The 43,106-nt window shown below is 45.9% G+C and carries 42 protein-coding genes and 3 pseudogenes; 3 read left to right on the top strand and 42 right to left on the bottom strand.

Annotation, left to right across the window (positions count from 1 at the left end):
- The 18 genes from ABUA34_RS05705 to ABUA34_RS05620 form a co-directional block, all read right to left on the bottom strand.
- Positions 1-356: response regulator (locus ABUA34_RS05705; protein ID WP_349822992.1), on the bottom strand; the 356-nt coding region annotated here is incomplete at its 3' end.
- Positions 346-1,458, bottom strand: a complete 1,113-nt coding sequence (locus tag ABUA34_RS05700; protein ID WP_331473903.1) for a sensor histidine kinase — start codon at positions 1,456-1,458, stop codon at positions 346-348. The genes ABUA34_RS05700 and ABUA34_RS05705, both read right to left, overlap by 11 nt.
- 219 nt (positions 1,459-1,677) lie before the next feature.
- Complete coding sequence (gene sufU, locus ABUA34_RS05695) at positions 1,678-2,118, bottom strand: Fe-S cluster assembly sulfur transfer protein SufU (protein WP_004851759.1); 441 nt, start codon at positions 2,116-2,118, stop codon at positions 1,678-1,680.
- Positions 2,108-3,325 (bottom strand): aminotransferase class V-fold PLP-dependent enzyme, encoded by a 1,218-nt coding sequence (locus ABUA34_RS05690; protein WP_349822991.1) that lies wholly within the window; start codon positions 3,323-3,325, stop codon positions 2,108-2,110. The genes sufU and ABUA34_RS05690 overlap by 11 nt, the downstream gene beginning before the upstream one ends.
- Positions 3,306-4,373, bottom strand: coding sequence for a SufB/SufD family protein (locus ABUA34_RS05685; RefSeq protein WP_055145402.1), 1,068 nt, complete (start codon positions 4,371-4,373; stop codon positions 3,306-3,308). The genes ABUA34_RS05690 and ABUA34_RS05685 overlap by 20 nt, the downstream gene beginning before the upstream one ends.
- A 14-nt stretch (positions 4,374-4,387) precedes the next feature.
- Complete coding sequence (gene sufB, locus ABUA34_RS05680; protein WP_004851766.1) at positions 4,388-5,794, bottom strand: Fe-S cluster assembly protein SufB; 1,407 nt, start codon at positions 5,792-5,794, stop codon at positions 4,388-4,390.
- Between the two features lie 3 nt (positions 5,795-5,797).
- Entirely contained in the window at positions 5,798-6,547 is a 750-nt protein-coding gene (gene sufC, locus ABUA34_RS05675; protein WP_004851768.1) for a Fe-S cluster assembly ATPase SufC, read from the bottom strand.
- Positions 6,548-6,656: 109 nt separating this feature from the next.
- Positions 6,657-7,067 carry an RrF2 family transcriptional regulator gene (locus ABUA34_RS05670; RefSeq protein ID WP_015534709.1) on the bottom strand — a complete coding sequence of 137 codons (411 nt, stop codon included), beginning with the start codon at positions 7,065-7,067 and terminating at the stop codon, positions 6,657-6,659.
- Positions 7,068-7,321: 254 nt separating this feature from the next.
- Positions 7,322-8,185, bottom strand: coding sequence for a DegV family protein (locus tag ABUA34_RS05665; RefSeq protein WP_055145399.1), 864 nt, complete (start codon positions 8,183-8,185; stop codon positions 7,322-7,324).
- Between the two features lie 170 nt (positions 8,186-8,355).
- A complete protein-coding gene (locus ABUA34_RS05660) occupies positions 8,356-10,329 on the bottom strand; it encodes a GGDEF domain-containing protein (protein WP_238050635.1) in 1,974 nt (657 codons plus the stop codon).
- A gap of 38 nt (positions 10,330-10,367) precedes the next feature.
- On the bottom strand, positions 10,368-11,315 hold the full coding sequence (locus tag ABUA34_RS05655) for a type I phosphomannose isomerase catalytic subunit (RefSeq protein ID WP_015534706.1): 948 nt from the start codon (positions 11,313-11,315) through the stop codon (positions 10,368-10,370).
- A gap of 568 nt (positions 11,316-11,883) precedes the next feature.
- A complete protein-coding gene (locus ABUA34_RS05650) occupies positions 11,884-12,909 on the bottom strand; it encodes a glycoside hydrolase family 130 protein (protein WP_055145391.1) in 1,026 nt (341 codons plus the stop codon).
- A 129-nt stretch (positions 12,910-13,038) separates the two neighbouring features.
- Positions 13,039-14,217: a glycoside hydrolase family 130 protein gene (locus ABUA34_RS05645; protein WP_015534705.1), complete on the bottom strand. Its 1,179-nt coding sequence runs from the start codon at positions 14,215-14,217 to the stop codon at positions 13,039-13,041.
- Positions 14,218-14,258: 41 nt separating this feature from the next.
- On the bottom strand, positions 14,259-15,434 hold the full coding sequence (locus ABUA34_RS05640) for an AGE family epimerase/isomerase (protein WP_055145385.1): 1,176 nt from the start codon (positions 15,432-15,434) through the stop codon (positions 14,259-14,261).
- Between the two features lie 24 nt (positions 15,435-15,458).
- Positions 15,459-16,343: a carbohydrate ABC transporter permease gene (locus ABUA34_RS05635; protein ID WP_349822990.1), complete on the bottom strand. Its 885-nt coding sequence runs from the start codon at positions 16,341-16,343 to the stop codon at positions 15,459-15,461.
- A gap of 1 nt (position 16,344) precedes the next feature.
- On the bottom strand, positions 16,345-17,376 hold the full coding sequence (locus ABUA34_RS05630; protein ID WP_055145382.1) for a carbohydrate ABC transporter permease: 1,032 nt from the start codon (positions 17,374-17,376) through the stop codon (positions 16,345-16,347).
- 148 nt (positions 17,377-17,524) lie between these two features.
- The gene (locus ABUA34_RS05625) at positions 17,525-18,409 is read right to left on the bottom strand and encodes an ABC transporter substrate-binding protein (RefSeq protein ID WP_349822993.1); all 885 of its coding nucleotides are present in this window, start codon (positions 18,407-18,409) and stop codon (positions 17,525-17,527) included.
- Positions 18,370-18,969 (bottom strand): hypothetical protein, encoded by a 600-nt coding sequence (locus ABUA34_RS05620; RefSeq protein ID WP_349822989.1) that lies wholly within the window; start codon positions 18,967-18,969, stop codon positions 18,370-18,372. The genes ABUA34_RS05625 and ABUA34_RS05620 overlap by 40 nt, the downstream gene beginning before the upstream one ends.
- Before the next feature lie 290 nt (positions 18,970-19,259).
- On the opposite strand from ABUA34_RS05620, the gene ABUA34_RS05615 reads away from it, so the two are divergent.
- Positions 19,260-20,180: a helix-turn-helix domain-containing protein gene (locus ABUA34_RS05615; RefSeq protein WP_349822988.1), complete on the top strand. Its 921-nt coding sequence runs from the start codon at positions 19,260-19,262 to the stop codon at positions 20,178-20,180.
- Between the two features lie 12 nt (positions 20,181-20,192).
- Here the strand turns inward: ABUA34_RS05615 and ABUA34_RS05610 are convergent, their stop codons facing one another.
- The 5 genes from ABUA34_RS05610 to ABUA34_RS05590 form a co-directional block, all read right to left on the bottom strand.
- Complete coding sequence (locus ABUA34_RS05610) at positions 20,193-21,218, bottom strand: LacI family DNA-binding transcriptional regulator (RefSeq protein ID WP_022216158.1); 1,026 nt, start codon at positions 21,216-21,218, stop codon at positions 20,193-20,195.
- 60 nt (positions 21,219-21,278) lie between these two features.
- Positions 21,279-23,480 (bottom strand): alpha-galactosidase, encoded by a 2,202-nt coding sequence (locus ABUA34_RS05605; RefSeq protein WP_349822987.1) that lies wholly within the window; start codon positions 23,478-23,480, stop codon positions 21,279-21,281.
- A gap of 35 nt (positions 23,481-23,515) precedes the next feature.
- On the bottom strand, positions 23,516-24,307 hold the full coding sequence (locus ABUA34_RS05600) for a hypothetical protein (protein WP_349822986.1): 792 nt from the start codon (positions 24,305-24,307) through the stop codon (positions 23,516-23,518).
- 326 nt (positions 24,308-24,633) lie between these two features.
- Complete coding sequence (locus tag ABUA34_RS05595; protein WP_349822985.1) at positions 24,634-26,397, bottom strand: phospho-sugar mutase; 1,764 nt, start codon at positions 26,395-26,397, stop codon at positions 24,634-24,636.
- A gap of 110 nt (positions 26,398-26,507) precedes the next feature.
- A complete protein-coding gene (locus tag ABUA34_RS05590; RefSeq protein ID WP_055280267.1) occupies positions 26,508-28,232 on the bottom strand; it encodes a phospho-sugar mutase in 1,725 nt (574 codons plus the stop codon).
- Between the two features lie 240 nt (positions 28,233-28,472).
- On the opposite strand from ABUA34_RS05590, the gene ABUA34_RS05585 reads away from it, so the two are divergent.
- Positions 28,473-28,973, top strand: coding sequence for a sensor histidine kinase (locus tag ABUA34_RS05585; RefSeq protein WP_243002957.1), 501 nt, complete (start codon positions 28,473-28,475; stop codon positions 28,971-28,973).
- 71 nt (positions 28,974-29,044) lie between these two features.
- On the opposite strand, the gene ABUA34_RS05580 is transcribed toward ABUA34_RS05585, so the two are convergent.
- The 12 genes and pseudogenes from ABUA34_RS05580 to ABUA34_RS05530 all read right to left on the bottom strand — a co-directional run bounded on the left by ABUA34_RS05580 (position 29,045) and on the right by ABUA34_RS05530 (position 39,028).
- Positions 29,045-30,781: a phospho-sugar mutase gene (locus ABUA34_RS05580; RefSeq protein WP_349822984.1), complete on the bottom strand. Its 1,737-nt coding sequence runs from the start codon at positions 30,779-30,781 to the stop codon at positions 29,045-29,047.
- A gap of 84 nt (positions 30,782-30,865) precedes the next feature.
- The gene (locus ABUA34_RS05575; RefSeq protein WP_117550306.1) at positions 30,866-31,477 is read right to left on the bottom strand and encodes an NUDIX hydrolase; all 612 of its coding nucleotides are present in this window, start codon (positions 31,475-31,477) and stop codon (positions 30,866-30,868) included.
- A 448-nt stretch (positions 31,478-31,925) separates the two neighbouring features.
- The gene (locus ABUA34_RS05570) at positions 31,926-32,651 is read right to left on the bottom strand and encodes a hypothetical protein (protein ID WP_147341861.1); all 726 of its coding nucleotides are present in this window, start codon (positions 32,649-32,651) and stop codon (positions 31,926-31,928) included.
- A gap of 10 nt (positions 32,652-32,661) precedes the next feature.
- Positions 32,662-32,916 (bottom strand): annotated as a pseudogene (locus tag ABUA34_RS05565) (metal ABC transporter permease); the annotation flags it as partial.
- Positions 32,912-32,986 (bottom strand): annotated as a pseudogene (locus tag ABUA34_RS14355) (Maff2 family mobile element protein); the annotation flags it as partial. The pseudogenes ABUA34_RS14355 and ABUA34_RS05565, both read right to left, overlap by 5 nt.
- Before the next feature lie 20 nt (positions 32,987-33,006).
- A complete protein-coding gene (locus ABUA34_RS05560; RefSeq protein ID WP_349822983.1) occupies positions 33,007-34,626 on the bottom strand; it encodes a recombinase family protein in 1,620 nt (539 codons plus the stop codon).
- A 111-nt stretch (positions 34,627-34,737) separates the two neighbouring features.
- A complete protein-coding gene (locus ABUA34_RS05555) occupies positions 34,738-34,926 on the bottom strand; it encodes a transposon-encoded TnpW family protein (RefSeq protein ID WP_020995296.1) in 189 nt (62 codons plus the stop codon).
- Between the two features lie 14 nt (positions 34,927-34,940).
- The gene (locus ABUA34_RS05550; RefSeq protein WP_349822982.1) at positions 34,941-35,783 is read right to left on the bottom strand and encodes an ATP-binding protein; all 843 of its coding nucleotides are present in this window, start codon (positions 35,781-35,783) and stop codon (positions 34,941-34,943) included.
- Complete coding sequence (locus tag ABUA34_RS05545) at positions 35,780-36,544, bottom strand: phage replisome organizer N-terminal domain-containing protein (protein ID WP_349822981.1); 765 nt, start codon at positions 36,542-36,544, stop codon at positions 35,780-35,782. Before ABUA34_RS05545 ends, ABUA34_RS05550 begins: the two co-directional genes overlap by 4 nt.
- 112 nt (positions 36,545-36,656) lie before the next feature.
- Positions 36,657-37,043 (bottom strand): cysteine-rich VLP domain-containing protein, encoded by a 387-nt coding sequence (locus ABUA34_RS05540; RefSeq protein ID WP_005875990.1) that lies wholly within the window; start codon positions 37,041-37,043, stop codon positions 36,657-36,659.
- Positions 37,033-38,658 carry a relaxase/mobilization nuclease domain-containing protein gene (locus tag ABUA34_RS05535; RefSeq protein WP_349822980.1) on the bottom strand — a complete coding sequence of 542 codons (1,626 nt, stop codon included), beginning with the start codon at positions 38,656-38,658 and terminating at the stop codon, positions 37,033-37,035. Before ABUA34_RS05535 ends, ABUA34_RS05540 begins: the two co-directional genes overlap by 11 nt.
- Entirely contained in the window at positions 38,630-39,028 is a 399-nt protein-coding gene (locus ABUA34_RS05530; protein WP_138304858.1) for a plasmid mobilization protein, read from the bottom strand. The genes ABUA34_RS05535 and ABUA34_RS05530 overlap by 29 nt, the downstream gene beginning before the upstream one ends.
- Before the next feature lie 33 nt (positions 39,029-39,061).
- Here ABUA34_RS05530 and ABUA34_RS05525 point away from each other — a divergent pair, with 33 nt between their 5' ends.
- On the top strand, positions 39,062-39,607 hold the full coding sequence (locus tag ABUA34_RS05525) for a hypothetical protein (protein ID WP_349822979.1): 546 nt from the start codon (positions 39,062-39,064) through the stop codon (positions 39,605-39,607).
- On the opposite strand, the gene ABUA34_RS05520 is transcribed toward ABUA34_RS05525, so the two are convergent.
- The 7 genes and pseudogenes from ABUA34_RS05520 to ABUA34_RS05490 form a co-directional block, all read right to left on the bottom strand.
- Positions 39,552-39,962, bottom strand: coding sequence for a hypothetical protein (locus ABUA34_RS05520; RefSeq protein ID WP_318295621.1), 411 nt, complete (start codon positions 39,960-39,962; stop codon positions 39,552-39,554). The genes ABUA34_RS05525 and ABUA34_RS05520 overlap by 56 nt on opposite strands.
- Before the next feature lie 57 nt (positions 39,963-40,019).
- Positions 40,020-40,217 (bottom strand): helix-turn-helix domain-containing protein, encoded by a 198-nt coding sequence (locus tag ABUA34_RS05515; protein ID WP_055650758.1) that lies wholly within the window; start codon positions 40,215-40,217, stop codon positions 40,020-40,022.
- Positions 40,195-40,653: an RNA polymerase sigma factor gene (locus ABUA34_RS05510; RefSeq protein ID WP_023921375.1), complete on the bottom strand. Its 459-nt coding sequence runs from the start codon at positions 40,651-40,653 to the stop codon at positions 40,195-40,197. The genes ABUA34_RS05515 and ABUA34_RS05510 overlap by 23 nt, the downstream gene beginning before the upstream one ends.
- Positions 40,654-40,811: 158 nt before the next feature.
- Positions 40,812-41,516 (bottom strand): zf-HC2 domain-containing protein, encoded by a 705-nt coding sequence (locus ABUA34_RS05505; RefSeq protein WP_055650759.1) that lies wholly within the window; start codon positions 41,514-41,516, stop codon positions 40,812-40,814.
- Positions 41,509-41,994 (bottom strand): RNA polymerase sigma factor, encoded by a 486-nt coding sequence (locus ABUA34_RS05500; RefSeq protein WP_502880193.1) that lies wholly within the window; start codon positions 41,992-41,994, stop codon positions 41,509-41,511. The genes ABUA34_RS05505 and ABUA34_RS05500 overlap by 8 nt, the downstream gene beginning before the upstream one ends.
- A gap of 166 nt (positions 41,995-42,160) precedes the next feature.
- Positions 42,161-42,892: a metal ABC transporter permease gene (locus ABUA34_RS05495; protein ID WP_349822977.1), complete on the bottom strand. Its 732-nt coding sequence runs from the start codon at positions 42,890-42,892 to the stop codon at positions 42,161-42,163.
- Positions 42,858-43,106: pseudogene (locus tag ABUA34_RS05490) on the bottom strand (ABC transporter); the annotation flags it as partial. The pseudogene ABUA34_RS05490 and the gene ABUA34_RS05495, both read right to left, overlap by 35 nt.

Raw genomic sequence — 43,106 nt, 5'->3', positions numbered from 1 at the left:
GCAGATCTGACCCTGGCAACCAGCTCCTCCGAACCAAATGGTTTTGTAACATAATCATTTGCACCCAGATTGAGAGCCTCCACCTTATCCTTCTCATCAGATCTCGCCGAGAGAACTATGACCGGCGTGAAATCCGTCTTCCTTATCTCTGTGAGGAACGATATACCATCCTTATCCGGGAGTCCGAGATCAAGTATAACTATGTCAGGCCTATGAGACGCATACATCATAAGTCCACTCCCGCAGGATGTGGCTATGATCGTCTGATAACCATTTGCCTGCATCAAGGTATCCAGCAGGTTGTTGATATTTTGTTCATCTTCTATTATCAAGACTTTGTATTTGTTATTGCTCATCCGTAACCTCCTCTATCTTCAGTGTAAACCTGAATACTGCACCGCCTTCCGCGGAATTGTATGCACTTATATCTCCTCCATGTGCTTTTATGATGGTCGCACATACCGACAGACCTATTCCGGCATTTCTTCTCGGCCTGCAGTCCGCGGACACCTCATCAGAGCTGTCCCCCAGAAGGCTTCCATCAAACAGGTGTTTCAACCTATCCTCCGGTATTCCATCGCCATCATCCTGTACCTCAAACACAACCCTGTCGCCATCGCATTTCACATTCAATGCCAGATTCTTCATTCCCTCTGCATGCTGTACTGCATTCTCAAGGATATTGATGATAACCTGCTCTATGAGAATTGCATCCATTGGTATGATGACCAGCTCATCGGGCAGATCGACTTCTACCTCCTGATCAGGATATCTCTTTGCAAATTTGATAAGCACCGAATCTATCAGCTCATCCAGGGCTATCGGGGTCTTTATGAGATTAATGTCTCCGTCCAGCCTCGTTACGGACAGCAGATTCTCAACCATACGATAAAGCCACTGGGAATCCTGTTGTATTCCCCTGAGCATCTTCTCCTTCTGCTCATCCGTAAATTCGCTGCCACTCTCTATAAGTGCCGAGCTGGCCCCGTAAATGGTGGTAAGCGGAGTTCGAAAATCATGCGACACTGCACGCAGCAGGTTCGCCCTCATTTTCTCCATCTCACTTTCTTTCTTGAGCATTTCCTGATGCTTTATCTTACTTGTAAAACCACAGGTGATAAACGCTATGGCTATCATGATTATCGCCGATGTGATATTTTCAGGTATCAGGAAATCTATCTTGAAATACGGAAATGTAAATGCAAAATTCACTATTATCACGCTGACTACAGATGCCAGTATTCCATACACATATCCGTCAGTGAACACCGATATCAAAAATACCGAAAACACCATGACGGCCGGTATCAATATGTCTGTAGTAAATGTTGTCTTTATTATCAGACACAATCCAACCCCTATGGCTATCATCACCAGCATCAACAGCGCATTTTTTATAATGTCCTTACATTTACACCCCTTATTTTTTTTGCTTTTTTGTATATTTATTTTTTTCATATGTATCAATCCCTTTTGGATTATTCTAAAGAAAGCGCCACCAGTACACCTCATGTCACAAACGACATAGATCTTACCAGCGGCGCCCGCTTTCACACATTCAAGTGAAGTATATCATGCCTATAGTTAAGATGCAGATAAAGAATATCTACGATATGGGGAGCAGGCGCATTCCGATGCGCTTCGCGCAGCGCCCGCATTATCATAAGGAATCCACCCTTATGATATATTCTTCAGTGCTTCTTCAAGGGTGTGCCATCCGAGGACCGCACACTTTACTCTGGCCGGCATGTGCGCTATATCCTTGAGCGCTGATGCCTCCTCAAGCTGGTCTATCTCCTCGTCTGTAGCCTCTCCCTGTATCATCTTCAGAAAGAGCTGCCCAAGCTTCAAGGCCTCCTCCTTGGTCTTTCCTATGATCATTCCAAGCATTATATCTGCCGACGCCTGGGATATAGCACATCCATCTCCCACGAATGATCCATCCTCGATGACTCCGTTCTCAACCTTCAGTTTAAGCCAGATGTCATCACCGCAGTTGGGATTTACACCCTCCAGCACAACATTTGCTGCAGGAAGATCATATTTGAATTCAGGTCTCATATTGTGCTCTGTAAGGATCTCATTATAAAAATTCCTGTTTTGAATATTATTCTGCATATCCCATTCTCCTTCTCACATTTGTGACGCTCTCCACAAATGCATCTACCTCTTCATCTGTATTGTAGAACATAAAGCTTGCCCTTGTCGTGTTGTACACGCCCAGATGTACAAGCAGTGGCTGTGCGCAGTGATGTCCCGCTCTCACATCTATTCCATCCGCAGCCATGATCTCGCTGACATCGTGTGGGTGTACATTGTCTATGGTGAACGCCACTATTCCGGTGTGGTTCTCCGGCTTATCTGAACCGATGACATGTACGTGAGGAAGCTTTGCAAGTCCCTCCATAGCACGGGTCGTGAGCTCCAGCTCTCTCTTTTCTATATAGTCAAATCCAACCTCTTTGATGTAGCCTATAGCAGCCGCAAGTCCCGCAGCTCCTGCCGCATTGACTGTACCTGCCTCAAACTTGTGAGGCAATTCCGCGTATACCGCACCATCTCTTGAAACCGAATCTATCATCTCTCCGCCTGACATGAATGGAGGCATCGCGTCAAGCAGTTCCTGTCTTCCGTATAACACGCCTATTCCCATAGGTCCCATGAGCTTGTGGCCTGAGAATGCAAAGAAGTCCGCTCCCAGCTCATGCACATCTATAGCCATATGCGGTGTACTCTGTGCGCCGTCGACAACGACAACCGCGCCAAAGCTGTGTGCTCTGTCAGCCATCTTTCTGACCGGATTCACACATCCGAGGACATTTGACACATGTCCGACAGCAAGCAGCTTTGTGTGCTCGTTGATTCCCGCATTGATGGTCTCGTCAGTCAGCGTTCCATCCTTCTCGCAGTCGAGATATCTGAGAGTTGCGCCTGTGGCTCTGGCTGCCATCTGCCATGGAAGCATATTGCTGTGGTGCTCCATGATGGTGACCGCTATCTCGTCGCCGGCTTTCAGGTTGTTAAGTGCATAGCTGTATGCCACAAGATTAAGGCTCTCTGTGGTATTCCTGGTGAAGATTATTTCCTTCTCGGAATCCGCATGGATGAAATCTCTCACAACCTTTCTGGCACTCTCATACCTCTCTGTAGCCTCAAGGCTGAGCGGATAGAATCCTCTGAGCGGATTCGCATTGCTCTTCTCATAGAACTCTCTCTCAGCGTCTATGACAACCTGTGGCTTCTGTGCTGTGGCCGCATTGTCTATATAAGCTGTGTCATTGTTTCTCAACAGAGGAAAATCCTCTCTATAATTCCTGTCTGTCATATTCCATTACCTCCGCAAGCTGCTTCTCCACCAGCTTCTCTGTGTTCTCGTCCTGGATCTTGCGGTAGAGGACCTCCATCTTGCCCTTGGTCATCATGTCCTCGGCTGTCTCCATATCGATTCCCCTTGACGCGAAGTAGAATAAAGTATCCTCGTCAAGCTCACCGATGGTCGCTCCATGTGATCCCTCCACATTTTCCTCTGCACAGAGGATAAGCGGTATAGTCTTGTTCACCACATCATCGCCGAGCAGCAGTACATTCTCAGTCTCAGCGCCCTTCGAATCCGATGAACCTGTCTTGAAATCTATCGAACCTCTGAATATCTTCTCCGCAGCATCCTTAAGTGTTCCATCCACCTGTATGTTGCAGTTGGTCTTCTTGCCTATATGGTTAACCACAAGGTTGATATCTATGACCTGCTTCTTCTGGCCAAGGTAACCTATATCCATGTTGGTTGAAGCACGCTTACCAATGAGCTCAGTTCTCACGCCGTTGTACAGATTGCCCTTGCCGATAAATATCTGAAGCACATCTAGCTGCCCATTCTCCGCACACTCACTTCCCACGTCGTTGAGTATGGTCGTGTTCTCATCCTGCATAAATATCTGTACAAGACGTATGTGTGCATCCTTCTCTATATTAAAACGCGTACGGAATGCCAGGCTACCGCCCTCCGCATTCTCGCCAAATGTCTCTATGACTGTCATGTCTGAACCTGCATCTGCCTGCACGTAAGCATAACCGCTGCTGCCATTTGCCCCGGTTCCATTTATCAGCACGTGCACTGTCTGCCCTTTATTGGTCTCGTCCGCAACGAGTACACTTCCTGCTGCCTGCTGTGCGAAGAGTACGTCCGCATCTCTTCCTGCACCAGTCTCTATTCCATCGAAATCAGAAGCCTGCTTATCAGCTTCCTTGCCGCCATCTATCTTCACACTGCATCCCGCCATGTCCGGATTCCAGTTAAGTGCTGTGTCGTTCATGCGAAGCCAGTACCATGTCTTTGCCGGGAGCTTGTTGATCTTCATCTCGTTATTGTTCTCCATGTCACCGCACCTCCTTAACCTATGCTGCCCTTCATCTCAAGACGGATGAGGTTGTTCATCTCAAGAGCATACTCAAGCGGCAGCTCCTTCGATACATTGTCTGCAAATCCACTGACGATACATGCTCTCGCGTCTTCTTCACTCATTCCTCTGGACATCAGGTAGAACACAGCCTCGTCACTGATGCTTCCTATCTGTGCCTCATGTCCCACATTTACCTTCTTGGTTCTGATATCCATGGCCGGTATGGTGTCCGAACGTGATATCGAATCAAGCATAAGTGACTGGCAGGAAACTGCTGCCTTGGAGTTCTCAGCCTCCTTTGTCACTACAACTGATGAACGGAATGTGCTTATACCCCCATCCTTGGAGATAGACTTTGTGTTGATATATGAGCTTGTGTCAGGTGCCGCATGAACTACCTTCGCTCCTGTGTCAAGATTCTGTCCCTTACCGGCAAATGTAACTCCGGTGAACTCCATCCTGGCGCCCTTGCCCTTGAGCACGCTCATCGGGTAAAGGTATGACACATGTGATCCAAATGAACCCGATACCCACTCGATGGTTCCACCCTCTTCAACGCGGGCTCTCTTGGTGTTCAGGTTGTACATGTTCTTGGACCAGTTCTCTATGGTTGAATATCTGAGCTTTGCGTTCTTGCCGACAAACAACTCCACACAGCCTGCGTGAAGGTTCGCCACATTGTACTTCGGTGCCGAACATCCCTCTATAAAATGGAGGTCTGCTCCCTCATCTACTATGATGAGTGTGTGCTCAAACTGACCCGCGCCCGCTGCATTAAGTCTGAAGTATGACTGAAGTGGAATCTCAACCTTTACTCCAGGTGGCACATATACAAATGAACCGCCTGACCACACAGCTCCGTGAAGTGCTGCAAATTTGTGATCATGAGGGGTGACAAGCTTCATGAAATGCTTCTGCACCATGTCTGCATACTCACCTGTGAGTGCACTCTCCATATCAGTGTACACAACTCCCATATCCGCAACCTCCTGGCGGACATTGTGATATACGAGCTCTGAGTCGTACTGTGCGCCAACTCCCGCAAGGGATTTTCTCTCAGCCTGAGGGATTCCAAGTCTCTCAAATGTATCCTTGATATCCTCAGGAACTTCATCCCAGCTGCCCTTCATCTTGGTATTTGGTCTTACGTAAGTAACTATATTGTCAATATCCAGTCCCTCGATGGATGGGCCCCAGTCAGGAACCTGCATATTGTTGTATATCTGTAAAGACTCAAGTCTGAAATTCTGCATCCATGCCGGATCATGTTTCTCCTTTGAAAGCTGCTCAACTATCTCAGGTGTGAGACCAGCTTTAAGCTTATAGGCATCTTTGTCATCATACTTGAAGTCATATATATTTCTGTCTATGTCCTCTACATATGTCTTTTCCTTCATCTTCTATATCCTTTCATACTCTGCAAATCCAGACTCGTTGATCTTGTCCACAAGTGATGCGTCACCAGTCTCTATGATCTTGCCCTCAACCATGACATGTGTGTAGTCAACGGTGAGTGACTCAAGGATCTTGGTGCTGTGTGTGATGATAAGCAGACTTCCCTTGCAGTTCTTCTGGTATTCCTCGATACCTGCTGATACTGTACGGACTGCATCAACGTCAAGTCCTGAATCTGTCTCGTCAAGGATTGCCAGTGATGGCTTGAGCATCAGAAGCTGAAGTATCTCTGCCTTCTTCTTCTCACCACCTGAAAATCCCACATTCAGGTCTCTCTCCGCATAAGATGGATCCATCTGAAGGATCTCCATGGTTCTCTCAAGCTCCTTCTTGAAATCCCAGAGACGGATTCTCTTGCCGGTCTTCTGCTCAAGGGCATTTCTTATAAATGAGCTGAGTGTCACACCAGGCACCTCTAGAGGATTCTGGAATGAGAGGAATATTCCTGCCTTTGCACGCTCATTGACAGCCTCTTCTGTGATGTTCTTACCATCAAACCATATCTCGCCCTCTCTGACTGTATATCTAGGATTGCCCATAAGTGCATATCCAAGGGTTGACTTTCCGGTTCCATTAGGTCCCATAAGTACATGTGTCTCACCCTTGCCGATCTCCAGGTTCACACCGTGAAGGATCTGTTTATCCTCAACATCAACATGTAAATTCTTAACTTCCAATAATTTTTTATCTGACATCAGTCTGCCTCCTTTTATACCAAGCCCGGCAATTGCTTTATCACTTCTATATCCGGCGATTCAATTGTCCCGCTTTAATTATCTTTTTGCTTGTATCAAATTACTCTGCTCATTCCACATTTCTGGCTATATCCGCCAGTGTCTTACCCTGGAAATAATCCTGTATCAACTCCGCCAGTCCCTGCCATATCGGCAAAGTGTAGCACTGTCCGGATCTGTCACAGGTCATTGCGCTGTTCTTCATGCATGCCACCGGGGCAAGTCCACCTTCCGTGAGTTCAAGTATCTCCCACAGTGTATATTCCTCAGGAGCCTTTTTGAGTCTGTAGCCTCCGCCATGTCCGCTGGCTGCCTCTATCAGATTTGCCTTGGACAGCATGCGCATTATACTCTCCAGATACTTCTGGGACAGTTCCTCTTTCTGAACTATTTCTTTTAACGGAATGAATCTGCCGTCGTGGTTTATGGCAAGGTCTGCCATGACCCTCAGGGCATATTCTCCCTTTGAAGAAATCACCATATCTGTAAATCCTCCTTACATATGAGTGTGATCACATTCCAGCCGCAAATACACGGTCATTCCAGTCATCACCCTCATCCGCCATTTTTGGGCGTAATAAGTCAATATCTGACTCGCAAAAATAGGATATTCCCATTTACCTACTATGTCAATAGGTTAATACACAAAAAATAATAGAAGGTGTGGCAGCCTTCCATTATTTTCCATTATTTTGTCTATTTCAAGCATTTTATATAATTTATCCGTGTAGCAGTCTACTCATGATATGTTATTATCAGCCCGTCTTTTCCCATATAATAGCTGCACAGCCCGCTTGCAGGTACGACGCTCACATCCGTGTCGAGCCATTCAGCCTTGATAAGATGCCCCAGCTTTTCTGCTCCCTCCTCATTCATACAGTGGCTTATGACCAGCTCTCCCCCTGCAAATCCCGTCTCCCGGAGAGTATCTATCAGCTTATCATATGTCTTCTTCATACCTCTGAATTTGTGTCTGAGTTCAATTCGTCCACCAGGTGATGCCACACCTATTGCGGATATATTGAATCTATGAGCCGCATAACCCACAAGCTTATTTAATCTGCCCGCCTTTATCAGGTTGTCCAGACTCCCCAAGGCAAACATTACCTGCGTCTCCCTCACTGCTTTGTCGGCAGCACTTACTATGGCATCAAATGAATCACCTTCATGAATACCTTCATATATTATATTTGTCAGCTGTTCCGGGAGCCCCCCGGCACCACATGTGTTTATCACCGCAATATTCCTGTCCGGATATTTCTCAAGCGCCATATGTCTTGCAGCTATGGCGCTGTTGTAACTTCCCGACAATGCAGCTGACAACGTAAATGCGATAACATTTTCCGCATCCCCCCACGCCTCAAGCCACGCATGGGGTGAAGGGCAGCTAGTTCTTCCGCCTGACCGGCAATTTGCAATATGTTCAAGCATCTTCTCTATATCTATACCCGGTTCGTCTATATAATCTGTGTTATCAACAGATATTACAAACGGAACCTCAGCATAATCTATTCCAGCCAGTCCATCCGGTCCATCCGGCACAAGCAGACTGCAGCCGGAATCCGAAACCAGTTTCCATCCATGATCATTTCTTTTCATCTCAACAACACCTCCATGCACAATATGCATCACACGAGTATTATTAGATATTTTTTCTGTATTTATACATTTTAGACATTTTTTCTGGGAGCATAAATTTTACAAAAAAAGGTATGATCAAGCTGCACTCAACGCAACCTGATCATACCTTTTATTTATTATATAAATTATCAATTCTTAACCTTAACAACATCCTTCTTCCTGTACTTCTTCACCTCATACAGCTTCTCATCTGCCATAGTCATGGCATTCTGAAGACCTTTCTTGTTATATTCTACGATCTGACAGTTTCCAAGCGATACACTCACTTTATAAGGCTTATCACAATGCTCATTGAACTTCTCAAATGAACTGTATACTTCCTCAGCAAATGCATCTGCAGCGTCAGAGTCCTTAAGGCCGAGTACAAGACAGCAATACTCGTCGCCACCTATTCTGCCTACGATTCCATTATCGCCTACAGATTTGATCAGAATATCTCCTATGGTTTTAAGAGAGAAATCACCCTCATCATGTCCATATCTGTCATTGATGATCTTGAGACTGTTCATATCAGCGTAGAATACCGTAGCCGTCCTTTTCTGCTCCTCACATTCCTTGAGCAGCTGTAATGATCTGTCAAAGAAACCTCGTCTGTTCATGATTCCTGTAAGGGGATCCTGTTTTGACAGATTGTCAAGCATAATGTTGTTTTTTTGCAGGATCGCCATACTCTCCTCAAGGCGCTTCATGATCTCCTCGTTCGTCTTGAGCAGATTGATCATCTTGACAGCAGCTGAGACCTGGTTTCCAAGAAACTCCCCATTCACCAGAACTCCTTCCGTGAGATCACACAGAAGAACTCCATAGAGTATTTCGTTGGAATACAGCGGCAAGAGTACATATATTCCAGCTCCTTCCACACCGAGACTCTCAAAATCATAGAGATTTGATGATGACACCTTCTGGTTCACAGTGATCACACTGCTGACCTTCTCTTTAAGATCCTTAGTCTTGAGATATAACTGGTCAGGCAGTTCAAATGGCTCACCGATCAGATGTATTATTGGCTCTTTATATAAGAATATAAATGCATTCTCTATGTCCAGCCAGTCCATGGTGCCAAGAATCTCTCCATAACTTCTGTCGTTGCCTCTGTCAAAGCTCAAGACCTTCTGGATAAATGTTTTCATCTTAAACTGAGTCTTATTCCGCTCTTCCCACTGCTCTGAGAGCATATGGTTCATTGAGAGATATCCCTCAATGACATTCTTACTACGTTTTCTTGATCCGCCTTTTTTACAGAATGAATCTCTTCTGATAAACTCAGTAGGAAGTATCTTACTCTCAACCTGCTTGCCATCAATAAGCCTGACCATAAGATTTACAGCCTCTGAGCCAAGTTTTCCCGCGTCTGCACGCACAGTCGAAAGCGTCGGATATATCTGTGTAGCCCACTCAATATCATCGTAACCCATGACTGATATATCTCTTCCCGGCAGAATATCCCTCGCCTTAAGTTCTTCATAAAAACCAGATGCACAGGAATCATTCACACAGAACACTCCCTGCATATCCGGATTTCTGTCCAGAATATCTCTGAAAACCTCTTTTGATTCCGATGTAAGATTGCCCTCCACATAAAGTCCCGGATCAAACTCTATTCCATGAGCCTCAAGCACCTCAATGTAGGTTCTCCTTCTCTCCTTTGCATCATAATTGGAGTCCGGACCGCCTATCATGCCTATTCTTGTATAACCAAGTTCCTCGATCATGTAATTGAGTCCTTCTCTTATGCCTGCTCCATTGTCATATCTGACACAAATCTGATCCGGCTCATCTGCAGCCACTATCACGCACGGCATCTGCAGATATCTTTTCATAAATTCGCTGATACGCTCCTTGGTTGCAAAGCAGCCAATACAACTCGATGCAACAATAACGCCGTCCAGATTCTCCTTTGTAGCATAGGAAAACAGTGTCTGATACTGATATTCATAATATATATCTGACGTTTCTGGGTATTCCCGGTCAAGAAACTTACCCGGAATAACAACTATATTGACATCAAGCGTCTTTGCTCTCTCTATAACCCCATGACAGAGCAGCCTCGTAAAATCATCCGTGATTCCACCTACCAGAACACCTATCGTCTTTCTCTTCATAACTATCCCCCTTGACATTCTCTTCCAAAGGCAGGATCTTACTTGCTGACTGTGGATGCTACGATCTCCATATTGCCCTCAAACACTGGGTTGCTGTATCCGTTTGGCAGGATAAAGTGATCACCCTTCTTTATAGCGTTTCCATCCACTGTTCCACTTCCCGCAACTACAGACATGATAAGGAATGGCTTGTCGCCCACATTCAGCTCTGCCTTTCCCTCAACATCCAGCTTGTATACTGTGTAATACTTACAGCTTATAAGCTCACAGAGTTCATTTGCCTTATCTGCCTTGACACTTATAACGCTGTCCTCAACCGGCTTTGCAGGAACTGTTATAACATCTATGCTCTGCTTTACGTGAAGATCTCTAGGCTTTCCATTGCTCAGTCTGTCATAATCATAAACTCTGTATGTGATGTCACTGTTCTGCTGTGTCTCAAGAAGTGTGATTCCTCCTTTGATCGCGTGTACTGTACCGGGATCTATCTGAATGAAATCCCCCTTCTTAACAGGGATCTCTCTGATAAACTCCTTCCATTTCTTACCTTCGATCATATCACATAATTCTTCCTTTGTCCTTGCATTATGACCGATTACAAGTGTTGAATCTTCCTTGCAGTCAAGAATATACCAGCACTCCATCTTACCAAATGAACCATTCTCATGTTCTGCTGCGTATGCATCGTCCGGATGCACCTGAATACTCAGATCATCTTTTGCATCGATTATCTTTATAAGCAGTGGGAATCTGACACCATCTATGCCGCCAAACAGCTCTCTGTGGCTGTCCCATAAGTCGGCAAGCGTATGACCTGCAAACTCGCCATTTTTCACTGTACAGTTGCCATTCTCATGTGCCGCAACTCCCCAGCACTCGCCTATATCATCGCCCTCAACATCATATCCATATTCTTCTCTGAGCTTTGTACCGCCCCAGATATTGTGCGTAAACACGGGATTTAAAAAAAGTATTTCCTTGTTCATTGTCATTTTCCTCCTTTTGACGTACGGCAATTGTGTGCATATCCGTACGGTGTACACATCCGACTTGTCTGGCTCGGAACGCTCCCGCTCGTTTCGCCCTGCAGCGGATACTAAGATGCCGCTAACGCGCCATCTAAGTACCGGCGGGCTCAAATGTCCGAACCATGACAATGTCGAATATGTACACCTGTTACTGATTACACCATTCCCCAATTGCCTGTTCTATATAAGACGGTGAAGAAATCACATTTTTACACTGACCATGACTTCTTCACTCGTCATTTCCATGATAATGTATGTCACTGCTATTTTATTGCGTCTGTTGTCTTTTTTCTACATATTACAGTCTTTTTTCTGCCTTTTTAGTTTTTATGATTGCCAAAGCCCTCAGAATCAAATTCAGCCTGGCTTACTGCCAGGCTGTCATAGTCTAAAAGTTTTGGCAATCACCTGCCATTACATTTCTTTTTAGAGGGGCCCCGAAGGCGGCGGGCACCGCCTTGGGAAATGAGAAAAAAATAATACAATTGCCGCGTATGAGTAGGGGCTCATAGCGATCTATAACTAACTATCTTCTACCGATCTCGGTATCAGAAGTTGTTACCACACTGTGTGACTTGATATAATCTACGATCTCATCAAGCTTTGTGAATGCAAGGCCAACATAGCTGTCAGCTGCACCGTAGTAAATGGCGATCTTTCCAGACTCGCTGTCGTGAATAGTAGCACATGGGAAGCATACATTAGGAACAAATCCACGCTCCTCGTACCACTCTTCTGGTGTGAGAAGGAAGTTCTCACAACGATACTTAACGATCGATGGGTTGTCGATATCAAGGATTGCTCCACCGATCGAATATACATAACCGTTACATGTTCCCGCTACTCCATGGTAGAATAACAGCCATCCTTCAGAAGTCTCAATAGGGGCTGCACCGCCGCCAATCTTGAGTGACTCCCACCACTCGCTGCTCTTGCCCATGACATGTCTGTGCTTACCCCAGTAAACCATATCAGGACTCTCACTTACGAATATATCACCAAATGGTGTGTGTCCACTGTCACTTGGGCGTGACAGCATCACGAAATTACCGTTGATCTTTCTTGGGAAGAGAACTGCATTTCTGTTAAATGGAAGGAATGGGTTCTCGATTCTCACAAATGTCTTGAGATCCTTTGACTTTGCGATGCCTATCGCTGCACCGTAGAAATCCTGGCACCAGATTGCATAATATGTATCCTCTACCTTTACAAGTCTTGGATCATATGCGTATATAGGCATGAACTCTACACCGTTCTCATCAACAAACTTGATCTTCTCCTCGCTGATATTCCAGTGGATAGCATCCTCGCTCTCTCCGAGGTAGATGTATGGAATTCCATTCACCTGCTCGCCTCTAAATACTCCGACAAATTTTCCCTCAAATGGAACTACCGCACTGTTGAATATTCTTGCAACACCCTTTGCCGGGTTTCTTCCTATTATAGGATTCTCTGTATATCTCCAGATTGGAGCGTCATGATTGTCATTTGCCGGTCTGTCCTGCCATGGCACGTTTGGCACAGGCTCGCTGAACATTTTTACTTCTGACATAAGTACCTCTTTCTTCCGGCATCTTAGCCGGATTTTTTATTTTATTATCACGTTATATGGTATCTGCACAGGCAAAGGGCATACTAACCAACGTGCTGTTTCATCTGGCAGCCCATATATTATACTTTCTTACTTGTCTGTATTCTTAAGAAACTCCAGGTTCTTCTTGATAAGCTCACATCTCTGTGCTACGCACTCTACACTTCTTCCCGGATCAGATGGTGTGTTGAATACATAATCGATAAGTCTGTCAACTGTTGTTGTTGCAACATGCATTCTTGTATCGCTTGATGCGTAGTAGATGAACACTTCGTTGTTCTCGTTTACGATGGCGCCATTTGTGAATACAACGTTGGATACATCGCCGACTCTCTCCTCACCACGAGGTCCGATGAGCATTCCTGATGGCTCAGCGATAACCTTTGAAGGATCATTGAGGTCTGTTGCAAATGCGTAGAGTACATATCTAAGACCGGCAGCTGTGTTTCTCACACCATGTGCGATGTGGATCCAGCCCTTGTCTGTCTTTATTGGAGGTGCACCTGCACCGTTCTTTGCCTCTGTTATAGTGTGGTACTTACGAAGACTTGTCATCTTCTCCTCGTCTATAACCGCATGCTCTATATCATCACAGAGACCGAATCCTATTCCGCTGCCGCTTCCTGTCTCGATGAAATCATCCATTGGACGTGTATAGAATGCGTACTTGCCATCCACAAATTCAGGGTGAAGTACAACATTTCTCTGCTGTGGGGAACGAAGAGTCTTGAGGTTGTCAAGGCGCTCCCAGTGCTTTAAATCCTTTGTTCTCACGATACCTGCTGCTGCAACTGCTGCTGAGAGGTCATTTACAGTTGTATCCTTGCTCTCTGAACAGAACACACCGTAGATCCATCCATCCTCGTGCTGTGTCAGTCTCATATCATATACATTTGTTTCCTCAGGACATACATCATCCAGAAGGATTGGATAATCCCAGAAACGGAATCCATCGATACCGTTGTCACTCTCAGCTACGCCGAAGAATGACTTTCTGTCATTTCCCTCTATTCTTGCGACAAGATAATACTTGCCGTTCAGGTAGATAGCACCTGAGTTCATGACAGCGTTAACTCCGAGACGCTCAATGAAGTATGGATTTGTCTCAGGGTTTAAGTCATATCTCCATGTGAGAGGTATCATCTCTCTTGTGAGTACAGGGTACTCATATCTGTCATAGATTCCATTATAGAAATCTGTCTTCTTATTCTTTCTCTCAAGAAGCTTGTTCAGTTTGTCAAGCTCTACATAATATTTCTCATTCATCATTTAGGCATTCTCCTTATAATTTGAAAGCAATTGAATGCTATTTATTTGCCGTCAGCGAGTCTGTTCATAATCTCAAGGCACATTCTGCCGTTGTGGTATGGGCACTTCCATGGCTCAACTATAGGACGTCCGACTCTTGGTGTTCCATCCGCATTCAGATCCCAGAACCACTCTGATCCCGGTCTCTTGTCTATGAAGTATTCCTTTATATACTCCCACACCTTCTCAGCAGCCTCGTAATACTTCTTATCACCCGACTTTTGATAAGCATTTATGAATCCTACTATTGATTCTGCCTGAACCCACCATACTCTTACCGTGTATGGCACGCCCTTTTCACATTCTGTAAGAACTGAATGTCCATCGAAAGCAATCTCATATATCTGCTCTGCAAGGATATCTGTTATCTTTGTAATCTTCTCTGTGTACTCTGCCTCTCCAAGCACCTCGGTCGCCCTATCCAGGAGCCATGATGTCTCAATGTCATGTCCGTATGAGTACAGATCGATCAGAGAGTTATAATCCTTATCAAAGAACACTTCCTGTCTCTTAAGCTCCGGATTGTATACCTTATCAGCAAATACATCGAGCAGCCATTTCAGGCGCTCCTTTACCTTGGAATCCTTGGATACCTTATAAAGTTCTGTGTAAGCCTCAAGTGCATGGAGCAGTGTGTTCATTGTTCTCTCTGCGAGAACACCATTCTCAGAAAGCTTATCATTTGACTCTGGCTTGAACTCTCTTGTAAATGCCTCGAGATAGCCACCTTCGTCAGTACATTTCTCTTCTATTGTATGGAAAAGCTGCAGGGCCAGGTCCAAAGCTTCCGAATCACCGGAAGCTTCGTAATAGGCGGATAAGGCATATATACTAAATGCCTGATTGTATGTGTGTTTTGTCGTATCTTTGGGTGAACCATCGTAATTCATGGACCAATATATTCCGCCATATTCCCTGTCTATACAATATTCTTTCAGAAATTCATATCCATGAGCAGCCTCATCTAGAAGCTTCGGGTCCTTGAGTGCCTTATACGCACTTGCGAAGAACCAGGTAATTCTACTGTTAAGAATACAACCCTTCTCAGCCTTTTTATCAAGGTTGAGGTCATAATCCATATACCCATAAAATCCGCCGTACTCATCATCCCTCAGGGCCTCCCAGAATGGGATGATAGCATCTATTAATTCTTTTTGAATTTCATTTCTCATATTCATGAACTCTCTTCTTCTAATAAATTATTAACCCTTTACAGCACCCTGTGTAATACCACTATAAATCTGTTTCTGACAGCAGATGAATACTATAAGTGCCGGTATGATCGATATGATAACACCTGCACAGATCAGGTTGTACTGACTTCCCTTAGGTCCTACGAACTTGTAGAGTGAGATAGCCATTGTCTTGATCTCCGGGCTTATGAGGTAAAGGTTTGCAGCGTAGTACTCGTTATAGATTACAACGCCTTTCAGTATACAAGCAGTAACGATAGCCGGCTTGAGAAGTGGAAGTATGATCTTCCAGTAGATGGTCCAGTATGATGCACCATCCACGATAGCTGACTCGTCAAGAGATACTGATATGTTCTCCATAAACTGTATAAAGATGTAGATCGAGATAACATCTGTACCACAGCTCATGATGATGTAACCATATAAGTGATCTATGAATCTCAGATCACCCATGATGTTGTAGACTGTAACCTGCATAGCAACTGCAGGGAGCAATGATGCCACAAGGAAAAGTGTTCTGATAAAGCCGTTTCCCGGGAACTTGAATCTGTTAAGCACATATGCAAGCTGTGTTCCTATTACAACTGACACGATAAGTACGCATACCATGACTATTACTGAGTTGAGGAATGCACGTCCCATGTTGGCAGTCGTGAATGCCTTTACAAAATTGCTGAAGTTCAAAAAGCTTTCAGGAAGTTCCATTACTGAAGTAGCCTTATACTCATCTGTTGTCTTGAAGGCTGTTGTAACACATGATATAAGAGGTACAACCGCACACAGTGAGAAGAATATGAGTACAAAGTACTTGAGGAAACCTCTTACATAATATCCAACGGTTCGTTTTTCTTTTATTGGTGCTATGCCTGGCACATCTGTCTTTCCTCTTGCCATGTTACTTGCCCCCCTTCGCAGAAGCAGCCATCTGCTTCACGTATTTCTTGGTATCTCTCTCCTGTTTCTTGCGAAGCTTCTTTGCCTTATAACTCTCATCATCTGAGCTTGAATCCTTGAAGATGTACTCAAAGAACAGCTTCTGAAGCGCAGCACATATAAGTATGATAAGGAGAAGTACAACGGCCATTGCTGAAGCAAGACCGACCTTCTGGCTTGTATGTGCTATCTTGTTCATGATGATGAAGTAAGTACCTGTTCCGTTTGCACCTGTTGTGATAACGAAAGGCTGCTCGAAAGCACTGAGTGATCCTGTTATTGCTAAAATTACATTTAATGTAACGATTGTCTTGATACTTGGCAGTATGATATATCTAAACTGCTGGAATTTATTTGCACCATCAAGCTCTGCCGCCTCATAAAGTTCTGCATCTACCGACATGATAGCTCCAATGAAGAGAACCATCATCTGTCCAAGGTATCTCCAGACCGAGGTTGAAACCAGTGTCCAGTTGTTGACACTCTGGTCTTTGAGCCAGTATGGAAGGTTGTCTAAGCTAAATCCACACAACTGAAGGATTGAGTCAAACACGAATCCTCTTGTGAAGAAGAATTTGAAAATGAAACCTACAGCGATACCACTGATAAGATAAGGGAAGAAAATAAATCCCTTGAAAAGGTTACCACCTTTTACTTTGAAACTCAGAAGAGTTGCAAGGAAAAGTGCAAGCACTAACTGTACAAGTGCTCCTACGATGTAATACAAACTGAGCTTTAATGCACCGAAACAGTCTTTTCTTGTGAATACATCGATATAATTTGCTAATCCTACGAATTCTCTCTTTTCTACAGGCGTCGTATATTTCATCTTGTAGAAACTAAATTTAACCATCTCTCCGAATGGTATATATGTAAATACTAATAGCAAAAGCAATGGGATAATTGCGAAGGCTGCGCATATTATAACCTGCTGCCCCTTCCTGCTTGACGCCCATTTACCAAAGCCGGATTGTTTTTTGTTAGCCATACTCATTCCACCGCCTTTTTATAATCATGAGCTACACTGCTGGTAGCCTGTCATCAAATACTCGTTTGATGACATTTTTCTCAAAATAAACCGGGGCGGGCAATCCCCGCCCCGGTCTGTAGCTTATTCTTACTTATTTATATTGAAATCTTTATTACTTCTCAGTAACTTCGATTCCTAATGACTCCTGAGCATCTGACCACTTCTGATTCCACTCAGCCATGATATCATCGAATGACATGTCGCCATTTGCAGCATGCTCGATGATGGCCTGGATCTTGTCGTTACCACCATTGCTTACGTTAAGCTCTGACTCTGAATTGAGCTGATTGAGGTAATCCTCCTCGCCCTCAAGAGCTGGCTCGTCTGCAACGAAGTCAACACCGTCGAATGAGATCTTTGACTCTGAACCAGGAACAATTGCAAGTGAATCCTCGTTGTAAGCATATCCTGACTTCTCTGTCATCCACTTAACAAATACAAGAGCTGCCTGTTTCTCATCATCTGAAGCGTTTACGTTGATACCGAAGCAGTAATCTGCTCCTGATGAAGCGTACTGCTTACCATTTACTGAGATAGGGAAAGGAATGTATCCTATATCGTCTGCGTTAGGTCCGCCTGCTTCCATCTGTGGGTATGCCCATGAACCAAGTACCATACATCCGATCTCGCCGTTGTTGATCATTCCCTTACATGACTCCCAATCTGTTGTTGAGTAATCATCCTCTGTAAGTCCCTGTGATACTGCATCGTAAAGGATCTTATATACTGCATAAGCATGTGTATCGTCGCCATAGTTCTTGAATGGATCCTTTGTATGGGCTAACTTCTGGTTCTTGTATGTAGCATCGCCTGTTGCTGTGATCGCGATATAATCATCCCAGGCTCCCATTGTCCAGCCTGCTGCATAGTTTGTGTAAAGTGGAATACAATCCGGATTCTTATCCTTGATTGCCTTGAGTGCCGCAATGAACTCCTCTGGTGTCTTAGGTACGTCTGTCACACCTGCATCAGCAAATACCTTCTTGTTGTATACGATACCCTGTGTTGTAGCTGCAAGAGGTACACCATATACCTGACCCTGATACAGCCATCTGTTTGAGTAATTACAAGACTGCTCATTGTATCATAATCGCCATATGACATGAAATATGTTGAAAGGTCTGCCATGTCAACTGCTGGGATACACATTACTGTCTCGTAGTTTCCTGACTGAAGATGTGTAAGAGCATCTTCTGCATAGTTTGTATCTGTGATGACATCAACCTTGATGTTTGGATACTCCTTGTTGAAGTCCTCAAGATACTGCTTCCAGTTCTTTCCGCCGTAGTCATCTGAGTCCATATCAGTTCTGTTGTTGTAGAACTTGATCTCCGCTGAAAGATCTGTGAAGTCTGTTCCTAACTGGATGTCTGCATATGACTTGATTCCCTCAGCATCAGCTGTTGTGTCATCTGCTGAATCACTTCCTGCTGCCTCTGTGGCAGCCTTTGTTGCCTCTGTTGTGTCCTTGTTATCGCTGTCTGAGCCTCCACAACCTGCAAGTGATGCTGCCATAAGACCAGCCATTGCGATACATGCAATACGCTTTGATTTCATAGTTTTGTCCTCCTTAAAACCTTCTTTGTTTTTAACTTTATATTAAGTATACATTAATTTACTTTTTAGTCATCACTCAATTTTGTTTTTAATCACAGTATTTTGTACTTTTCGTTAATTTTACCATTATCGTTATTTTTTTTCAATATCGTATAGACATTTTATCTATATATTTTTATCTTTAATTAGCATTTTATTGTTTTTTTAGCTAATTAGCCGCTAATTTATATCGCTTTTAGCTTGTGATGATTGTTTAATAATTGTATTATTATGGATAGGAGGTGGTTTACATGTTAGCTAAAGAATTAATTTCCTGCACTGTACTGTCAGGTTACAATATTCAGAAAGATATTGAGAACGCAAGATTCCACAGTGCGTTCTTTACATATGAAGAATCAATGATTAACGATGGCCTGATTCATCTTCTGGCCAACGGCGATATTTCTTTTGCTTATTCATGCAGTTATACCTTCTCTTTCATTCCGTGTTACCATTTCTTCTATATATATGAAGGAACTCTTACAGTAACATCGGGCAACAGCAAATCATCATATTCCAAGAATACAGCCGCGCTTTTTGAGGCAGGATCAGAAATAACATACGCCACGAACGGCAAGTGTCGTTTCTACGATGCATTCATCCTCGGAGCTCCACTTCGCCTGTATCACGAGTTTCTCCCCGAATCCATATATTATAAAAAGGACTCTGCCGGAGCCTCTGTACTCTGGAGTCATCTTTCACTGATAAGCAGACTCCAGGGGGAGTTGTCTGCCACCGATATTTTCAGAATTTCCAAATGGTTTAATGATATCCTGACCGAATTATGTGTATTTATTGAAAACTCATCCAAGAAGATGGATTGTGTGCCTTCTTATCTTTTATCGATAAAGAATCAGATGGATACAAACTACGCCGAACCGATGTCGCTTGATGACCTCGAGGCAACTTACAGGATCAGCAGATACAGGATATGCAGAGAATTTTCATTTCACTTCGGTGAATCACCTATGCGCTATCTCAACAGTCGCAGGATCGATGTTGCCAAAAGGCTCCTTCTCACAACAGATCTGTCCGTCCACGAGGTCGGATCCCAGGTTGGAATCGAGAACACAAACCATTTTATAAATCTGTTCAAAAAAGACACCGGTACAACTCCGCTGTCTTTCAAGCAGGCTGCACCGGTGTCTATTTCCGATTTGCATTACAATTAATATGTAGTTTTATTATCGTTCTATTCTGGCAACGCTATCCTTTACCACGATTCGTCCATCCACGACAAATATGCCATCAGTATATTTTTCGTTGGATATCTTTTTTATAATCTTATGCATGGTTCTCTCTGCCATCTCCTGCATATTGATCTCGTATGTGGTCACGCCTATATCGCAGCTTCCAGGATACATGTAATTATCAAACCCCACAACGGACACATCCTCAGGAACTCTGTAGCCCGCAGCATTGAGTATCTTTATGAGCGTAGCTGCCGCAAGATCACAGTTGCACACAAACGCTGTAGGCATATTCTTTGGAAGTTTAAAACAGTTCTCCTCGTCAAACTGACCCGTCTTCACATCTCTGTCCGGAATAACCCAGTCTTCTCTGAGCGGAATATCATGCTCCAACAAAGACTTTATATAGCCCAAATATCTGTCAGTTATACTGTTCGTTGAACCTATCGTGCCAACATATGCAATATCTCTATGTCCCATATCATACAGATAATTAGTCAGCATATAGCTTCCATAGAAACTGTTTGCTATAACCGTGTCTATCGGTCTCGAATTGTCATAGTAATCCACATATTCTACAGGAACCTTGGCTGTCTTCTCCAGCTTTTCCAGGTATTCCTTACCCATGGAACCTACAACAACTATTCCATCAACCTTGTCGTCCTCCAAGAGCATAGGCATCTCAGCGTTCAATACACTATCTCTGGAAACAAACTCCAGCATAGTAAAGCAGCCTCTTGCCACCGCCTTTTTGTTAAGTACCTGATATAACTGCCAATAGAACGACGGATACTTTCCAAGGTATATCTCTTGAATGAGAACACCAATATTATACTTTTTCTTTGCCGTCTTCTTTCTGATCTCAGATGGTGACTGGTATCCCATCTCATCTGCCAACTGTTTGATCTGTGCTCTGAGTTCCTCGCTGACACCCTTCTGATCTGAAAGTGCCTTTGAGACCGTCACGGTACTCACGCCAACAATGGCAGCTATGTCTCCCAATTTTACTGATTTTGCCATAACTAGTCCTTCTCACTTTATTTTTTCACGTGGTTAAATAACTTAATTTTTATTTTATTTTTAGGTTAAACTATTGTCAAGTACAAAGTGATACAGTCTGCTCATATAATCTCCACGCATAGTTTCAATGAGCATTCCGGCATTCATGAGGAGATCTCCCCCATACACTTTCTCCGTTCCGTCAAGTCTGTAATCTGCAGCCACGTCAAGCCCTAAAAGTTTTATCTTTCTACTGTGTACGTTAGGTCTTCCAAGCACCTGAACGTAAGTCACCAACGCCTCACTCTTATCCTTTGCAACAACCATCCAGCAATCATACAGTCCATTTTCCCTGTACGATGCAACCCTATAATAATCACCCTCCCTTACAAGATCATTATATTTATGATACATAGACACCTGCTCAGGTATCATCGCACGTTCTTCTTCACTTATTTTTGTGATATCGAGTTCATAGCCAAATGTTCCCGCCAGAGCCACATGTGCCCTGGTCATAAAAGGTGTACTTCTTCCAACTGTGTGATTAGGGCAATCCGACACATGGGCGCCCATGGTCGAAAGCGGATATATCAGTTCCGTTCCCTCCTGTATAGAAAGTCTCTCTATGGCATCCGTGTCATCGGAGCACCATATCTGCGGACTGTAGTAAAGCATGCCAGGGTCAAATCTTGCACCACCGCCCGAGCAGTTCTCAAGCAAAAGATCTGGGAAATCGTTAACAAGGCGCTCTTGCAGCTCATATACTCCAAGCACATACCTGTGAGCCAATTCTCCCTGCCTGTCTCCGGTGAATTCTACGCTGCCGATATCCGTGAGCTGTCTGTTCATATCCCACTTAACATACTCAATATTTGCGGATGAGATCACGTTATGCACACATTCATACACATAGTCTCTAACTTCTTTTCTCGAAAGATCAAGCACGTACTGATTTCGCGATAATGTAGCCGTTCTCTCCGGAACCGCAAACGCCCAGTCAGGATGCTTTCTGTAAAGTTCAGAATCAGGGGAAATCATTTCAGGCTCCATCCATATTCCAAATTTCAGCCCCAGCTTATTCACCTCATCGACAAGATGTTTCAAACCGCCCTTGATCTTGTTTTCATTTACAAACCAGTCTCCAAGACTTGTGGCATCATCATTTCTATGTCCAAACCAGCCATCATCCATGACCAGCATCTCTATTCCATGTTCTGCCGCACTCTTTGCTATCGCAAGGAGCTTATCGGTATCAAAGTCAAAATATGTAGCCTCCCAGTTGTTGATGAGGACAGGTCTCTTCTGGTGAAGATATCTGCTCCTTATCATGTGGCATCTGTAAAAATCATGAAGATTTCTAGTCATCTGTCCAAGTCCATCATGGCTGTATGTAAGCACAACCTCAGGCGCTGTAAACGTCTCTCCAGGCGTGAGCCACCACTCAAATCCCTCTGAATGTATGCCCATGACTGCGCGTACGGAATCAAACTGTGATTTCTCTATCTGTGCGATGAAGTTACCCGAGTACACAAAATGCATTCCATATACATCACCCGTAGTCTGATCTGTCCCCTTTGTCATCCATGCCATAAACGGATGGTCCTGGTGGGATGACTCACCACGGAGAGAGCTTACACTCTGCTTGCCATAAGCTATCGGGCGTCTCTCGATCTGTCTCTCCCTGGCCCATGAGCCATGAAGAGTAAGCATCTCAAAATCCTCGTCATCCATGTCTATACATGCAGAATATACCTTTGTGAGCCTGATATCCTTATCACCTGCATTTTTCACGCTCACACTTCTGGTTATAACATCCTCATCCTCAAACACAGAATATATCAGGTCAACATCAATGCCACATCCCCCATCCATCATATGGACAACGAGAGTCTGAACCTCCTCTTCTCCCGCAAATGATGCCGGAAGGCCACTAATCCCCGGTTTTCCATTTACAATATCGTAATCCACAAATTTCAGATCAACGGTTCTGCTGCCATTTGCAGTCTTTACTGCAATACAACTCTCCCTGTAGTCTCCTATTCCATTTCCGGAATACTCTGTCGGAAATGTATCCATAAATGAACATCTCTCCCTGTTATTCTTGGACGGAACAAAAGGAGCCTCACACGTTCTCAAAAACTGATCACATTTCTGCGGACGAATCTTCTGTCCATAATATATATGTCCGACAAACCCCTCTTCATCGACGATTCCGATCCGGTAACTCGTGTTTCTCGTATCAAGTTCAAATATTCTGTTTGCCTCATCATATCTTATGCTCATATGTATCTATAGTCTCCTCGTTTTATTTATGGGTATCACTCTCTGCTTATGTATTCAAGAAATTCAAGTGCAAGATCCATATTCTTGGCATTCTCGCCAAATCCCACTGCAGCATCCATTTCATACCAGCCGGTATCCTTCACCCAGGAATTATCACCGATCTTTATTCCGACAGGTATCTTCTCACCCGTTTCAATAACCGTTGCATACACAAACGAATCTTTATACTTTTCTTTCAGTTCATCAGTCAGCACCTTATCAAGATCCTGCATATATCCGAACTCTCCAAAACTCATAACAAGGTCTGTGTCGGCAAAGAACACGTCCACCGCATTCGCCATAAATTTGTTCTGTATAAGCTGTAGACTATCCTGACTCATGGCATCATTCGGATCAGTTGACACGCCGATCCCTGTACTTATACTGACATATTCCTTCTCCGCATCAAGACCATTTTCACTGAGGAATTCCTCATAATACACCTTGTCATTCGCCGCGGATTCCTGTTGTGTAGTGTTGACCGCAAGGATGTTGAGTGCCGCAGATTCCGCCGTAAAATGTTTTACGACAAGGAATACAACTATGCCCACAACAACAAGTGCAAATAGAGCCTTCGGAGCATAATACTCCAGTATGTATTCCTTTTTCTGCTGTTTGTTCATAAGGCTGAGTTTCTGTTTCTCAGACATATGCTCATCCACATCCAAGACGCTCTCCGGCTCTCGCTTCTCTTTTTCATCGGTTTTCTCATCGATGATATGTCCAGCGATACTTTTTATATTTTTCTTTTCTATTTCTCTCTCTTTTTCTATTTCTTTTTCTGGCATATAATCTCCTATACTACTCCTATACGCGTTTGCCACACACTGCCGTTACTTTAAATATTATAACATTTTTTAGTTAATTTTTAAACAGCTTTTAGTATTTTTAACTATATTTTACTTTGTGACATATAACAACGTTCAGTTATCTAGTCCCCTGAAGCTCCTGATTTCCTGCCTTCTTTTTATACAAAAGGGACCTCAGCATCAAGGCCGAGATCCCCCTTGTTCAGCGCATTGGCTGGAAAGTGCATTTACATGTTTAATTTTGTAGTATATGGAAGGAATGTTTTTCTTTTCTGGCAGTAAATTCTGCCATATTTTGTGTTTGTTTATTTAGCAAGCTCCTGCACACATGCTTTCATCTCATCTATCTTTGACATGGCATTTTTTAGGCTGATTTCATTCACGCCAAAGTAGAATTTGATCTTTGGTTCATTTCCAGAAGGCCTAACCGCGAACCACGCATTATTTTCCAGCTCATAGTACAGCACGTTTGATTTTGGAAGACCCATGTGCTCCTCTTCGCCATCAAGCGGCTTGCGGATTCCGCTCACATAGTCCCTCATACCGGTAACTTTGATACCTGCAAAGTTCGTAAGTGGATGGTTCCTGAAGTTCTCCATCATCTCCTTAATCTGTGCTGCACCATCTACACCCTTTAGAGTTATCCCAAACGCACCTTCAAAGTAATAGCCATATTTGTGATAAACCTCTTCCATGGCATTACAGATGGTTTCTCCCTGCAGCTTATAAAATGCTGCTATTTCACATAAAATGACAACGGCTGCGCAAGCGTCCTTGTCACGAGTGTAGTCTCCTACCAAACATCCAAAGCTCTCCTCCATTCCGAAGATGAACTTGTATGTGTTGTTCTTCTCAAAGAGAAGGATCTGCTCACCTATGTACTTGAATCCGGTGAGTGTCTCTATATATTTCAGTTTGTAATTCTCTGCTATAGCCTTTGTAAGATTGGTACTGACAACCGTATTACAGATAGCTCCGTTTGCCGGCAGTTTGCCGACTGCCTTCTGCTCGCGGCAGACATACTCTGCGATCAAGGCTCCTGTCATATTGGCATTAAAGCGGACATATGGATATGCAGGATCATCTGCAAATTCCGTGTCCTTCCAGATTCCCGTGCTGTCCTTGACGTATATTCCAAGTCTGTCTGCATCAGGATCTGTGGCCATGATAACGTCCGCATCAACCTTTTTTGCCAGTTCTATTCCCATGGCAAATGCTGATGGTTCCTCTGGATTTGGTGACTTGACTGTGCTGAAGTCTCCGTCAGGAACAGTCTGCTCCTCTACAACATATACGTGCTTGAAGCCAAGTCTCTTGAGCACTTCCCTTACAGGTACATTTCCTGTTCCGTGAAGTGGTGTGTATACTATCTTGATATCGTCTGCAACCTTCGGAATGATATCGCCGTGGATGGTCTGTTTTATGAGTGCCTGATAGTAATTCTCATCAACACTCGTAGGAACCATACAGAACAGGCCGTCTGCGATAGCCTTGTCCTTATCCATGGTCTTGACATCCTCGTATCTCTCAACATCCGCCACATGTTTCAGGATATCCTGATCCTGAGGGGATACGATCTGGCTGCCGTCCTCCCAGTACACCTTGTAGCCGTTGTACTCAGGTGGATTGTGGCTTGCTGTTACCACGATTCCGGCTATACATCCAAGCTCTCTCACTGCAAATGACAGCTCAGGTGTAGGGCGGAGTGCATCAAACACATATGTCTTTATGCCATTTGCATTGAGACACAGAGCTGATGCCTCTGTGAACTCTGCTGACATATTTCGACAGTCATGTGCAATTACTACACCTCTCTTAGCAGCCTCAGGGCCAACCTCAAGTATGTATTCTGCAAGGCCCTGTGTAGCCTTTGTAACTGTATATATATTCATTCTGTTGGTTCCGGCACCCATGATTCCGCGCATTCCGCCGGTTCCAAATTTCAGATTCTTGTAGAATCTGTCCTGGATCTCTTTGTCATCATCTGCGATACTTCTAAGCTCTTCCTTGGTCTTCTCATCAAAGCAGTCTGACTCAAGCCAGAACTTGTATTCGTCCATGTAACCCATCTTTTTTACCTCCATCTTGTAATTATTTTTAGTCGCGACCGCGATCTTCGAACCTATTTTCTGCTGACATTTATTTGCCAGCCACTTCGTTTCTTACCAATCATCCCGTTTTATGAGAACATCGCCTTCACATTTGCTGCAAGCTCGTCAAGCTGCTCTGCCGCATCCTCCTGTGAGTTTCCCTTTACCCCGAGATAGAACTTGATCTTCGGCTCTGTACCTGAAGGTCTCACAAGGAACCATGCGCCATCCGCAAGCTGATAATATATCATGTTGGACTTTGGAAGCACCGCCGCCTCGGACTTGCCTGTCGCTGCGTCTGTCTCTGTTCCAAGCTTGTAGTCGTAGATTTTCTCCACGCTGTAAGTTCCGACCTTCTGCACCGGATTATCTCTCAGCGTCTGTATCATTGACTGTATCTTTGCAGCACCCTCACGTCCGTCAAACTTCATGGTCTGAACCTTCTCTTTGTAGTAACCATATTCCTGCCACAATTCAACCATTCTGTCCCACAGAGTCATGCCACGGTTCTTGTAGTATGCCGCAGCCTCACAGAGAAGCATCAGCGTTCCAACCGAGTCCTTGTCCCTTGCATATGTACCAGGCAGACATCCAAATGTATCTTCAAGCCCGAACACATAATTGTGTTCACCAGTCTGCTCATAAGCCCTCATTCTCGATGCTATATTCTTAAATCCGATCAGGTTGTTGCAGTCACAGAAGGTGTCGTACTTCTTACATATCTCCTTGACCATATTGGTGATAACAACCGTAGTTACAATCGCCGGATTCTCAGGCAGTCTTCCGCTCTGGGATCTCTGCATCAGCACGTAATCACAGAGGATCGCACCGAACATATTTCCTGTAAATTCTTTATACTCATTATTCTTGCTGTCATATCCATACATTCCGAGTCTGTCAGCATCAGGGTCTGTGACAAGAATCAGCTCGCCGCCGACCTTCTTCGCCAGCTCAAGACTCAGGGCATACGCCTCTGCGCCCTCAGGATTTGGAGATTTCACAGTTGGGAAATTACCATCTTGAACAGCCTGTTCCTCAACGACATGTACATCCTTGAAACCAAGTTCGCTGAGAACTCTTGTAACAGGCTTAAGGCCTGTTCCGTGAAGCGGAGAATATACGATCTTCAGATCTCCCGCCTTCTGAATCTCCTCCGGATTCATGACAAGCTTGTGAAGCTCTCCTATATATGCGTCATCGATCTCCTGACCGATCACATTCAACAGTCCTGCATCTATTGCAGCGTCCTTGTCCATAGTCTTAACCATGGAGAAATCTTCTATATTGTTGACCTCTGCAATGATCTCCTTATCCTGAGGAGATACGATCTGGGCTCCATCATCCCAGTAAACCTTATATCCGTTGTATTCCTTTGGATTGTGGCTTGCCGTTATATTCACGCCGATATTGCAGTGCAGATGTCTCACTGCAAATGAAAGCTCCGGTGTCGGGCGGAGCGCATCAAACAGATACACCTTCACGCCATTTGCACACAGGCAGAGAGCAGTTTCAAGCGCATACAGCGAAGCATTGTTTCTGTTGTCAAATGCTATAGCTGCCGACGGCTCTGATATTCCGATCTTCGCCAGGTAGTTAGCAATTCCCTGTGTTGCCATGCGAACCGTGTAAATGTTCATGCGGTTCGTTCCCGCTCCCATCACGCCTCGAAGTCCACCTGTTCCAAACTCAAGGTTTGTGTAAAATCTATCTTCAATCTCCGCTTCATTATCCTTTATGTTTACGAGCTCCTGCTTCGTAACATCATCTACCTGATCGCTGCCAAGCCACATCTCGTATCTCTGCTTTGCGTCCATCTTCTACCCCTTTCCTGACCTCACAGGCCACACAGATTTTTCCTTTTTATCTATCCACAATTTATCTTCCGTTCATTTTATTAGGCTATTTTTAGCTAATTTATTGTTATTTGTATAATATATTAAGTAGTTTTTAAATTCAATATTTAATCTTGCAATTTATATCACTTTGTTGCGCAGATGTATATTGCAGCCGTTTTATTATGGTGGTATTAACTAAAAGAATTATATTTTCTGCAATTGACTTGTAATATAACCGACCTTTTTTATTCCTTTACAGAGGCCATTTGTGATCTGCTCAAGATCAACCTGAGCGTTGTAGCCGGATTTGTGTACAGCAAGATCACGGAGGCACAGAAGGATCAGAAGGAGCTCGTAGTCCAGGTGGCATCCAGGGATCTGAAGAGCCGAATGCCGGAGTATGAACTGATCAGGATCATCGGTATACTGATCGATAATGCGCTTGAATCGACCGCCCCATTTGGCACTGCATATCTGTACCTGGACAGCAGGCAGAACCAGATAGAAATAAGAACAAGAAACAAGGGTTCCGTCAAAACCAACGAATTCCGCCAGAATATGTTCTCACCGGGATATACCACCAAAACCGGAGACAGACATGGCCATGGTTACGGTCTCTACAACCTGAAAAAACTGACCGACAAGTACAATGGTAAAATATATCTCGACACGGTAAATACCGACCAGGGAGACTACATACAGTTCGACGTCATCGTATAATGACAGCAAAGCGCCGTCCGGTCACCAGACCAGACGGCGCTTTTTTGTATTTGCTATATATTATACTTATGCTACTCTGCCAGCTTGTTGAGCTTCTCAACAAGTGCTGTCTGGAGAGCTTCAAGCTTTGCATCTGCATCATCAAGGCTTGTTCCCTTGATTCCGTAGTACAGCTTGATCTTTGGCTCTGTTCCTGATGGACGTACACATGCCCATGCGCCATCCTCAAGGTCGTAGTAGAGAACGTTGGACTGTGGAAGTCCTGACTCTGTGACCTCTCCGGTGGCAAGATCTGTGATCGTGTTCTTCTCGTAATCACGAACCTTGAGAACCTTGAGCGTATCGATCTGAGTAAGTGACTCAGCTCTGAGTGAGGACATGATCTTGCGGATCTTCTCTGCTCCTGTAACACCTTTGAGCGTTATTGTGTAGAGGCCTTCCTTGTAATATCCGTACTTCTCATAGAGATCAAGCATGTGATCCCACAGAGTGATTCCCTGGCTCTTGCAGTATGCAGCAGCCTCGCAGAGACACATAACTGCAACCGGAGCATCCTTGTCTCTTGCGTATGTTCCAACGAGACATCCGTAGCTCTCCTCCATACCCATTACGAAATTGTATGAATTATTCTGCTCGAAGAACTTGATCTGCTCACCGATGAACTTGAAGCCTGTTAGAACCTCGATGAGGTTGACATTGTAATCTGCAGCCAGTGGATCAGCCATATTTGTGGTTACAATAGTCTTGACCATGGCCGGATTCTTTGGCATGAGACCGCATTTTGTTCTCTCTCTGAACTGGTATTCAGCGATTATAAGTCCTGACATATTTCCTGTAAATGGCATATACTTGCCTGTCTTTGTATCGAGTGCGTATATTCCAAGACGGTCTGCATCAGGATCTGTAGCGAGAACTATGTCCGCATTCTTCTCCTTTGCCAGCTTGAGGGCAAGCTCAAATGCCTTTGGATCCTCTGGGTTTGGATACTCAAGCGTTGTGAACTCAGGGTCTGGAAGCTCCTGCTCAGGAACAATGTATACGTTTTTGAAACCAAGCTCGGACAGGACTCTCTTTACAGGTACAAGACCGGTTCCGTGGAACGGTGTGTATACGATCTTGATGTTCTCTGACTGCTCCTTGATGATCTCAGGATGAATGATCTGCTTCTTGAGTTCCTCCATATACGCGTCATCTATCTCGGCACCTATGATAGTGAGAAGGCCCTTGTCAAGTGCCTCCTGCTTATCCATGGTCTTTACTGTATGAAAATCTGTTACAGCCTTAACCTCTGCGATGATCTCTCTGTCCTTTGGAGCTGTGATCTGCGCGCCATCCTCCCAGTACACCTTGTAACCGTTGTACTCTGGTGGATTGTGGCTGGCTGTTATAACTATACCTGCTGTACATCCAAGCTTTCTGACTGCATATGAAAGCTCAGGTGTAGGTCTGAGTGACTCAAAGAGATATGACTTGATTCCATTTGCACACAGGCAGAGAGCTGCTTCTGTTGCAAACTCTGGAGAATACTTTCTTGAATCGTATGCTATTGCCACGCCCTTGTCCTGCGCATTCTGCTTCACAATGAAGTTTGCAAGACCCTGTGTAGCCTTGCGGACGGTGTAGAAGTTCATTCTGTTGGTTCCCGCGCCTATCACACCTCTGAGTCCACCAGTTCCAAATACAAGATCACGATAGAATCTGTCCTCGATCTCAGCCTCATCATCAGCTATGGCTGCAAGCTCCTTCTTGGTGTCCTCATCGAAATAATCATCTGTCATCCAAAAATCATATGTGTCTCTGTAACTCATCTTTCTACTTCTCCTTCTTTTTTCTCATTTAGTATGCCCTTTTATGAACGTTCTGCTGTTTGAGCAATCACTGCTCAGCGCTTCCTATTTTCTCAGGAATTCTAGTGGATCTCCCTCAGCCAGAAAATGTGTCATGAGGTATGCTCCTCTGAGCGACACCTGTTCCTCTGACAGGATTCTTCTGACCTCACCTCGGTCTGCGAGTATGACCTGTATATCCTCTGTGCTCTCCTTGCTGTCGAGATTTGGTGTTCCTGTAACTGTTCCAAATACAGCACTGCTCATCTCATCCGTAAATCCCGGGCCCATATAGAATGGCCTTCTGTAGAGTTCTTCTCCGCCCTCATATACATCAAGGGTAAGCCCTGTCTCTTCCTTCATCTCCCTGACTGCTGCCTGCGCCGGAGTCTCATCTCCGTCCACCAGTCCTGCAGGAAGTTCATATATATATGTATCGAGTGGGTATCTGTACTGCCTTATGAGCACCAGCTTCGGCTCATCTTCCAGCTTAACTCCATATATAACTATTCCTTCCGGTTTTATATCGTGGGTCTTTATCTTGATGTCGTTCTCTTTATTCCTTGAAGCAAAGTAATAATTGAAGTCTTTTCCAGCCGTGTCAACCGCATCTATATGATAGAGGTTGAGGAACGGATTGTCTGTGAGTTTTTGTACGCCTTTGTATTTCTCTTTCACTTCATCACATCCCTTCTGTGTATTTTAATGTATTCAGCCGACCATACATTCGCAAAACCGCACGGTTCCCGTGCTCTTTCGCTGCTGCGCAGCTATTTTGCTCATTGTATGGGGCGGTGACTCTATTCGAGTCACCACAGGATAAGAACACCTGATTCTTACATGCAAGCATGTCGAATCCGCTGTTCTTATCCTGCACGGCTGAATATTTACCTTTATTCAAAATTAGCATAGTTTTTACAATATATCAAATTCTTTTTTAAGTAATTTTATCATTTTTTAGCTATTTTTAATGTTTTTTAGTATATTTGCGTCATTTTGCCATATTTTTCTATGTGATTCCTGGTTTTGATGCAGCTATGTGCCTCCTGATTCTGAATATTTTTTACTCAAAAAATCCGGGCACTTTGATCTGCCCGGATTCCAAAAATGTTATGCAATTTATACTCTACTGATTCTCTGTCGATACCAGTTGATATTCTGCATCTCTCAACCTGCAGTAATAAAATGTCTGTCCAGCCTCCTCTGTGTAGGTTTCAAATACTCCCGTAACGATCACCTCACTCTGGTCCGCCGGGTAATCGCCTGGATATACTGCACCTCCACCAAGTTCAAATTCAAGTCCCTGACTGCAGCATGCCAAAGCGTCGGCTATGAGACAATAATTATAATATTTGTCGGTTATTGGATAATAGGATGCATAATACTTTCCTTCTATCCTTATCGTCTTGCCCTCATATTCCTCAGGTTTTGACATCATCTGATATACCGTCGCATATACAAGATCGCTTCCCATAAGTGTGAGATCCACATCCACACCCTCAGACTTGTATTGCGCTATAACTGAGCTGTCTCCATTCACAACCTGCCCATATGTTGGTTCTGATGTCGCCTCAGTTACAGATGCGGATTCTGTCTCTGTCGTGGTTTGCATCTCTGTTGTGATCATCGTCTCTGTTGTGGCTCCCACTGACGACTTACTTTCCACATCACCATCGCCTGTTTTCTGATTAAGCACCTTATCCACTGCATTCTGTGTGTTCAAACGACTGCCCGCAGTCTGAGATGCTCCACCACAGCCTGTGACAGTCAGCAACATACTCAGCACCAATATTGACATAATCAATCGCTTAAATCTGTGTCTGCATCCATGCATTCTTCTATTTCTATTCATATACATATTCTTATCTCCTCATCACTTTCCCTGCTATACTGTTAAATGCAAATATAACCATATCGCATGCAACGATCGTAGATCCTACCGGTGTTGAAAATAATATAGATACCAGCATGCCGGTCAAAGTTCCCACAACTGACAATACAGCCGAATATAATACCACTGACCTGAAACTATACATAACTCTCATTGCCGAAAGTGCAGGGAATACCAGAAGCGCCGTGATGAGCAGGGAGCCCACCAGATTCATTGCAAGCACTATTTGCTAATGTGCGATAAAGAAGTAATAGAAGTGTAAAAAATTTTGCCGTTCCTATCCGGCACTTGGCCATTGTGTCGGATAGGTCGGGCGTTAGGCTTCGGGCAAGTCAATCTTGCCGACAAAGCTGTAATAAATCTCAATGTCCTGCCTGCGGGTGCCGTTCTCGTCATAGCTGCACTCATGCACGACGATTTTCTCAATCATTTCCCGCAAGAGGGTGGGGGTAAGTTCCTCAAAGGCAAGGTGCTTTCGGACAATCCCCATAAACTTTTCCGCGTTGACGGTAGCGGCCTGCGACTTGGAGAGTTCTTCCTGCAAAGCGGCGGCGCGGTCTTTCAGTTCCCGTTGCTCCTGCTCATAGTCTGCCGACAGTTCCATGAAACGCTCGTCGCTGATTTTGCCGTTCACATTGTCCTCATACAGCCGCTTGATAATGCGGCTCACTTCGGAAATGCGCTCCTGCGCCTGTTCAAGCTGCCTGGTGGCTGCGGCGGTCTTTCTCTTGCCGCCGATCTCGTTCTGCTGGATAAGCAGCTTTACAAAGCGGCTCTCATGCTTGGCGGCGTATTCCGTCACCTGCCGGAGATTGGAGAGGACACCGGCGGTCAACAGGTCGGTGCGGATAAAGTGCGCCGTACAGTCGCGGGTGCGCTTCTTGTAGCTGCCGCAGATGTAACAGTCCTGCTTGCGGTTCTTGTTCTGATACCGCTGCTGGTACATCACATGGCCGCAGTCGGCGCAGAACAGCATACCGGAGAACAGCCCCACTTCATCATAGCGGTTCGGGCGTTTGCGCTGCTTGCGTAACTCCTGCACGCGCTCCCATGTTTCTCGGTCTATGATAGGCTCATGGTGGTTCTCAAAAACAGCCTGCTTCTCCACGGGGTTCTCTACACTGTGTTTGACCTTGTAAGAGGGCTTCTCCGTCTTGAAGTTTACCAGACAGCCGGTGTACTCCCGGTTTTCGAGGATATGAACGACGGTGTTCGTCGCCCATTTGCACTCATAGCCGGGGTGGTAGCGGCGTGTGCTGCCCGTCCTGCGGTATTCCAGCGTCCCCGGCGTGGGGATTTGCTGCTCCGTAAGCATACGGGCAATCTTGGTCGGGCCATTCCCGGCAAGGCAAAGCTGGTATATCTGCTGGACAACCGGCGCGGTTTCCTCGTCAACGAGATAGTTCTCGTCCTCGTCCATGAGATAGCCATATACCGGCTTGCTGGTAACAGGCTTTCCACTCATGCCTTTTGCTCGTTTTACTGCTTTGATTTTCTTGCTCGTATCTCTCACCAGCCATTCGTTGAACAGATTTCGCAGAGGGGTAAAATCGTTGTCCATGCCGCCGTTTGCGCTGTCCACATTATCGTTGACAGCGATAAAACGCACTCCCTTTTGAGGGAACAGCATTTCCGTGTAAAACCCTACCTGCAAGTAGTTTCGCCCTAACCGGCTCATGTCCTTGACGATGACCGTACCCACTTTCCCGGCCTCAATGTCTGCAAGCATGGCTTGAAAACCGGGGCGCTGGAAGTTTGCTCCGGAAAAGCCGTCGTCGGTGTACCAGCGCAGATTGGTAAAGCCGTTCTGCTTGGCGTAGGTTTCCAAAATCCTTTTCTGGTTCGATATGGAATTACTCTCGCCTTGCAACTCGTCCTCATGGGACAATCTCGGATAAAGGGCAGTAATGAGGTTTTGGGTGGCTTGTCTTAACATAAAATCCTCCGTTTCCGACAGCCAGCCCCACTATTCCGTATCTTTATTGTACCACGGAATAGCGGGGGCTGTATAGCGGCAAAAGTGTAAAATCTGCTTCTTTATGGTTTGTCAAATTGCCGGTTTTTGTGTAGCAGCGGCTTCCGCTTCCAGTACCCGCGCCATTTTGTCGGCGGCGGTGGTCGTGGTGTCTTTCTTGAAATAGCCGGACACGACAAGGACGGAATTGCCCATGCGGATTTCCGTCACGCAGTCGGGGCGGCGGGCGGTGCGGGTGTCGTGCTGCTTGTTATCTGCCATAGGCAATACTCCTTTCAGTCGGTAATCAGTTTCTTCATGCTCTCCATTTTCCGCTGCGCGGTTTCCTGCCGGAAATTCTCGCCGGTGAAGCGTACCGGGACGCACATAGAAAGCAGCCGGTCATAAATCCGGGAATGGGCGGTGTCCTCCGGGTTGTGCAGGTCGTCCAGCGTGAGGTTGGTCGTGACGATCAGCGGCTTGCCGCTGCGGTAACGGCTGTCAATCACATTGAAAACCTGTTCCAGCCCATACTCGGTGCCGCGCTCCATGCCGAAGTCGTCAAGGATAAGCAGCGGATAGCGGCAAAGGCGGGAAATGTACTCGTTGCGCCCCTCAAAGCTGGCGGCAAGGTCATTGAGGATAAGGGCAAAATTCGTCATGTGGACGGGGATTTCTTTCTCCATGAGGGCGTTTGCGATACAGCCCGCAAGGTAGCTTTTCCCGGTTCCCACACCGCCCCAGAACAGGCAGCCGATATTGTCGGCTCGCATATCCTCCCAGTGTTCCACATACCGGCGGGCAATCCCGGCCTGCGGGTTCCTGCCGTTGTCGTTCTCAAAAGTCCAGTCCCGCATGGTGGGGTCGGTAAAGCCCCGGCGTTTCAGTTCTTCCACGGTGTCAAGGTGCCTGCGCCGCTTCTCGGCGGCCTCCCGTTCCTCGCGGGCGGCTTTCTGGCAGTCGCATTCTGCCGGGTGGCGGTCGCGCCCGAAGATAGCGGCCTTATCCGGCGCAAAATAGGCTTCTTTCGGCTTGCGGCACTTGCCGCAGTACAGTAAACCGTCCTCGCCGGTGTAGTCCTCCGGCTCCGGGGTGGCAGCCGTCATATTCTCCAAAACAGCGTTGATTTCGTTCTTCATAGACTCTCGCCCTCCTTGCATGAGTAGTCTGGTATGCCCTTTTTCGGGGCTTTCTTGGTTGCGTCCTCCTGCGCCCATTTGTAGATTGTGGCGGCATGGCTGCGGTATCGCTTGCCGCTGGACGCGATATGGCAGGATAGCCGGTCAATGTAGTAGTTCCATTTGTCGGGCAGGTCTGCTTTCAGCCCGTCCAGTTCTGATTGCGAAAGAAAGACATTTTCATACCGGCCATAGGCGGCGCGGGCGGGCTGTCCCGTATCTAACTCTCGCTCTCTCTCTTTTTCTATCTCTATCTCTTTCTCTATCTCTTTCTCTATCTCTGGTGGACAAATGTCCGCTCGATATGGTGGACATTTGTCCGCCCCGGCCTTTGGCAAGGCTTTTTGCTCCTGCAAAGCCAGCCTTGCCCGCCGTTTTCGCTCCCCCTCGGTAGAGGATTGGCCGATCAGCAGTTCAATGTTGTTCATATACAGCGCGCCGCTTGGCAGCGGCTCCACAAGCCCCAGCTTCATAAAAATCTGCAAGGCTCGCTCTACGGTGCCGACTTGCTGGCGGGTAATGGTGGCAATCATCTGCGCGGTGTAGGGGATATTTTCATCAAGCTGCAACTTCCCGCCGTTTTTCAGCGATTTCAGGTACAGTTTCAAGAGAATGTTGGAATAGAGTATGCCGTCCTGCATACTTTCCAGCAGCACGATAGCGTCCTCGTCAAAGTAATTCTCTTTCAGCTTGAGGTAGTAGTATTTTCGGTTGTCTGACATGGTTCCTCCTTTGGGTGGATTTGGGGCGTTTGTACGCATTTAGAACGCCGTTTCCGGGGGAAAAGGATAAATGTATCGCGCACCCTTTGACACCCACGAAAAAAGCCTTGATTTATGCGGGTTTGAAAGGCTCTAAAGCGTGACATTTATGCCTTTGTTTCCGCTTTCGCTCGGCGGCTTTGATTTTCTTCATGCGTCCGGCGCAGTCCGGGCAGTATTTTCCCCGGTTTGACTTGGGGACAAAGGCCGCGCCGCAGACGGCACATCGTTTCCGGCTCCCCCGATACAAGAGGGCGGCGGCCAGTTCCTCGTCAAGGGGCAGGACAGCCACACGGAACCACCGGCACATGAGAGAAAGGGAAATACTCTGGACACACACGCAAGGCTCCCCGTCATCTAACAGCAGGCAGTTCCCCCCGTCGTAGTTACAGCACTCATGCACCAGCCGCCGCGCCCGCCGGTGCTGGCGGTAGTCCATGCGGGGCAGCTTATCGCTCATGGCTCTGCTCCTTTCTGCGGTGCGGCTCGCTCCGGCGCAAAATCTGGTCGATGTTCCGCTTGACGGTCTGCAACTCCGTGTACCGCTGCTTCTGTTCGTGGTAGGTGTTATACAGGCTGGATTTCTTGGAAACAAGCTGCTCGATCTCGTCCTGCAACGCTTTCCGGGCGGGCAGCTTGGTAATGCCATGCTCCCGGAAATACCGGGCGGCTGCGTCGGCTATGATAAAATCGCTCTCATGTGCCTGCCGGTATGCGGCGCGGGCTTTCTCGGATTTCTGTGCTTTCAGCCCGTCACGGGTGGGCTTGGTCTTGGCGTAGGCAAGTACCTGTCGCTGCAACTCCTTTTTCCCTTGTAGCTTTGTTTCCAGCGTTTTCAACTTGCCGCTGGTCTGGCGCATTTCCTGATAGGCGGTATCAACGGCGGCTTCTAACTGCTCCGGGGAAGTGAAACCGTATTCCTGATACACATTCAGCGTCGCGGCCATTTGTTTGAGGTTGTGCATGGTCGCCCAGCGTTCATAGCCCCGGCCTTTGCCCTCGGCCATTTTCTGCTTAATGTCCACAAGCCGCTGTACACCGTCCTGTTTTGGGGCGGTTTGTGGGGCTTTTGTGGGCTGTATGCCGGTTTTCCCATGCCGGGGATATTCGGGTATGGCTGCGGCCTTTTCTGTGGCTCTGGCGGCGTTCTGCTCCAAAACGGCAAGGACAGCGGCGCGGTCAAAGTCGTCGCCCAGCTTTCGGGCGGTAATGGGCTTCGTCCTGTCCGGCGTGAGGTAGGACAGCCGCCCCCGGCTCTCCTTGACGGTCACGCCCTCCCGCAGCAGCAGAGAGGAAAAGTCCTCAAATGAGGTCGCCGCAGACAGCGCGGCGCGTATGGTCTGCCGCAGCTTCTCCTTGTTCGTTTCAAACTTGGTCTGCCGTGGCGTGATACCGCCTGCAATCATGGGGGCGTTCTGCTTGTCCAGCGCGGCCTGTCCCTTTTTCTGCGCCCAATACTCCCGGTCGGTGACGCGGTTCTTGCTGCCGTTCAAGAGGTCGATTTGGTAAAGCCCCTCCCGGTGGCACATCTCCATGACTTCGGATTTGAAGTAGCACATGGCAGCGTCGGTACAGCGGTGCTTGCAACCGGCTTTTGTATCGGCTGGCCTGTCCATGTAGGGCAGGAACGGCACTTCCTCAATCCGCAGGCTGTTAATGACGATATGCACATGAATGTTGCCGCTGTGGTTATGCCCGTCCGGGTGGGTGCATACAAGGGCTTGGTGGCCGGGGAAATGCTCTTTACAGAATTGCTCCCCCAATGCCTGCGCCCGGTCTACGGTCAAGCCATTGTCCGGCCCGTCCCGTGGGTCAAAGCTGATGATATAGTGGTGGCTTTTCACATCTTCCCGCCGCTGGTTCTTCCCATAGCGGAGATTTGCCCGCATACAGGCAACGGCAAAATCCTCGCCGCCGCAGTTCAGCGTGGACAGCCGGTAGTCCTCGCGGGGGATAAGCCTGCCGGTTTCATCAAGGACGGGCTTCATGATAAACTCGTCATGCTCAAACAGCAGGTATTGTTCGGCGGCTCCATAGTCGGCGTTTTTAGAGTTGATATGCTTGAGTGTTGCCAACCGCGTCACCTACTTTCTTGAGGACTTCATACTTGAGGGCGGCAAGGTCGGCTATGGCGGCGCGTACCTCGCCGGACAGCGCGTTGTAGGGTGCGCCGTACTCGTTCAGATACCGGGCTATCTGGTTGAGGTTGCCGCCGATCCTGCCGTACTCGGCGGCCAGCTTCCCGACAGCGGAAAGCAGTTCGTCATTGACCGCCGACACATGGATAACGGGGCGTATGGTGGTGCGCCGTATCGCCTGCCGGAGAAATTCCGACTGGCTGATACCATAGGGCGCAAGCCGTGCTGTGAAGTCGGCGTATTCATCTTCGGACAGCCGGGTTTTCACAACCCGGCTGCGGTGGGGCGTGTTGTATCGCTTCGGCATGGGCTGTAAACCTCCTTTCACTTATCACAAAAAATGCTCTTATCTGTTAGCCATTTCCGGGGCGAAAGAGAGAAAAACTTTTCGCCGGACGGAAATCTTTTTTGCGGCGCAAGCCGCATAGCAGGGTTTGGGGAAGGCACTCCCCAACAAGTTTCCCGCGAGGGGCAAAACCGCAGAATTGCGGATTTTGGCACCGTGGTAGAAACTTGCTCTAAAAAACTACCGCTTTCCTCGGCGGCTCTGGTTTGCGGATATACTGGCTTGCTCCACCAATATAGCGATTGCGGCGGCGTGTTCTGCCCGCTGTTCACCACTACAACGGTGAAAAGGGGGCGTTTTGGCAAACGCAGCGGAAATTTTTTTGTTTTACCTGTCTGCTCCCTACAACAATCCGGCGGTGTGGTTTGCCAAAGATTTTTGAAAATGGGCGCAAAAAAAGCAGTAAACCTTTTCAAGATTTACTGCTTATCTGCCGCTGTGATGGGCGGCGGTATTAAATTGTCAGCCGTTTTTCAAATGGAATTTATCTGCAATCGCTTTCTTTCTGCTTTCCAATTCCTTTTCTGTAATCTTCCATAATCCTAACGCAATGATCTGCTATCTTTTGCATTCCGAGTTTTTCAAAAAAGGCAATTTGTATTTTCATCATTTCTTCACAAACAGTCAACTTCTGCTCATCCATATTGCTAATAGCAAGCCATGGGAACGCTTTATATTTCTTAGTGTCCCCAATGAGAAAATTGTACCCTATCAACTCATTTTCACGGAAAACGAAATAGAATTGTGGGCCTGAACCTGGAACTGACTTTTCCATAATTTGCTGCATTGTTTTCACGCCGCCGTATGCCGGAAAAAAACCTATTCGCTCAAGAGCATTTAATATGTCAATCCTTTTATCTGTGGGTATGTCTCTATAATTGATAATCTGTTCCATTTGCTCTACCCTCATTGAAGTTTAATTTGTTAGGCTCTAATTATACAACTTTTCTGTTTAGCGGTCAAAGTGGAACTTCAACAGGCTTTCTATCAGTTGCCTGACGATATGCTCCTGCATATCCGTGTTAATCTGTCCGTCCATTTTCGCACAAAAGCGGATATATCCCGCATAATGGGATAGGACGGCGGCAACAGCTTCCGGGTCGCCCTCGCTTGCCTTAACGATTGTCTCATAGGGAAGTAGCTGGCTCATAGGACAAACCCTCCAACTCTGCCCGTAGCCGCCGTAAAATCATCTGAATACGCCGCCCGGTTGTGTTGCCAGCCCGTCCATATCTCCGTCCAATCTCCCTATGCGTCAATCGTTGGAAGTAGTACAAGAAAATGATTTCCTGTTCCATCTGTGATAGTGCGGACAGGGCTGCGGCAAGCTCTGGGCTTTCCAAAAGCACCATCTGACCACAGACGAAAAGCGGATAGCTGGTCATGCCGGATTGCTCCGCAAAGTATTTATCTGTGGTACTGAATGGATAGTGTTTTTCTTCTATCAGATATTCAAGCGAGATTTCCCGCTTGCGGCGGCTCCGTATGCTCCGGGCTGCGTCTATGGCAGCGTGGCGAATAACAGTCTTGCAAAAGGCATCGTGTGTATGCCGGATATGTTCTTGATACTTTTCGTGTTCGGTCATGGAAAATCCCCCTTTCTGAATAATGGCAGAGGGCGGCAGCATCTTGTGCTGTCGCCCTCTTGATTACCGAACAGCAAAGACGGGCGGGGCTGTCAACAGCGGCGCATTTGCGCCGTTCATCTTGACCGTTGACAGGCTCGGCTGGGTTTGCTATCTGCTCACGGCAATTCACTCTCATTGATAGGAATTGCTTCAAGTTCCGTATTCAAATTGTTCCAATAAGAGCCGATATCCGCACTTGTGAAATACTTAAAACCGCCTGCTGCTGACTTCAATTCGCCGTTTTTAACTCCATAGCAGGCGTAAATCAAATCGTAGCTTGTTCCATCTGAGAGGTTAAATCTAAAGCTGGTCACAGCTGCTCCGGCAGTTTCCTCAGTTGTTTTGTCTTTTAAGGATAAGCCCTTGAACTTATCATACAGGGTCTTTATATCATTTTCAGCAACAACTACTTTCTTTTCTGCTGATGCAGGCACTCCGTCATAGTGGTACATTTCAACGCTTTCGACATCTTCAACCTCAAATGGGAAGTCGATTTTGACAGGCTCATAAGCAATGTTTATAGGTAACAGAAAGAGAGCTGCAAAAATTGCAATGATACAAAGAGCGATGGAAACGAGAACAGCAATCGTTATCTTTTTTTTGCCTCTCTGCTTTTCTTTTGCCTCATGGCGCATAATAACGCTTTCGCTTTCTTCGTGAAGAACATCTTCGTTCGTGTGAGAAAGCAATTTCTGATAAATTGCGTTACAGTCAGTACAGGCGTTCAAATGCTCTTTTACCATCTCTGCGCTTGCTTCGCTGCAAGCACCGTCAACATACAGCGGAAGAATATCTCGAACAATATCACATTGTTTACTCATGCTTTTCATCCATCCTTTCTTGAATTTTTAGCTTTGCACGATGATAAGTAACTCTCGCCCATGATTCTGTTTTTCCAAAAATTGCAGCGATTTGTGAAAAAGATAGTTCCCCGAATACGCGAAGCTGAAAGACTTCTTTGTATGGTTCTTCCAAACGGTGAAGAACGAGGTGTATGCGGAACGCCATGTCAGAATCTGCAACTGAGTTCTCAACATTTTCATTTGATGGCAAGTCATTGATTTCACTCACATCAGCTACTCGCTGACGGCTTCGCATTTCATCATGGTAAAGGTTTTTTGCTATGGAGCAGAGCCGTGTCAATTCATCTGACTTACCTTTGAATTGTGATGTTGTAGAAACAGCCTTATAGAATGTGTTCTGCGTGATTTCCTCTGCTATCTCACGATTTTGGGCAAGAGAAATAGTATACGAGTATACCTGTAAATAGTAGGCTTTATAGAGCTTTTCATAGTCCATACTTGTCATCACCTCCTTCAGCTTCATAGGTTAGACGGAGAAATCGGAATTTCGTTACAAAGAAGTTTGAAATTTTTATACCTTTACGCTACTCTTGCTTTGTGCGGACTATTGGTAGACGCGCATTAACGGCAAGTAAAGAGATTGCTGTGTCAGCTTGATATGTTCAAATGCTAATTAAGTATAGCATACAGCTATGAATTTTTCTATTGCGTTCCCCTGACTTCGGAATAGTGGCAGGGCTGGCTATCCTTGTTTTGCTTTGTGCTTCTCTACCGTACATGAGCATTATCACAGCGATTATCACCGCCAGCGCCAGATTATATGCCCCTGCATTTTTCCCGATTGCCCTGGTAAAACTCTCGTCAAATGTGACTGCAAATATCCTGTTGTAGAACAAACAGAAAAACGCTATTACACATATTGACATAACTATACACAGCCACACTTCTCCAATTGTCAATGTAAGTATTGAGGTTGAACCAAACAACGTAGAGCACACATCCCCCGATACATTTGCTGACGTGGAAAATACATTCATTATCAGATAACCTACGGCTAAAGCACCGACAGACATCATAGCTATCGCGGCATCTCCCTTAAGCTTCGCATTTTGTCCCGACATAAGTATGAGAATTGCAGCAGCCACAGTCACCGGCATCACTATGATCGTGTTGTTTGTCAGTTTCAGAACAGATCCTACCGCCATTGCTCCAAATGCAACATGCGAAAGTCCATCGCCGATAAATGAAAATCTTTTAAGAACCAATGTTGCACCAAAAAGTGATGAACACAAAGCTATAAGAATACCAACCACAAGAGCATACTTAACAAATGGATACTGCATATAGTAAATTAACTTATCAACAAGCTGCACTCTGTCCACCACCTTTCTCATATTCTACCGAAATGATGTTCCAATATCTGCTGTTCTTATATTCCTCTCTGCTGCCCCAGAACGAGCCCCCATGATTCATATGAAGCACATGTCTGGCGCAATCTATTGCCCTCAGATCATGTGATATCATGATCACTGCCACACCATTTTCATTTAACTGCTGTATCATCTGATAGAACTGTGCCGTTGCGACAGGATCAAGGCCAGTTACCGG

The sequence above is a fragment of the Coprococcus sp. RTP21428st1_C9_RTP21428_210409 genome (genome assembly GCF_040227395.1).
Lineage (GTDB): Bacteria > Bacillota > Clostridia > Lachnospirales > Lachnospiraceae > Coprococcus > Coprococcus aceti.
Note: the sequence above shows the minus strand (reverse complement) of the source record. Positions and strands in the feature narration are given on the sequence as shown.

Coding starts and splice junctions, on each gene's coding strand:
- ABUA34_RS05700 (WP_331473903.1), bottom strand. CDS start 1,458: ATGAAAAAAATAAATATACAAAAAAGCAAAAAAAATAAGGGGTGTAAA.
- sufU (WP_004851759.1), bottom strand. CDS start 2,118: ATGCAGAATAATATTCAAAACAGGAATTTTTATAATGAGATCCTTACA.
- ABUA34_RS05690 (WP_349822991.1), bottom strand. CDS start 3,325: ATGACAGACAGGAATTATAGAGAGGATTTTCCTCTGTTGAGAAACAAT.
- ABUA34_RS05685 (WP_055145402.1), bottom strand. CDS start 4,373: ATGGAGAACAATAACGAGATGAAGATCAACAAGCTCCCGGCAAAGACA.
- sufB (WP_004851766.1), bottom strand. CDS start 5,794: ATGAAGGAAAAGACATATGTAGAGGACATAGACAGAAATATATATGAC.
- sufC (WP_004851768.1), bottom strand. CDS start 6,547: ATGTCAGATAAAAAATTATTGGAAGTTAAGAATTTACATGTTGATGTT.
- ABUA34_RS05670 (WP_015534709.1), bottom strand. CDS start 7,067: ATGGTGATTTCTTCAAAGGGAGAATATGCCCTGAGGGTCATGGCAGAC.
- ABUA34_RS05665 (WP_055145399.1), bottom strand. CDS start 8,185: ATGAAAAGAAATGATCATGGATGGAAACTGGTTTCGGATTCCGGCTGC.
- ABUA34_RS05660 (WP_238050635.1), bottom strand. CDS start 10,329: ATGAAGAGAAAGACGATAGGTGTTCTGGTAGGTGGAATCACGGATGAT.
- ABUA34_RS05655 (WP_015534706.1), bottom strand. CDS start 11,315: ATGAACAAGGAAATACTTTTTTTAAATCCCGTGTTTACGCACAATATC.
- ABUA34_RS05650 (WP_055145391.1), bottom strand. CDS start 12,909: ATGTCAGAAGTAAAAATGTTCAGCGAGCCTGTGCCAAACGTGCCATGG.
- ABUA34_RS05645 (WP_015534705.1), bottom strand. CDS start 14,217: ATGATGAATGAGAAATATTATGTAGAGCTTGACAAACTGAACAAGCTT.
- ABUA34_RS05640 (WP_055145385.1), bottom strand. CDS start 15,434: ATGAATATGAGAAATGAAATTCAAAAAGAATTAATAGATGCTATCATC.
- ABUA34_RS05635 (WP_349822990.1), bottom strand. CDS start 16,343: ATGGCAAGAGGAAAGACAGATGTGCCAGGCATAGCACCAATAAAAGAA.
- ABUA34_RS05630 (WP_055145382.1), bottom strand. CDS start 17,376: ATGAGTATGGCTAACAAAAAACAATCCGGCTTTGGTAAATGGGCGTCA.
- ABUA34_RS05620 (WP_349822989.1), bottom strand. CDS start 18,969: ATGAAATCAAAGCGTATTGCATGTATCGCAATGGCTGGTCTTATGGCA.
- ABUA34_RS05615 (WP_349822988.1), top strand. CDS start 19,260: ATGTTAGCTAAAGAATTAATTTCCTGCACTGTACTGTCAGGTTACAAT.
- ABUA34_RS05610 (WP_022216158.1), bottom strand. CDS start 21,218: ATGGCAAAATCAGTAAAATTGGGAGACATAGCTGCCATTGTTGGCGTG.
- ABUA34_RS05605 (WP_349822987.1), bottom strand. CDS start 23,480: ATGAGCATAAGATATGATGAGGCAAACAGAATATTTGAACTTGATACG.
- ABUA34_RS05600 (WP_349822986.1), bottom strand. CDS start 24,307: ATGCCAGAAAAAGAAATAGAAAAAGAGAGAGAAATAGAAAAGAAAAAT.
- ABUA34_RS05595 (WP_349822985.1), bottom strand. CDS start 26,397: ATGGGTTACATGGACGAATACAAGTTCTGGCTTGAGTCAGACTGCTTT.
- ABUA34_RS05590 (WP_055280267.1), bottom strand. CDS start 28,232: ATGGACGCAAAGCAGAGATACGAGATGTGGCTTGGCAGCGATCAGGTA.
- ABUA34_RS05580 (WP_349822984.1), bottom strand. CDS start 30,781: ATGAGTTACAGAGACACATATGATTTTTGGATGACAGATGATTATTTC.
- ABUA34_RS05570 (WP_147341861.1), bottom strand. CDS start 32,651: ATGAATAGAAATAGAAGAATGCATGGATGCAGACACAGATTTAAGCGA.
- ABUA34_RS05560 (WP_349822983.1), bottom strand. CDS start 34,626: ATGTTAAGACAAGCCACCCAAAACCTCATTACTGCCCTTTATCCGAGA.
- ABUA34_RS05555 (WP_020995296.1), bottom strand. CDS start 34,926: ATGGCAGATAACAAGCAGCACGACACCCGCACCGCCCGCCGCCCCGAC.
- ABUA34_RS05550 (WP_349822982.1), bottom strand. CDS start 35,783: ATGAAGAACGAAATCAACGCTGTTTTGGAGAATATGACGGCTGCCACC.
- ABUA34_RS05545 (WP_349822981.1), bottom strand. CDS start 36,544: ATGTCAGACAACCGAAAATACTACTACCTCAAGCTGAAAGAGAATTAC.
- ABUA34_RS05540 (WP_005875990.1), bottom strand. CDS start 37,043: ATGAGCGATAAGCTGCCCCGCATGGACTACCGCCAGCACCGGCGGGCG.
- ABUA34_RS05530 (WP_138304858.1), bottom strand. CDS start 39,028: ATGCCGAAGCGATACAACACGCCCCACCGCAGCCGGGTTGTGAAAACC.
- ABUA34_RS05525 (WP_349822979.1), top strand. CDS start 39,062: ATGCTCTTATCTGTTAGCCATTTCCGGGGCGAAAGAGAGAAAAACTTT.
- ABUA34_RS05520 (WP_318295621.1), bottom strand. CDS start 39,962: ATGGAACAGATTATCAATTATAGAGACATACCCACAGATAAAAGGATT.
- ABUA34_RS05515 (WP_055650758.1), bottom strand. CDS start 40,217: ATGAGCCAGCTACTTCCCTATGAGACAATCGTTAAGGCAAGCGAGGGC.
- ABUA34_RS05510 (WP_023921375.1), bottom strand. CDS start 40,653: ATGACCGAACACGAAAAGTATCAAGAACATATCCGGCATACACACGAT.
- ABUA34_RS05505 (WP_055650759.1), bottom strand. CDS start 41,516: ATGAGTAAACAATGTGATATTGTTCGAGATATTCTTCCGCTGTATGTT.
- ABUA34_RS05500 (WP_502880193.1), bottom strand. CDS start 41,994: ATGGACTATGAAAAGCTCTATAAAGCCTACTATTTACAGGTATACTCG.
- ABUA34_RS05495 (WP_349822977.1), bottom strand. CDS start 42,892: ATGAGAAAGGTGGTGGACAGAGTGCAGCTTGTTGATAAGTTAATTTAC.